This is a genomic window from Naumannella huperziae, from assembly GCF_054073625.1.
In genome coordinates, this window is sequence record NZ_JBSXPH010000001.1 from 2,779,959 (window position 1) to 2,835,866 (window position 55,908).

A 55,908-nucleotide genomic window follows, 5' to 3' on the forward strand; every position below is an offset into this window, starting at 1 on the left:
GGCTCTCTGACCGGGGATCGTCGGCACGTGCGGGTTGCCGAACGAGCCCGAGGCGGCGATCAGCGCGGACCCCTCGAACCTGCTCCCGTCGGCCAGCTCGACCATGAACGAGAGGCCGTCCGCGGCCACGCCGACGACCCGAGCCCCGGTTCGGATCTCGACATCAAGACTGCGGGCATAGCCGCGGAGGTAGTCGACGACCTCGTCGCGGCCCGGGTAGCCGTCCGGGTCGCCGGGAAATGGGTGGCCGGGGAAGGCGCTGTAGCCGCGCGGGGAGAACAGGCGCAGACTGTCGTAGTAGCGCGGCCAGGACCCGACCGGCTCCGGCCCGGCCTCCATGAGGACCGGCTCCCAGCCGTTCACGAGCCCGGCACGGGCGGCGGCCAGCCCGGACTGGCCGCCGCCGACGACGATCAGGCGGCCGCGGCTCATCCCGCCGTCCTCGTGCCGAGCTGGATCAGCTGCGGCGCGGGCGCGCAGCAGCCGCCGGACGACGCCTCTTCGGGCGCGTCGAACAGGCCCGACCCGCCGCACACCCCGGTGTCGGGCAGCTCCAGCTCCACCCGCGACGCGGCGTCGTGGTCACCGGCGAGCTCGGCGGCCACGCTGCGGACCTGCTCGTACCCGGTCATCGCCAGGAACGTCGGAGCGCGGCCGTAGGACTTCGCTCCGACGATGTAGAAGCCGGGCTCCGGGTGGGCGAGGTCGGCCGCGCCCGTGGCGCGCACCGAGCCGCAGGAGTGGACGTTCGGGTCGACCTCGGCGGCGAGCTTCGCCGGGGCCTGCAGCCGCACGTCCAGGTCCAGGCGCACCTCGGACAGGAACGACAGGTCCGGGCGGAACCCGGTCGCGACGACCACCCGGTCCGCGGGAGCGAGCCGGCGGCCGTCCTCGGCGACCAGGACCGCCCGGCCGTCCTCGATCCGCACTTCCTCGGTGCGGAACCCGGTGACCAGGTCGACGAGGCCGTCCTCGACGGCCTTCCTCGCCCGCTGGCCCAGGGCACCGCGCTCGGGCAGCTCGTCGGCGGGCCCGCCGCCGAACGCGTTGCCGACGGAGCCGCGGCGCAGCGCCCACGTCACCCGGGTGCCCGGCTCGCGGCGCACCACCGCCGCGAGGTCACCGATGGCGGTCGCTGCCGAGTGCCCGCTGCCGACGACCACGACGTGCTTCCCGGCGAGGGCTGCAGCCTCATCCCGGCTCGGCGTGCGATGGCCGAGCAGACCGGCCTCGACCGCGTCGACCTCGCCCAGGGCAGGCAGCCCGTCCGCGCCCGCCGGGCTCGGGGCCCGCCAGGTGCCCGAGGCATCGATCACCGCACGCGCCTCGAACCGCTCCTGGCTCCCGTCGGCGCGGCGGACGTGGACGACGAACGGCTGCTCGGCCCGACCGGCGTCGACCGAGAGGTCGCGGCCCTTCCGGCCCACCCCGACCACGCGCGAGCCGTACCGGACGCGGTCGCCCAGCGCCTCGGCGAGCGGGGCGAGGTAGCCCTCGACCCACTGCGCGCCCGTCGGGTAGTCCTTGTCAGGCGTGCTCCAGCCGGAGGGCTCGAGCAGGCGGCGGGCCGCGGGATCGGTGAGCTCCGACCACGGCGAGAACAGGCGCACATGGCCCCACTCCGTGACAGCCGACGCCGGGGTGTCGCCCGATTCCAGGACCAGCGGCTCCAGCCCGCGCTCGAGCAGGTGGGCGGCGGCGGCCAGACCCTGCGGGCCGGCTCCGATGACGATGACGGGATTCACTGCAACCTCCACGTATTGACGTTCTTCGATGTGTCGAGCCTGCCTCACGTATCGACAGATGTCAATACGTGAGGCAGAATGGAGGCATGAGCACTCCTCCCGCCACCGAGGCCACGGCCGACGTCGCGCCCTGCTGCGTCCTCGGCGAGACGATCGACGACGGCCTCGCCCACGACCTCGCGAAGGTGTTCAAGGCCCTCGGCGACCCCACCCGGGTCAAGCTCATGTCCCTCATCGCCGGCAGCAGCGACGGCGAGATGTGCGTCTGCGACCTCACCGAGCCCGTCGGGCTCTCCCAGCCCACCGTCTCCCACCACATGAAGCTGCTCGTCGAGGCCGGGCTCGTCGCCCGCGAGCAGCGCGGCCGCTGGGCCTACTACCGCCCCACCATCGACACCCTCGCCGCCGCAGCCAAGGCGCTCAACGCCTGATGGAGCCGCTGGCGACCAGGCCCATGACGCCGGCCGACTGGCCCGCCGTCGAGGCCATCTACCGCGCAGGCATCGCCACCGGCCACGCCACCTTCGAAGCCGAGCCCCCGCCGGACTGGCACGCGTTCGCGTCCGGCAAGCGTCCCGACCTCATGCTCGTCGCCGTCGACGGTGATGACCGCGTGCTCGGCTGGGCCGCCGCCGGACCCGTCTCGGCCCGCCCCGTCTACCGGGGCGTCGTCGAGCACTCGGTCTACGTCGCCCCTCACGCGGCCGGGCGCGGCGTCGGATCGCAGCTGCTCGGAGACCTCCTCGCCGTCGCCGACCGATCAGGCGTCTGGACGGTCCAGTCTTCGATCTTCCCCGAGAACGCCGCCAGCCTGAAACTCCACCAGAGCGCCGGATTCAGGGTCGTCGGACGCCGCGAGCGGATCGGGCTGATGCCGTGCGGGCCGCTCGCCGGCCAGTGGCGGGACACCGTGCTCATCGAGCGGCGCGCACCCGCGACGACTTCTTGAACCTCACGACTCCGGCTACGCACCGGGCCGCAAGGTGGTGGTGCTCGTCGGCCGACAGACGCGCACGGTCGACGCCTCGACCCGTCCGTGGTAGCCTGAGGGCACTACATCCCCCACGCCTCTCCACGATGCGCACTTGGGGGATTTTCTCTGCCCGCATAGAGGAGGGAGCGTCGATGCCGCAGCCGCGCCGCGCGCCCCGCCCGCGCGGAACGCTGAGCTACGACAAGCCGCCAATGGAGCTGGAAGATCTCGTCGACCGCCTCGCCGACCGCGGACTGGTCATCGTCAACCGGGACCGGGCGCTGCGGCACCTGCGCCACATCGGATACTACCGCCTCTCCCCCTACACGATCCCGTTTCAGACGGCCGGACCGGAGCATCGCCTGCGAGATGGGACGTCGTTCGACGACGTGCTCGACCTCTACGTTTTCGACCGGGCGCTGCGCTCGGTGGTCATCGACGCCCTCGAGCGCGTCGAGGTCGCCGTGCGCGCGGCGCTGACCGATCACATGTCGACGGTCTACGACGACCCGCACTGGTACATGGACGCCTCACACTTCCGCGACCGCGGCAAGCATGCGGGACTTCTGAAGATCGTCAGGGACACCTGCGACGAGCGGCTCCGCGGCACCCCGGACGCCGGGGAGGACTCGCTGGTCCACCGCTCGGCGCTCGAGCACTACCTCACCACCTACGGCTCACCCGAGCTGCCGCCGTCCTGGCTCATGGTCGAGACCCTCACCGTCGGACAGCTCACTAGCGGGTACCGGAATCTGAAGCGCCGCTCTGATCGGACCGCCGTCGCCCGGAGCATCGGCCTGACAGCGCCCGTGCTCGAGTCTTGGATGCAGACCTACGTCCGCGTTCGCAACGTCTGCGCCCACCACGGCCGACTGTGGAACGTCGGCCTCGGCGTCTACCCGGCGATCCCGAACTCGCCCATCGTGTCCTGGCTCGAAGGAACCGAAGCGCTGCCCGAGAGATCGAGGAAGCGGCTCTACCCCGTCCTCGTCTCCCTGCAGACGGTCCTGGAAACGATCTCCCCGCGCAGCGGCTGGGCGCGGCGACTTCACGAACTGGTCGACTCCCGCCCCGCGATGAACCTGCGTGGCATGGGCATCCCCGACGACTGGGCAGACGACCCGTTCTGGCGTCGACAGCTCGACTGAGCCGCCTGACGATCCGTCATGACAGAGGTCGGATTATCACTCGTGGTTGGGTTGAACGCGAGCGTTCGGCTAGCGTTTCCGCTGGCAGACTGGGCAAAAGTGGCTGGAGCGGTTCATGAATCGCTCGCGCACGATCGGGGTGCCGCAGCGCTTGCACGGGCGACCTTCCCGCCCGTATACATCCAATGTCATTCGTCCGGACGAGCCGTTGACGTCGACGTACAGCTCGTCGAAGCTCGTCCCGCCCTGGGCGAGCGCGCCGGCCATCACGTCATGGGCGTGGCCCAGCAACTCCCGCACCCGAGCCGCGGACAGCCGTTCCGCCGGCCGGTCGTAGTGCAGCCTCGCGCGCCACAGCGCCTCGTCGGCATAGATGTTGCCGATGCCGGAGACGAGCGTCTGGTCCAGCAGGGCGCGTTTGATACCGGTACGCCGCCGCCGGATCCGGCGTACCGACTCGTCGAGATCGAACTCCGGGTCGAACGGGTCACGCCCGATGTGCGCGATCTCGGCGGGCAGCTCCGCGCCGCCCGGCGCGAGCGACAGACCGCCGAACATCCGCTGGTCGACGAAGCGCACCTCGCGGCCGGCGTCGGCGAAGGCGAACCGGATCCGGGTATTGCGCACATCGGGCGCGCCCGGCGGGTCGAGGCGGAACTGCCCGCTCATCCCCAGGTGAGCGAGCACGGCATCGCCGTCGGTCAGCGGCAGCCACAGATACTTGCCGCGGCGGCGCGGCTCGGCGAAGGTACGCCCGGTCAGCGCCGCCGCGAAGCCCTCCGGGCCGTCGGGATGACGGCGCACCGGCCGGGGGTGCAGCACGTCGACCCGGCTGATCCGCCGACCCGTCAGAGCGGCCGCGAGCCCCCGACGGACCACCTCGACCTCGGGTAGCTCCGGCATCAGTCGTCGAGGAAGCCGACCGGCTCGTCGTCGAGCGCGGCACGGCGCGGCGCGGCCTCCGACATGTGCTTCATCGCGGCGAACGCGATGCTGGCGGCCTCCTGTTCGGCCTGCTTCTTGCTGCGGCCCACCCCCGGACCGAAGGTGAGTTCGCCGACATGGGCGTGCGCCTCGAACCGCTTGTCGTGGTCGGGCCCGGACTCGGTCACCCCGTACCACGGCGCACCGTGGCCGGTGCCTGCGGCGAGCTCCTGCAGGCTCGTCTTCCAGTCCAGGCCGGCGCCCAGCTTCGCAGCACGGCTCATCAGCGGGTCGAACAGGTGATGCACGAAGCGCGACGCACCGTCTGCGCCGTGCACCAGGTAGATGGCGCCGATGATCGCCTCCAGCGTGTCGGCGAGGATCGACGGCTTGTCCTGGCCGCCGGTCCCCAGCTCACCGCGACCGAGCCGGACCTCCGCGCCGAGGCTGAGCTCGCGGGCCACCTCGGCGAGGGCGCGCGCATTCACCACGGCGGCACGCAGCTTCGCGAGGCTGCCCTCGGACACCTCGGGATGCGTGGCGTACAGATGTTCGGTGACGATCAGACCGAGAACGGCGTCCCCCAGGAACTCCAGCCGCTCGTTCGTCGGCAGGCCGCCGTTCTCGTAGGCGAACGACCGGTGAGTGAGGGCCAACGTGCGCAACTCGGCGTCCATCACGACGCCGAGGTCGGCACAGACCTGGTCAAGCTTCGGCACTCCGGGAACCCCGATTTCCCGAGTGCTCAGGCTTCGAAGACCTGGCGACGGTTCCCGCGCGGACCGTACTGACCGCACTCCGGGCAAGCGGTGTGCGGCAGGTGCTTGCCACCGCAGGCCGGGTTGGCGCAGGTCACCAGGGTCGGTGCCGACGTCTTCCACTGGGCGCGACGGTGCCGGGTGTTGCTCCGGGACATCTTCCGCTTGGGAACAGCCACGTTGTCTCTCCTCGATCACGACCGCGGGTGCGGCCGGGTGTTGCTTCGGCGCCGGTTCCGTCCGGCGACGGTGGTTCAGTTGTCCGCCGGTCCGCGCTCGCCCCACCCGGACAGGCCCGCCCATCGCGGGTCCGTGCTCGGGCCGTGGTCGTGCCCCGGGTCGGCGTTCAGGTTCGCCCCGCAATCGGGGCACAACCCGGCGCAGTCGGCCCGGCAGACTGGCATGAACGGCAGTTCCAACAGCGCCTCGTCCCGCACCAACGGCTCGAGATCGGCCAGCTCGCCGTCCAATCGGCTGGCATCCTCACCGTCGGCCTCGTTGCCCGGGTAGACGTAGAGCTCCTGGATGTCGATCACCACCTGCTCGGTCACCGGCTCCAGACAGCGCCCGCACTGGCCCGTCGCCTCGAAGCGTGCCTCCCCCGTCACGAGGACTCCCTCGACGACGGCCTCCAGCCGCAGCTCCAGGTCGATCGGGGCCCCGGTCGGGACGCCGATCACGTCGTTGCCCAGCCCCTCCGGCGCCTCCACCCGCTCGCGCACCTCGCGCATGACACCCGCCTGCCGATGCAGGTCGTGGGTGTCGAGAACGAGCCCGGAACGTGGATCGGGATGCCGACGCGACGAAGACATGACAAAACCCCTTCGAATGCACCGCAACCGGAACAGCGACATGACCGGCTGCCCACCTTACCCGGCGGCCCCGCGGACAGGCAAAACGAGGGGCCTGCGGCCCTGCCGTCCCGCCGGGTCAGGCCCCGCCCGCCGCGGCCACCCGGGCGGCGATCAGCGGCGGCACGAACTCATCGATCTCGCCGCCGAATCGGGCGACATCGCGCACCAGCGTGGACGAGATGTAGCCGTACTCCGCCGATGTCGGCAACAGTATCGTCTCCAGCCCCGACATCCGGCGGTTCATCTGCGCCATCTGCAGCTCGTAGTCGAAGTCGGCGGCCAGGCGTACCCCCTTCACGGCGACATCGATGCCGTGCTCGGCGCAGTAGTCGACCAGCAGGCCGTCGATCAGGCGTACCTCCACGGACGCGTCCGGCAGCTCCGCGGCGAGCGCCTCGATGATCATCTCGCGTCGCTCGGCGGGCTCGAAGAGCGCGTTCTTGGCGCGGTTGCGGCCGACGCCCACGATCACCCGGTCGAACAGCAGGGCGGCGCGGCCGATGATGTCGAGATGACCATAGGTGAGCGGGTCGAACGACCCGGGGCAGATGGCGATCACGCGTCCCTCTCCGCGGGCGCCGGATCGGGGCCACGCTGGGCGTAGTGGATGGTGGTCTCACCGTAGCGGCGCGACCAGTGCTCGAAGCCCGGCGGCCAGCGTGGGTCGGGGGTACGCGAGGAGCGCTCGATCGCCAGCAGACCGTCCGGGACCAGCCAGCCGTTCGCGACCGCGGCGCCGATCACCCGGTCGAGGTCCGCGCTGTCCAGCGCATAGGGCGGGTCGGCCCAGACGATGTCGTAACCACACCCGGCCGGGCGCTGCAGCGCGGTCTCGGCCCGCTGGGCCGACACGGTGACGGCCAGCCCGACCTCGCGGGCATTGCGCCGGATGATCTCGGCCGCCGGGCGCGCCGCCTCGATCGCCAGCACGGGCGCCGCGCCGCGGCTGGCCGCCTCCAGCGCCATCGCGCCCGAACCGGCGTACAGATCGCAGAAGCCGAGGCCCGCGAGTGCGGCGTCCGGTGCCTCGCCGGCGGTGCCGGCCCACGCGGCGAGCGCCGAGAAGACGGCCTCGCGGACCCGGTCGGTGGTGGGCCGGGTGTCGGCGCCACCCGGTGCCGCGATCCGGCGGCCCCCGGCCCGCCCGGCGATCAGCCGCGTCATCCGCGGTCCAGCCATTCCGCGTCGGCCAGCCGCTCGACCTGGGCGACCAGGTCGGCGATACCGTCGTCGGTCTGGTCGGGGTCGTCGGCAACCACGCGGCCGGCGATGTCGCGGGCCAGCGCGATCTCCTCGGCGTGGTCGATCACCCGGACCAGCCGCAGGCTGGACCGCGCGCCGGCCTGGCTGGCGCCGAGCACGTCGCCCTCGCGGCGCTGCGCCAGATCGGCATCGGCTAGCGCGAACCCGTCCCGGGTGGCGGCGATGGCCTGCAGCCGCTCCCAGGACGCCGCCTCGGTGCCGGCGGCGGTGAGCAGCAGACAGACGCCGGGGTGCGCGCCGCGGCCGATGCGGCCACGGAGCTGGTGCAACTGGGAGATCCCGAACCGGTCGGCATCGCAGATCACCATCACCGACGCATTCGGCACATCGACGCCGACCTCGACCACCGTGGTGGCGACCAGCACGTCGAGCTCGCCCGCGGCGAATGCGCGCATCGTCTCGTCCTTCTCCTCGCTCGGCATCTGTCCGTGCAGCATCGCGACCCGTAGGTCGGCGAGCGGGCCCTCGGTCAGCTCGGCGTAGGTGTCCAGCACCGTCCGGGAGTCGCCGCCGGGCGCGGACTCGGCCGACCGGTCGGATTCGGAGATCCGCGGGCAGACCACGAAAGCCTGCCGCCCCTCGGCGACCTCCTCCCGGATCCGCTGCCAGGCGCGGTCCACCCACGCCGGATGGGCCTGCTCGTCGACGACCACGGTCTGCACGTCGGCGCGGCCCGCCGGCAGCTCGGTCAGCGTGGAGATCTCCAGGTCGCCGAACACAGTCATCGCGACCGTCCGCGGGATCGGGGTCGCGGTCATCACCAGGACGTGCGGTTGCCGCTCCGCCTTCGCCCCGAGGGCCGCGCGCTGCTCGACCCCGAAGCGGTGCTGCTCGTCGACGACGACCAGGCCCAGATCGGCGAACCGGACGGTGTCGGTGAGCAGGGCGTGGGTGCCGATCACGATGCCGGCCTCGCCGGAGGCCACCCGCAGACTCGCGTTGCGCTTGCGTACCGCGGTCATCGACCCGGTCAGCAGCTCGACGCGGGTGGCCTGTTCGGCGGCGGTCAGTTGGCCGGCCTCGGCAAGATCGCCGAGCATCGCCACGATCGTCGCGTGATGCTGCCGGGCGAGCACCTCGGTCGGCGCCAGCAGCACCGCCTGGCCGCCCGCATCGACCACGGCCAGCATCGCGCGCAGCGCGACCAAGGTCTTGCCCGAGCCGACCTCGCCCTGCAGCAGCCGTTGCATCGGCACGGTCCGGGCCAGGTCGGCGAAGATCTGTTCGCTGACCTCGGCCTGCCCGTCGGTGAGCGTGAACGGCAGCCGCGCGTCGAAGGCGTCGAGCAGGCCGCCCGGGCGCCGCTCGCGGGCGGTGCCGGGTTCGGCGGCGGCGCGCCGTCGGCGGTACGCCATCGCGAGTTGGAAGGCCAGCGCCTCGTCGAAGCGCAGCCGCCGCAGGCCTGCCCGGGCGGCGTCGAGATCGCGGGGGGCGTGCACCTGCTCGATGGCGTCGTAGAGCTCCGGCACGTCGGCGGTACGGCGGATCCACTCCGGCAGCGGGTCGGGCATGTCGCCGAGCTCGTGCAGGGTCAGGGTGAGGAAGTCGGCCAGCTCGAACGGCCCCAGCGATGCGGTGCCGGGATAGATGCCGATCAGCCCGCCCTGGCGCGCGACGCCGGCCAGCCCGCGGCCGCCCTTGTTGGCCAGTGCCTGGCCGCGCGCGCCCTTGCGCTCGAAGCCGTGCTCGTCGACGACGGCGTAGTCGGGGTGGGTGAGCTGCGGCTCGCCGCGGAACTCCCCCACCTTGCCGGAGAACACGGCGCGGGTGCCGGGTTGGAGCTGGCGTGCCCAGTGCTCGAGCAGCGGTCTGCGGCCGAAGAAGGTCAGCCGGAGGAAACCGCTGCCGTCGGTGATCTTCACCTCCAGACGGGTCTTCGGCGGCTGGCCGGTGATCTTGGCGCTGGTCACATCGGCGGCGACGATGGTGTCCTCGCCGACCCGCAGCGCGGAGAAGTCGCTGAGCCGGTTGCTGTTCAGGTAGCGGCGGGGAACGTGGCGGACCAGGTCGCCGAGCGTGACGATGCCGAGCTTGTCCAACGGTTTGCGCGACTTGTCGCCGAGCACCGAGACGGCTCGCTTGTTCAACCGACGGTACGCGTCGGTGCGCGAGGTCGCCGGACCGGCGGAACCGGCCTCGGAGACGGGCGGGTCGGACATGCCGGTCAGCGTAGTCGGCCGGCCCGACCGCGGCGGGTGCCCGCGCCGCCGCGCGGGCACCCGGCCGGTCGGCTCAGGCGGCCTGGGCGGCGGGCGCCTCGGCGGCCTCGGGGTCGTCGTCCAGCAGCCGGCGTCCGTCGTAGACGTCGCGGTCGAGGATGCCGTTCCGCTTGGCCACGATCACCGGGACCAGCGCCTGGCCGGTGACATTGGTGGCGGTCCTGATCATGTCGAGGATCGGGTCGATCGCGATCAGCAGGCCGACGCCCTCCAGGGGCAGGCCGAGCGTGGAGAGCGTGAGGCTGAGCATCACGATCGCTCCGGTCAGGCCCGCGGTGGCCGCCGATCCGACGACCGAGACGAACGCGATCAGCAGATAGTCGGTGACATCGAGCGGTACGCCGAAGAGCTGCGCCACGGTGATCGCCGCGAGGGCCGGGTAGATCGCGGCGCAGCCGTCCATCTTGGTGGTGGCGCCGAAGGGCACGGCGAAGGAGCCGTACTCGTCGGGGACGCCGAGCCGGCGTACCGACTGCCGGGTGATCGGCAAGGTGCCCACCGAGGAACGCGACACGAAACCGAACTGGGTGGTCGGCCACACGCCGGCGGCGAAGCGCCGCACGCTCAGGCCGTGGACCTTGATCAACACCGGGTAGACGAGCAGCAGGACGATCAGGCAGCCGATGTAGACGTCGGCGGTGAACACCGCAAGCGGGGCGACCAGGTCCCAGCCGTAGGCGGCGATCGCGCGCCCGATCAGGGCGCCGGAGCCGATCGGGGCGAGCTTGATCACCCACCAGGTGATCTTCTGCGTGATCTCCAGCACCGAGCGGTTGAAGTCGATGAAGGCCTTGGCCCGGTCGCCGACCGCGAGCGCCGCGGCGCCGAGGACGATGCCGAGCACGACGAGCTGCAGCACGTTGAAGGAAAGTGAGGTGGCGACCGATCCGTCGTCGAGCTCGGAGGAGGCCTCGAGGCCGAGGATGTTCGCCGGGATGATCGATTCGAGGAAGTCGAGCCAGCTTCCCGTCGACGACGGCTCGGCGGCATTGTCGAGCGGGATCGTCGCGGTCGCGCCGGGATTGGTGAGCAGGCCGATGCCGATGCCGATGGCGACGGCGATGAGCGAGGTGATCGCGAACCAGATCAGCGTCTGGATCGCGAGCCGGGCGGCGTTTTGGACCTGTCGGAGATTGGCGATCGAGACGATGATCGCGGTCAGGATGAGCGGCACCACGATCACGCGGAGCAACTGGACGAAGGTGCTGCCGATGGTGCTCAGGGTCTGGGTCAGCCAGTCAACGGACCAGACCCGGGCGATCAGACCCAACGCGGCGCCGAGCAGCAGGCCGAGCAGGACCTGGGCCCAGAAGGGGATACGGAACCGGCGCCGTGGCTGGCTCGGAGCAGAGGACAAGGACATTGCGGAATCCGTTCGATCGGTTCCGGGCTGCGCCCGGATCGGGGATGGGGGACGTCGTTGGGGTACGCCGAGGCGCGCCGTCGCCGGACTCAGCGACAGCCGGTCGTGCCCACGCGCCGCAGGTCGATGTGCAGGCGGCGCCAGAAAACGCAACGGGTCATCAGTGCGGGAACCTCCGATTCCGGGGCATTATTCCGCGGAATCGGCGTGTCGTCATCTCGCCCGCTGGCGCCGCCGCTGGCGACTCGCCGCCGACGCCTGCGTGAAGCGGCCCAGTGAGCCCTAGCGCGCCCGCCCCTTCGATTAGGCGGGCGTGCCGGGCCTCGGCTATCATTGACCGGTTCCCGGCTCCGGGACCACAGACCATCACGCCGCGGGAGGGATCTCCCGCATGCGGGCGCGGCCGGCCGGTACGCGCGAAAACGACTGACGAGGAGAGCTCCATGGCTGCCGTGTGCGATGTTTGCGCCAAGGGCCCGGGCTTCGGCCACAACAAGCCTTGGTCCAAGAAGAAGACCAACCGTCGCTGGAACCCGAACATCCAGCGCGTCCGCGCCGTCGTCGGCGGTGCGCCGAAGCGGCTGAACGTGTGCACCTCCTGCCTGAAGGCGGGCAAGGTCGCTCGCTGACCCAGACACCGCCAAGAGGCCCGGTCCCGTGGGGATCGGGCCTCTTCGCTGTCCGCGCCGGCCCGGGCCGATGCCCGCGGCGCGCCTACACTGCCTGACCCATGAGCGCCAGCATCCGTGAGGCAACCCGGAACGACCTTCCCGACATCCTCCGCCTCGTTCACGCCCTGGCCGTCTACGAGAAGGAACCGGACGCCGTCGAGGCGACGGAGCAGGATTTTGCCGCGGTGATGTTCCCGTCGGATGGCGCGCCGCATGTCTACGGTCTCGTCGCCGAGGTCGAGGGTGCGGTGATCGGCATCGCGATCTGGTTCTACTCGTTCTCCACATGGACGGGGAAGAACGGGATCTGGCTGGAGGACCTGTTCGTCGATCCCGCGCATCGGGGCACCGGGGCCGGCACCGCACTCCTCGGCCGCCTCGCCCAGCTCTGTCAGGACCGGGGGCTGACCCGGCTGGAGTGGTGTGTCCTGAAGTGGAACCAACCCTCGATCGGGTTCTACCGCTCCCTCGGCGCCCGGTCCCAGGACGAGTGGGAGACCTACCGTCTCGACGGCCCGGCCCTGGCCGCCTTCGCCGACAGGACTCGGGACTGAGACCCCCACCCCCGGGCCGGGTGAGGCGCGCGGGAGCCGGAGGGCGACCCAGAACTACGTCGCGACGACCACCGGCACGATCATCGGCCGCCGGCGCATCTTGCCCGAGACCCAGCGTCCGATCCGGCGGCGGATGACCTGCTGCAGCCGGTAGGTGTCCGACACCCCCTCGTCCAGCGCGGAGCGCAGGGCGTCGGCGATCTCGGCGCGGATGCCGTCGAACATCTTGTCCTGATCACCCTCGAGGAACCCACGAGCCTGGATCTCGGGCCCGCTGATCAGCTTCTTGGCGTGCAGGTTGACGACGGCGACGATGGAGATGAAGCCTTCCTCGCCGAGCACCAGCCGGTCCGAGAGCTGCGATTCGGTGACCCCGCGCATCGTGCCGTCGACGAAGATGTAGGGGGCGTCGACCCGCCCGACGACCTCGGCCTTGCCATCGGCGAGGTCCACGACGCCGCCGTCCTCGACGAGCATGATCCGGTCCGACGGTACGCCGGTGGCCTGCGCGAGCTCGCCGTTGGCGATGAGGTGGCGTACCTCCCCGTGCACCGGCATCACATTGCGGGGCCGGACGATGTTGTAGCAGTAGAGCAACTCCCCCGCCGACGCGTGTCCGGAGACGTGGACGAGCGCATTGCCCTTGTGCACCACGCGTACCCCGAGCCGGGTCAGCCCGTTGATCACGCGATAGACGGAATTCTCGTTGCCGGGGATGAGCGACGACGCCAGCAGCACGGTGTCACCCTCGGTGAGTTCGATCGAGGGGTGTTCGCGACTCGCCATCCGCGACAGCGCGGACAGCGGCTCGCCCTGGGAGCCGGTGGAGATCAGCACGACCTCGTCGGGCCGGTACTTCTCGACGTCCTTCACGGAGATCAACAAGCCCTCGGGCACATCGAGATAGCCGAGCTTCTCCGCAACGCCCATGTTCTTGATCATGGACCGCCCGACGTAGGCAACCTTGCGGCCGTAGCGGGCGGCGGCGTTCATCACCTGCTGGACCCGGTGCACATGGGAGGCGAAGCAGGCCACGACGAGCCGCTGGGTCGAGGTCGCGAAGACCCGGTCCAGGGCGGGTTGGATGTCCTTCTCGGGGGTGGTGAAGCCCGGCACCTCCGCGTTGGTGGAGTCGGTCAGGAACAGGTCGACGCCCTCCTCGCCCAGCCGGGCGAAGGCGCGCAGGTCGGTGATTCGACCGTCCAGCGGCAACTGGTCCATCTTGAAGTCGCCGGTGTGCAACACGGTCCCGGCCTCGGTCCGGATCGCCACGGCGAGCGCGTCGGGGATGGAGTGGTTCACGGCGACAAACTCGAGCCCGTAGCCGTCGACGTCGACCCGCTCGCCCTCGCGTACCGTCCGCAGGTCGGCATTGCGGATCCGGTGCTCCCGGAACTTCTCGGCCAGCAGCCCGAGGGTGAGCTGGCTGCCGTAGACCGGGATGTCCTCGCGCTGCTTCAGCAGGAACGGCACCGCGCCGATGTGGTCCTCGTGACCGTGGGTGAGCACCAGCCCGACGATGTCGTCCAGCCGATCGGACAACACGTCGAGACCGGGCAGGATCAGATCGACCCCGGGGTGGGTCTCCTCGGGAAAGAACACGCCGCAGTCGACCAGCAGGATCTTGCCGTTGATCTCGAACATCGTCATGTTCCGGCCGACATCGCCGAGGCCGCCCAACGGGATCACGCGCAGCGTGTCCCTCGCCAGCTTGGGCGGGTTCATCACCTCGGGAAAGTTCATGGGTGCGAGCGTATCGGGAGGGACTCCAGCGGCGCCCGCGGCGCGCGAGAGCCGGGTGCCGCCGCGGCGGACGCGCCGCCGACGGCCGGAGAAAACTAGAGTCCGCGGCTGCTCGCTCGGGGGGGACGAACAGCCACGGACTTGGACCTAGTGTGCCACAGCACGACCCTGATTCGGCAACCGTGCGGAGGCAATTTATCGGTCCGAATCGTCGGCGCCTAGGCTGCGGCTTGTGTCAGCATCCACCCCGGGCCAGCCGGTGGCCGATTCGGTACGCCTGGCGCTGCCCGACGAGGCCGAACAACTGGCCGCGATCCAGCGCCGCGCCTGGCAGGAGGATCTTCCGCCGGAGGTTTCGGCGCCGATGCTTTCCGAGGCGTCGCTGGACGCCGCCGCGGAAATCTGGCGTCGCGCGATCGTCCGTCCGCCGCTCGCGGAGTGCCGCGTGCTGGTCGCCGTCGACGGCACGAACGGCCGGGTCACCGGGTTCGCGGCAACCATGCCGGCCCAGGATCCGGATGCCGACGAGGCCACCGACGGCGAGGTCGCGGAGTTCGTGGTGGATCCGGTGAGCCGGCGCCGGGGCCACGGGTCGCGGCTGGTGAATGCCGCCGTCGACACGCTGCGCGCCGACGGTTACCGGTTGGCCCGGATCTGGGTCAGGTCGACCGACGATGTACTGCGCGGGTTCTTGTCCGCCTCGGGCTGGGCGGCCGACGGCGCGCACCGCGAACTGGGCGACACCGAAGCCGGGAACCGCCTGAAGCAGGTACGCCTGCACACCGCGATCGGCTGAGCCGCCCCGCTGGGTCGCGGCCTCAGGCGGGCGGGGTGAGCGGCACGTCGGTGCCGGAGACCACCAAGGCCAGCCCGTCCGGGCCGGCCCGCAGCCGTTCGGCCCGCAGTCCCATCGGCAGTTGCAACGGGATCGGGCCGGCGAGCCGCTCGATGAGCTGGCGGGCGACACCGGAGGGAAGCTCGTAGTCGGCGACGGCGACGGCCGGGTCGGCGAGCGTCAGCCGCTGGGTGGCGACATCGAGCTGCGGCGTACCGGTCACGCGTGCGGTGACGCTGGCGCCGAACACCTCGGCGCGGTAGTCGACCCGGATCCGGCCCGGTTCGGCATAGCTGACGGGTTGCCCGACGAGCGCGCCGACGCCGGCCCAGTCGAGCGTCCCGGAGCCGTCCAGCCGGGACACCACCGGCGCCTCGATGCCGCGCACATCGGTCAGCGCGAGCTCGACGCGGCGCAGGGTGAGGGTGCGTTCCCCGTCCGGCACGGTGAACTCCGCCGCCGACACGTCGACGCGCTCGAACCGCCCGGCGGCGAGCTGGGTCAGGAACGGTACGCCGGCAAAGCTGACCCGCGGCGGCGGGGTGACCCGGAAGTCGGCCGCGATCTGCTCGGCCTGCTGGCGTTCGACCAGCCAGACCGCGCCGCGGTCGGCGCCGACCAACAGACCGGCGATCACCAACAGCGAGACGACGACGGCGAGGGCTCGCCTCATCGACCGAGCCCGAGGATGTCGTCGATGCCCACCGTGAGACCCGGCCGATCGGGCACGGCGCGGACGGCGGCGATCACCCCGGGCATGAAGGAGGAGCGGTCGAAGGAGTCGTGGCGCAGCGTCAGCGTCTCCCCCGGGTCGCCGAACAGCACCTCCTCGTGCGCGACGAGCCCGCGCAGGCGTACCCCGTGCACCCGGACGCCGTCGACATCGGCGCCGCGGGCGCCGGGCAGCTCGTGCACGGTGGCATCCGGCGGGGCGGGTACGCCGGCCTCGGCGCGGGCAGCGGCGATCCGGCGGGCGGTGCTGATCGCGGTGCCCGAGGGCGCATCGGCCTTGTCCGGGTGGTGCAGCTCGATCACCTCGACGGATTCGTAGAACCGGGCCGCCTGCTCGGCGAACCGCATCAGCAGCACGGCGCCGACCGAGAAGTTCGCGGCGATCACCACACCCACCTCCGGACGGTCGGCGAGCAGGCCGCGCAACCGGTCCAGCCGCTCGGGGGTGAAGCCGGTGGTGCCGACGACGGCACTGATCCCGCGGTCGATGCACCAGGCGAGGTTGTCCATCACGGCATCGGGGTGGGTGAAGTCGATCACCACCTGCGCGGCGGCCGCGGCCTCCCGGTCGTCGCCCGCGTCGATCCGCGCGACCAGCTCGAGCCCGTCGGCCGCCTCGACGGCGTCACAGCTCGCCCGTCCCATCCGACCGCCGGCGCCGAATACCGCCACCTTCATGCCTGCCCCTTCCGTTCGGTGCGCTCGCGCCGACCAGCGTACGGGCTCGCCGGTGGTCGCGGCCGGGTCAGGACACCCAGCGCTGGACGATCCGGTCGAGGCGGCGGCGGTTGGTCCGCGGACCGACGATGCCGAGCACCGGCGGCTGGGCGAGCAGCTCGCGCGCGACGGTGGTGACATCGTCGAGGCCGACCTCGTCGTGGCTGCGCAGGTAGTCCTCGACCGTGCGGGCATCGCCGGTCAGCTCCGCGGCGCCGTTGCGGCTCATCCGGGAGGTCGAGCCCTCGTAGGCGAGCACGGTCTGGCCGCGCACCTGACCCTGCGCCCGGGCCAGCTCCGCGGCGCTGACCCCGGAGTCGACAATGGCGGCGATGGTGTCGCGGACGACGGCGAGGATGTCGCCGGCGCGCTCGGCATGGCTCGCCCACTCGACGGTGAACATCCCGGCATCGGAATAGGCGCCCTGGACCGCGTCGATGGCGTACGCCAACCCCCGGCGCTCGCGGACCTCGACGAACAGCCGCGAACTCATCCCCCCGCCGAGGATCACCGACAACAGGTTCAGCGCGGGGCGCCGCGGGTCGAACCGGCCCACCCCGCCGAAACCGAGCACCGCGCTGGACTGCTCGAACGAGCGGGAGCGGCTGATCACCGCCGGTCGGGCCGCCCGAGGTCGGGTCGGCCGGCGGTCCGGTGTGGCGCTCGGCCGGACCTGGCTGCTGGTCGCGAACGAGGTCAGCTGGGCCACGAGTCGATCATGGTCGACCCGGCCCGCGGCACTCACCACGATCGACGAGGGTCGGTAGAACTTGCGCCAGTAGTTGATCACCTGTCGCCGCGACATGGCGATGATCGATTCCTCGCTGCCGATCACCGGGCGGCCGAGCGGGTCACGGTCGAACAGCGCCGCGGACACCAGTTCATGAGCGGACTCGCCGGGATCGTCGGCGTGCATGGAGATCTCGTCGAGGATCACCTCGCGCTCGGCCTCCAGGTCCTCGCTCCTGATCAACGAGTTGGCCAGCATGTCGATCATGACCTCGACCGCCAGCTCGCGGTCCGCGCCGAGCACCTTGGCGTGGAAGCAGGTGTGCTCCTTGGCGGTGTAGGCGTTGATCTCGCCGCCCACCCCTTCGATCTCGGCGGAGATCTGCTCCGCGCCGCGGGTCGGCGTACCCTTGAACAAGACGTGTTCCAGGAAGTGCGACGCGCCGTGTTGACGGGCGGTCTCGTGCCGGGACCCGGCGTCGACGAAGAAACCGAGGGCGACCGATCCCGTCCGGGGCATGGCCTCGGTGATCACACGCAAACCGCTCGGCAGCACCGTCCGGCGGATCTCGCCGTCGCGGTGCCGCCGAGCGGCAGCGGTGGGGTTTCGGGTCACTCCTGGTCGGCCGGGGCCGACTCCGCCGCGGGCTCGTCGGACTTCGGGGCGGCCTCGCCCTCGCCCGAGCCACCCTCGACGACCGGGATCAGCGACAGCTTGCCGCGATCGTCGATGTCGGCGATCTCGACCTGCAGCTTCTGCCCGACGCTGAGCACGTCCTCGACGTTCTCGACGCGCTTGCCGCCGGTCAGGTCGCGCAGCTTGGAGATGTGCACCAGGCCGTCCTTGCCCGGCAGCAGCGACACGAACGCGCCGAAGTTGGTGGTCTTCACCACCGTGCCGAGGTAGCGCTCGCCCTTCTCCGGCATCGTCGGGTTGGCGATGGCGTTGATCGCGGCGCGGGCCGCTTCCGCGGCGTCGCCGCCGGCGGCACCGATGTAGATCGTGCCGTCGTCCTCGATCGAGATGTTGGCGCCGGTGTCGTCCTGGATCTGGTTGATGATCTTGCCCTTCGGGCCGATCACCTCGCCGATCTTGTCCACCGGGATGGTGATCGAGATGATCCGCGGCGCGGTGGGGCTCATCTCGTCCGGAGCGTCGATCGCCTCGTTCATCACCTCGAGCAGCGTGTACCGGGCCTCCTTGGCCTGGTTCAGCGCCTCGGCCAGCACGCTGGCGGGAATACCGTCGAGCTTGGTGTCGAGCTGCAGCGCGGTGATGAAGTCCTTGGTGCCGGCGACCTTGAAGTCCATGTCGCCGAGCGCGTCCTCCGCGCCGAGGATGTCGGTCAGCGCGATGTAGCGCTGCTCGCCGTCGACCTCACCGCTCATCAGGCCCATCGCGATACCGGCCACCGGGGCGCGCAGCGGCACGCCGGCGTTCAGCAGGGACATCGTGGACGCGCAGACCGAACCCATCGAGGTCGATCCGTTCGAGCCGAGCGCCTCGGAGACCTGGCGGATGGCGTAGGGGAACTCCTCCCGCGTCGGCAGCACCGGCACGAGGGCGCGCTCGGCGAGCGCACCGTGGCCGATCTCGCGGCGCTTGGGCGACCCGACGCGGCCGGTCTCGCCGGTCGAGTAGGGCGGGAAGTTGTAGTTGTGCATGTAGCGCTTGGTCGTCTCCGGGCCGAGCACGTCGAGCTTCTGCTCCATGTCCAGCATGTTCAGCGTGGAGACGCCGAGGATCTGGGTCTCGCCGCGCTGGAACAGCGCCGATCCGTGCACCCGCGGGATCACGCCGACCTCGGCCGACAGGGTGCGGATGTCGCGCAGCCCGCGCCCGTCGATGCGTACCTGCTCGGCCAGCACCTTCTGCCGGACCAGCTTCTTGGTCAGCGCGCGGTAGGCGCCGGTGACCTCGTTCTCCCGGCCCTCGAAGCGCGGGTCCAGGCGCTCGTGCACCTGGCCGAGCAGCTCCTCGGTGGCGGTCTCCCGCTCGGCCTTGTCGGCGATGGTCATCACCTGGGCGAGCTGGTCGGAGGCGTCCTGGCTGACGGCGGCGTACGCATCGTCGGCGTAGTCGCTGAAGACCGGGTAGTCCTTGGTCGGCTTGCCGGCCTTGCTGGCCAGCTCGGCCTGGGCCTCGCAGAGCGCCTTGATGAACGGCTTGGCCGCCTCCAGGCCCGCGGCGACGACCTCCTCGGTCGGTGCGGTACGCCCGCTCTTGACCAGGTCCCAGGTCTGCTCGGTGGACTCGGCCTCGACCATCATGATCGCGACATCGCCGTCGGGCAGCACGCGGCCGGCGACGACCATGTCGAAGGCCGCCTCCTCCAATTGCTCGACGGTCGGGAAGCCGACCCACTGGTCACCGATCAGGGCAACCCGGACACCGCCGACCGGGCCGTTGAACGGCAGGCCGGAGAGCTGGGTGGACAACGACGCGGCGTTGATCGCGACGACGTCGTAGAGCGTGTTCGGCTCGAGCGCGAGAACGGTCACGACCACCTGGACCTCGTTGCGCAGGCCCTTGACGAAGGTCGGGCGCAGCGGCCGGTCGATCAGCCGGCAGGTGAGGATGGCGCCCTCGGACGGGCGGCCCTCGCGGCGGAAGAACGAGCCGGGGATCCGGCCCGCGGCATACATCCGCTCCTCGACATCGACGGTGAGCGGGAAGAAGTCGATCGACTCGCGCGGCTTGTTGCTGGCGGTGGTGGCCGAGAGCAACATCGTCTCGTCGTCGAGGTAGACGGTGGCCGAGCCGGCGGCCTGCTTGGCGAGCAGGCCGGTCTCGAAGCGTACGACGTGCTTGCCGAGCTCGCCGTTGTCGATCACGGCTTCGGTGCTGATGACGTCAGGTCCCTCCACGGGGATTCCTTTCTGTGGTGGACCGCGACGAAGACCAGGGCGCGCGGGCCGACCCGGGGTCGGCCGCTGCGTGCTGGGAGGCCGGTCTTCGATCGAGGTCCGCGGGCGCTCCGCCGGGCCGGTGACGGCTCTGCAGGCGGCTCCCGAAGACCACTACCGAGGACAGGACTCCCGGTCGGCGCGGTCTCGTGGATTGTCAGTTCTTCGGTTGTTCTTCGGTTGTCGGGTGAGCGGCGCTGCCGCTGTCCCTTTCTAGCAAAGAAGGGAGTGTCCCCCGGTCGGCCCGGCGCGACACTCCCTCCTTCCCACCCGAACTGCGACTCAGCGGCGCAGGCCCAGGCGGGCGATCAGCGAGCGGTAGTGCTCGATGTCCTTCTTCGCCACGTAGTTGAGCAACCCGCGGCGCTGGCCGACCATCAGCATCAGCCCGCGGCGGCTGTGATGATCGCCCTTGTGCTGCTTGAGGTGCTCGGTCAGGTGCAAGATCCGCTTGGTGAGCAACGCGATCTGGACATCGGGAGAACCCGTGTCGCCCGGCTTGCTCGCGTACTCGTCGATGATCTTCTGCTTCTCGGCGGCGTCCATTCGACACTCGTCCTTTCCGATGTCCGTTGCGCGGCGCCCTCCCGCCTGGCGGCGGTCCACATCGGGTGGGCGAGGGCTCTTGGTCGTCCGCGGCCGTCATGACGGCAACCTGCACAGGATAGCCCGCGCGCGCAGGATGGGGCGAATCGGCGGGTACGCCGGCCGCTGGTCCCGGCGCTCGCCCGCCGGCTGTGGATAACCCGACCACGGGGATCGGCGGTCGCGTAGCTTGGACACATGAGCACCTCACCGGGGGTCGAGCCGCGGGTACGCCGGCTCGAGAACGATGTCGACGGCATCTATGAGCTGCTCGGCGACCTGTCGACCACGCAGAAGCGCCAATCGACGCGGCTCGCCGAGATCGCCGACACCCAGGGCGAGCACACCCGCATCCTGGGTGAGCATGCCCGCGTTCAGGACGAGCACACCCGCATCCTGGGCGAACACAGCCGCGTCCTGGATCAGCACACCCGCATCCTGGGCGAACACAGCCGCGTCCTGGACGAGCACACCCGCATCTTGGGCGAGCACGGGCAGAAGCTGGACGAGATCCTGGGTCTGCTGCGGCCCTGATCGCGCCGGCCGGTCAGGTCAGCCGGTCAGGTCAGCCGGTCAGGTCAGCCGGTCAGGTCAGGTCGTCGTGGTCGCCGCGCACCCAGGCGGCGTACCGTTGCGCCGATTCCTGTACGGCGCGATCCGCACCGCCGCTCACCGCCCCGCCGAAGTTGTGCCAGATCGTGTCGTAGCGCAGGTCGGCCACGCGCGCGGCGATCCGCTCCACCACCGCGGCGGACAACGGCAGCCGGTTGGGGAAGCTGCGCATGAACGTGACCGTGCGCCGATCGGGATTGGGTGCGATGGTGTCGCCGGCGAACAGCACGCCCGCCCCGCCCTGACCCGCGGCCCAGTGCGCCACCGCGCTGCCCGGGAAGTGGCCGCCGAGCTGGCGCAGCACCAGCTCGTCGGCGAGCCGCAGCTCACCCGACCACTCCTCGATCGCGGGCCCGCGCCGGCCGAGCCAGCCGGCGTCGGCGGCGTTGACCAGCACGGTCGCATCGCCGAGGGCGGCCGACCAGTCGAGCTGGGCCCCGAACATGTGCGGGTGGCTGGCGGCGATCCAGCGCACTCCGTGCTCGCGGGCGAACGCGATCGAGGCATCGTCCAGGTAGCCCGGCGGGTCCCACAGCAGCGCACCGTCGGGCGTCGGCACCAGCATCGCGGTCTGCCCGATGCCCACCTGCGGCTCCGCCGTCAGCCCCCAGTAGCCGCCGTGATCGGCGACGGCGATCCGGGTTCCCGCGGCACGCAGCTCCTCGCCGGTGGTCCACGCCTGCCCGGTCGCGGGGACGTATTGGCGTTCGTCGGCGCAGATCGGGCAGACATCGGGCAGCGGTTCGGCGTACTCCACCGCGCAGGTGCGGCAACTGATCGTCATGGCGTCACTCTCGCGCCTCGACCGCCGTTGAGGTCAACCCTCAGCGCTGCTGGGAGACCAGGACGGCCGAGGTTCCGGGTTCGAGCGCGTCGAACACGTGCGGGACGTCGCCGGGGTAGCTGTGGTAGTCCCCCGGCCCGAGCTCGACCGGCTCGTCGGCCGCCCCGGTCAGCGCGCGGCCGGCGATCAGCACCACGTGCTCGACGGTGCCGGGCGCATGGGCTGCGGAGCGGCGTGGCGGTCCTGGCTCGGCGTCGATCCGGAACAGGTCGCGGCGTACCTGCGGCGGGCAGTGGGACAACACGACGGCCGCGTACTCGGCGTGCTGGGCGCGGGTCGCCTCCCCCTCGCCCGCGCGGATCAGCCGCGACTGCGCCTCGGGCGGATCGATCAGGGCCGAGAACGGTACGCCGAGCGCGGTGGCCAGCGCCCAGATCGTCTCCACCCCGGGATTGCCCTGGCCGGCCTCCACCTGGGAAAGCGTGGACTTGGCGACCCCGGCGCGGCGCGCCAGCTCGGACAGGCTCATCCCGGTGCGGGCACGCTCGGCGCGGACGGCGGCGGCGATCCGGGACACCGCGGCGCTTGGTTCGCTATTTCGATCATTTCGTTCGTCTTGACGAACAGGCGTCATGCGGTCATCGTAGACCACATGTCCCTCCTCGCACTGGCGCGACGCAGCCCCGCGATCCGTGCAGGGGTCTCGATCGCGGTCGCGACCGGCGTCTACGGGGTGTCGTTCGGTGCGCTCGGGGTGGCCGCCGGACTGGACATCGCGCAGACCTGCGCGCTGAGCCTGCTGATGTTCACCGGCGGCTCGCAGTTCGCGCTGATCGGCGTGCTCGCCGGCGGCGGCTCGCCCGCCTCGGCCCTTGCGGCCGGCACCCTGCTCGGCGTCCGCAACGGTGTCTACGCCATGCAGGTGAACGCCGCGCTCCGGCCCACGGGCTGGCGCCGATTCGCCGCGGCGCACCTGACCATCGACGAGTCGACCGCGACGATGCTCGCCCAGACCGACCCGGCCGAACAACGCCGCGGGTTCTGGACCGCCGGGCTCGGCATCTACCTGCTCTGGAACACGAGCACCCTGATCGGTGCGGTGGCCGGCGATGCGCTCGGCGACCCGAGGATGTGGGGTCTGGACGGGGCCGCCGTGGCGGCCTTCCTCGGGTTGTTGTGGCCGCGGTTGTCCGGCGGCGAGCCGTGCGCGATCGCGGTGCTCTGCGGCCTGGTCACCGCGCTGGCCATCCCGCTCCTGCCGAGCGGCGTACCGATCCTGGTGGCGGCCGCCGTCGCGGCACTCTTCGCCGTCGTGGTACGCCCGCGCCGCCCGAGGGAGGCCGCGGCGCGATGAGCTGGTGGTGGCTGATCGCCGGCTGCGCGGCGGCGTACCTGATCAAGCTCAGCGGCTTCTGCATCCCCGCCCGCTTCCTCGAGCGGCCGCTGATCGTCCGGATCGCGGGGTGTATGACGATCGGCCTGCTCGCCTCGTTGGTCGTGGTGAACACGATCGCCTCGGGCCAGCAGGTGTCCCTCGATGCCCGGCTGCTGGCACTCGGCGCGGCCGCGGTCGCGCTGGTGCTCCGCGCGCCATTCATCGTGGTGGTCGTGGTAGGGGCGGTGGCCGCGGCGCTCGGCCGGCTCGCGGGGCTGGCCTGACCGACGACCGGCCGGGGTCAGTTCAGCAGCTCCCGGCAGCGGCGGACGTCGGCGTGCATCTGCTCGATCAGATCGTCCATTCCGGTGAAGGCGACCTGCCCGCGCAGCCGTTCGACGAACTCGACCTGCAGCGGTACGCCGTAGAGCTCGAGGTCGTCGCGATCCAGCACATAGGCCTCGACGACGGTCTCGGGGACATCGTCGAACGTGGGATTGGTGCCGACGGAGATCGCCGCGGGCCAGCGCGGCGCGTCGGGCACGTCGAGCCGACGGGCCCAGCCGCCGTAGACCCCGTCGGCGGGGGCGGCGCGCCAGTCCGGCACCGGCAGGTTGGCGGTCGGGAAGCCGAGCTCGCGGCCGCGCTGGTGGCCACGAACGACGATGCCGTCGTAGCAGTAGGGGCGGCCGAGCAGTTCCGAGGCCGCCTCGACATCGCCGTCGGCCAGCGCTGCCCGGACCCGGGTCGAGGAGACGGGCTCACCGTCGATATCGGCCAGCGGGAGGCCGGTCACCTCGAACTCGCCGCGGGACAGGTCGGTCAGCCGGCCGACATCGCCGGCGGCGCGATGGCCGAACCGGAAGTTCTCGCCGACCATGATCAGGTCCGGGTGCAGCGGGCGGAGGACCCGGTCGACGAACTCCTCGGGCGTCCACTCCGAGGTGTCATCGTCGAAGCCCACCACCTCGACCTCGTCCGCGCCGGCCGCACGCAGCAACCGCTCCCGGGTCGGCAGGTCGGTGAGCAGCCGGGGCGCCTTGTCCGGGCGTACCACCGACATCGGGTGCGGCCAGAAGGTGACGACGATCAACCGGTCGGCCTGGTCGCGGGCCGCACGCAGCAGGGCCTGGTGGCCGCGATGGACGCCGTCGAAATTGCCGATCAGTACCGCCGTGCGCCCGCGCTGCCGCGCGTCCGGGTCCTGGCGCCCGCGCTGCTGCGCGTCCGTGTTCTGCTGGGCCACGCCGCCACCATAGCGACGGGTCAGGACCCGGCGGCGAAGACCGCGACCGGGCGCGCGCTCGCGCCGTCGGGGCGGTAGATCGCGAGCAGTTCGCCGCCGTGCAGCAGCGCAGCCGGGCCGTTCAGTTCCAGCGCGAGGCGCCGGCCGTGACTGATGTCGGCGGCGGCGTCGGCGTCGACCGGCACCGTGGGGAAACAGCCGGCGGCGGCCTCGGCCATGTTGATCAACTCCGGCGCTGCGTCGGTGTCGATGTCGACGGCGCGGTCGAGACCGAACGGGCCGACGCGGGTACGCCGCAGCGCGGTCAGATGCCCCGCGCTGCCGAGCGCCGCGCCGAGGTCGCGGGCCAGCGCGCGGACGTAGGTGCCCGACGAACAGCGGACCCGCACGTCGCAGTCGACGACCGCGAGACCGTCGACCTCGGCCGGGCGGGCGTCGAGCAATGCGAACTCGGCCACCTGCACGCGGCGCGGGGCGAGCTCGACACTCTCCCCCGCCCGGACGCGGGCATAGGAGCGCTTGCCGTCGACCTTGATCGCCGACACCGCGGTCGGCACCTGGTCGATGTCGCCGGTGAATGCGGGCAGTGCGGCGCGGACGCGATCGGCGTCGATCCCCGCGGCGCCGGGGGTGGCGGTGGGCTCGCCGTCGGCGTCGTCGGTGAGCGTGCCGATGCCGAGCCGGATCGTGGCGGTGTACTCCTTCTGGGTCAGCATCAGGTGGCCGAGCAGGCGGGTCGCCCGGTTCACCCCGACCAGCAGCACGCCGGTCGCCATCGGGTCGAGCGTGCCGGCGTGACCGACCTTGCGAGTGCCGAGCAGTCGGCGTACCCGTCCGACGACCTGGTGGGAGGTCCAGCCGGCGGGTTTGTCGACGACGAGCACCCCCGAGCCCGCCGGCTCATTCATCGTCGGCGTCGCGCGGCTTCTTGTAGGGGTCGGACTCGCCGGCATATGCGGCGCCGGAGGCCCGCTCGGCGAGCGAGGCATCGTCGGTGCGGGCGCGGTCCAGCAACTCGTCGATGTGCCGGCCGGCCTCGGGCACCGCGTCGGGCTGGAAGGCGATGGACGGCGCGTGTCGCAGCCCGAGCTGCTTGCCGACCTGGCTGCGGATCAGGCCGGTCGCCGACGCCAGAGCTGCCGCGGTCCCGGCATGGTCGGCGTCGTCGCCGAGCACCGTGTAGAAGATCGTGGCCTCGCGGGTGTCGCCGGTCAGCGAGACATCGGTGATCGTCACGAAGCCCAGCCGGGGATCCTTGATCCGCCGCTCCAGCAACTGCGCGACGATCGTCTTGATCTGGTCTGCCAACTTGAGGACGCGCGGCGACGCCATGATCACTCCTTGAGGACGCGGTGCGGGTGAACGCGGACAGGCCGACCAGTCTATCCCCAGCCGCGGGCCCGATCGGCATCCGCGAACCCAGCCGGCACCCGCGAACGGTGCAACACCCGCGCCTGCCGATCCAGCTCGCACCTGCCGACCCAGCCCGAGCCTGCCGAGCCAGCCGGCACCTGCCGGTTCAGCCCGCGCCTGCGACGGCGTACCCCAATCCGCGAACCCAACCGGCACCCGCGAACGGTGCAACACCCGCGCCTGCCGATCCAGCCCGCGGCTGCCGGTTCAGCCCGCGGCTGCCGGGACGCGAAGCGGGCCCGCCCCCGAGAGGGACGGGCCCGCTTTCATCAGCTCGCGCGCCGAGGACGCTGGAGCGGCCGGTGGATCACTCCCGCGGCTTCTCCCGCATCTCGTAGGTCTCGATCACATCGTCGACCTTGACGTCGGAGTAGTTGGTCAACGTCAGACCGCATTCGTAGCCCTCGCGGACCTCGGTGACGTCGTCCTTCTCCCGGCGCAGCGACGCGATGTCGGTGTCGACCACCACCACGCCGTCGCGGAGCAGCCGCGCCTTCGCGTTGCGGCGCATGATGCCGCCGGTGACCAGACAGCCGGCGATCGTGCCGACCTTGGAGGAGCGGAACACCTGGCGTACCTCGGCGGTCCCGAGTTGCACCTCCTCATAGATCGGCTTCAGCATGCCCTTCAGGGCCGCCTCGATCTCGTTGATCGCGTCGTAGATCACCGAGTAGTAACGGATGTCCACGTTCTCGCGATCCGCCAGCTCGGTGGCCTTGCCCTGCGCCCGGACGTTGAAGCCGATGATCACCGCACCGGAGGCGGCGGCCAGCGAGACGTTGGTCTCGGTGATGGCACCGACACCGCGATCGATCACGCGCAGCGACACCTCCTCGCCCACGTCGATCTTGGCCAGCGCCTCCTCCAGGGCCTCGACCGAACCGGCGCCGTCGCCCTTGAGGATGAGCAGCAGCTCCGACGTCTCGCCCTTCTCCATCTGCTCGAAGAGCTGATCGAGGGTACGCCGACGCGCGCCCGCCGCCTGCTGTGCGGCCCGCTTGCGCGCCTCGCGCTGATCGGCGATCTGTCGCGCGGTCCGATCGTCCGGCACCACCAAGATCGTGTCACCGGCGCCCGGGACGCTGGTCAGGCCCAACACCTGGACCGGCATCGACGGCGGCGCCTCCGCGACGGAGTCGCCATGATCATCGAGCAACGCGCGGACGCGCCCGTAGGCCGGGCCACAGACGATCGAGTCACCCACCCGCAGCGTGCCGCGCTGCACCAGCACCGTGGCGATGGGGCCGCGACCCTTGTCCAGGTGCGCCTCGATGGCGACACCCTGGGCCTCCATGTCCGGATTGGCCCGCAGCTCCAGCGCCGCATCGGCGGTCAGCACGATCGCCTCGAGAAGGTTGTCGAGCCCCACGCCGGTCACGGCGGACACGTCGACGAACATCGTCTCGCCGCCGTACTCCTCCGGGATCAGCCCGTACTCGGTGAGCTGCCCGCGCACCTTCGACGGGTCGGCGCCCTCCTTGTCGATCTTGTTCACCGCGACCACGATCGGCAGATCCGCCGCCGTGGCGTGGTTCAGCGCCTCGATGGTCTGCGGCATCACCCCGTCGTCGGCCGCCACCACCAGCACGGCGATGTCGGTCGACTTCGCACCGCGGGCACGCATGGCGGTGAACGCCTCGTGACCCGGGGTGTCGATGAAGGTGATCTTGCGCTCCTGATCATCGACCTCGGTCGCGACCTGGTACGCGCCGATGGCCTGCGTGATGCCGCCGGCCTCGCCCGCCACCACATTGGACTTGCGCAGCGCGTCCAGCAGCTTGGTCTTGCCGTGGTCGACGTGACCCATCACGGTGACGACCGGCGGCCGGACCGCCAGGTCCTCCTCGCCACCGGCATCCTCGCCGAACTCGATGTCGAACCGCTCCAGCAGCTCGCGATCCTCGTCCTCGGGCGAGACCACCTGGATGTCGTAGTTCAGCTCCGTGCCGAGCACCTGCAGCGTCTCGTCGTTCACCGACTGGGTCGCGGTGACCATCTCGCCCATGTTGAACAACACCTGGACCAGGGCCGCCGCGTCCACGCCGATCTTCTCGGCGAGGTCGGTCAGCGAGGCGCCGCGGCGCAGCCGAACGGTCTGCCCCTCGCCCTTGCGGACGCGGACGCCACCGATCGTCGGCGCCTCCATCTCGTGCACCTCTTGGCGACGCTGCTTGCGCGACTTCCGACCGCGGCCCTTCTGGCCACCGCGGCCGAACGCGCCCTGGGTGCCGCCACGGCCACCACGACCGCGCCCGGGACCCATCGGCGGGCCGCCGGGACCTCCCGGGCCGCCGGGACCACGAGAACCGCCCGGACCGCCGCGGCCGCGGCCGGGGCCGCCGCCGGGACGCCCGCGCCCCGGCGCGCCGGGCGCGCCGAGCGAGGACTGCTTGGGCATCATCGCCGGGTTCGGCCGGGGCATCCCGGACACGCCGCCCGGGCGCGGCCCGCCAGGACGGGGGCCGCCGGGACGGCTCGCGTCACCGGTGCCGGTACGCCCCTCGGGCCGGCGCGGGGTACGCCCCATGCCCTGGGAGCTGGCGAACGGGTTGTTGCCCGGTCGCGGGCCCGACGGCCGGGGTCGCGGACCACCGGCACCGGGCAGGCCGCCCGTCGAGCCGGGGCGAGGCGACCGCGGTCCGGGTCGCTCGCCCGCGCCGGGGCGCGGCGGACGATCGCCGGACGGCCGCTCGGGTGACGGCCGCTCGGCCGGCGGTCGCGGACCGGGACGCGGCGCGCCGCCGGGGCGCGCGGGTGCCGGGGGCGCCGACTCGGCCGAGGGCGCCTGGGGCGCCGACTCGGTCGCTGCCGGGCGGTCCGGCTCGGCCGCCGGCTCCTGGGGGGCCTGTGGTGCGGGCGGCCGGGGTGCCGCCTTCTTGGCGGCCGGGCCCGGGGTCGGGCGCGGCGCTGCCTTCTTTGCCGGGGCGCTCTTCTGCGCGGGCGCGGACGGCGCCCCGTTGCCCGGCGTTGCTGAACCGCCGTCCAGCTTCTCGCTCAGGCGCCGGACCACCGGCGCCTCGATCGTCGACGAAGCGGAACGGACGAATTCCCCCATGTCCTTGAGGACCTGGAGGACCTCCTTGCTTTCGAGCCCGTGCTCTTTGGCGAACTCGTAGACGCGGACCTTGGCCACTACTCTCCTTCAGGTCCGGGCCTTCGAGTGCCTGGACCAGTTAGTTGTTGTGCGTGTTCATCGCTTGTGCGTGTTCATCGCGTGTCCATGAGCGATTGCCCACCTTCTGGTCGGACGAGGCCCGGACGACCGGGCCCCTGTCGGCTCGTACAAAGACCTCCCGACGGGAGGCGTACCCGCCAATCCTAGTCGGCCGGACCCAGAACTGTCGCATCGGGCCGCGCCAGCCGCGCGGCGAGGGCGCCCCAGTCGACGCGCAGGCCGTCCGCGGGCACCCGCAGCGCCCGGGGCAGCGCCCGGCGTCGGCGGGCGAGATCGAGGCAGCCGGGATCGGGATGCAGCCACGCACCCCGCCCGGGCAGGGTACGCCCGATCGCGATCGCACCACCCGCGCCGACGGCCAGCCGGCACAGCTCCGCCTGCGGTGCCCGCCGCCGGCAGCCCACGCAGGTACGCGTCGGCGCGGGCCCCTCGCTCACTCCGCGGGCTCGGTGTCCGGCCGGATGTCGATCCGCCAGCCGGTCAGCCGGTTGGCGAGCCGGGCGTTCTGCCCCTCGCGGCCGATCGCCAGCGAGAGCTGGTAGTCGGGCACGATCACCCGGGCCGCCCGGGCGACCGGGTCGACGATCTGGACCGAGCTGACCTTGGCCGGCGACAGCGCATTCGCGACGAACGTCGCCGGATCGTCGGACCAGTCGATGATGTCGATCTTCTCCTCGTTCAGCTCGTGCATCACCGCCCGGACCCGTTGTCCCATGGGTCCGATGCACGCGCCCTTCGCACTGACGTCGGGGCTGTTGCTGGTCACCGCGATCTTGGTCCGGTGGCCGGCCTCGCGGGCGACGGCCTTGACCTCGACCACGCCCTGCTCGATCTCGGGAACCTCCATCCTGAACAGGCGCTTGACCAGGTCCGGATGGGTGCGCGACACGACGACCTGCGGGCCGCGCAGCTCCTTGCGTACCGCCACGATGAAGACCCGGATCCGGTCGCCGTGCCGGTAGGTCTCGCCGGGCACCTGCTCGGCCAGCGGCATGATCGCCTCGATCTTGCCGAGGTCGACCAGCACGGTCCGGGAATCCCTGCCCTGCTGGACGATACCGGAGACGGTGTCGCCCTCGGAGGCGGCGAAGTGACCATACTTCTGCTCATCCTCGGCATCGCGCAGACGCTGGAAGATCACCTGCCGCGCGGTGGCCGCGGCGACCCGTCCGAAGTCGTGCGGGGTGTCGTCGTACTCGCCGACGGCATTGCCCTCCTCGTCCAGCTCAGGGGCCAGGACGCGGACGCTGCCGGTCTTGCGGTCCAGCTCCACCCGGGCACCGGGCACGGGGCTCTCGGTCTTCTCGTACGCGTTGAGCATCGCGTCCTCGAGAGCGGTCACCAACACCTCGAGCGGAATCTCCTTGTCCCGTTCGATTGCGCGCAGCGCGGACATGTCGATGTCCATGATCATTCCTCCTCGGCGGCCGCGTCGGCGGTCGGTCGCTTCTTGCTCAGCTCGACCTGCACGGTCGCCTTCTCGACGTCTTCGAAGGGGATCCGGGTCTCCGTGCCGTCGACGCTGATCAGGACGGCGTCGTCGGTGACGCCGCTGATCCGGCCCTCGATCGGCTCGTCCGAGCGGTCCGCTCCGGCGCGCGGCCGGACCCGGACCAGCCGGTCGAGATTGCGTCGCCAGTGCTCGGGCCGGACCAGCGGCGCGCTCACGCCGCGCGAGGACACCTCCAGGGTGAACGCGTTGTTGCCGACGGCACTGGACTCGTCCAGCCGGCGCGAGATGGCTCGGGTCGCCTCGGCGATGTCGTCCAGACTCGGCCCGCGACCGTCCGGACCGTCACCGTCCACGGTGATCCGGAGCAGGGTACGCCGACCCGCCGGACGGACGTCGAGGGCATCGAGTTCAAGATCGAACTGCGCCAGGAGCGGAGTGATCTCGGCAACGAGTTGGGGTTCGTTCACGTTGTCCTCCGGTCCGGTTGTGCTCAGCAGTTTTGTCGCAGCATACCCCGGCTGCGACCGGGATTCCGGGTGTGCCTCGGGTAGCCTGCGGCAGGTGTCCGCCACCACCCGTCGAACCTTTCTCGCGCTCGGGTCCCTCGTCGCGGCCGGCGCTGCGGGCGGCATCGCCATCGGCACCGCGGCGCTGGGCAGCCCGGCGCTGAGCGGACCGCGACCGGTGCGCCCACCGAGCCCGACGCCGACCCCGCCACCGCGTCTCGCCGAGGGCATCGAGTTGTCCGCCGGGCTGCTCGCGGCCGCCCGGGCCGCCGAAGATGATCATCCGCTGGTCGCCCAGTTGGTCCGCGACCATGCAGCACAGCTCGCGGCGCTGCGTTCGCCGGAGCCCGCCGCCCGTCCCGCCGAGCCGACGCCCGGCACCGAGCCGCCGGCACCTCGGCCCGGCCGGGATCCGTTGCGCACCCTGATCGAGGCCGAACGCGCCGCGGTCGATGCCTATGCCGGTTGGGCGGGCGAGACGACCGGCGGGATCGCCCTGGTCTGGGGCTCGCTGGCCGCCCACGCCGCCGGCGCTGCCGGCGCCCTTCGTTCCTCCACCCGCCGCGCCGAATCACCGGCACCGGGCACCGGCCCGGCGGTCACGGTCGACGACACCACCGCCCTGCAGCAGGTGGTCGCCCAGTCCCATGCCGCGATCTTCGGCTATCAGCGGCTGCTCGCGCTGGTGCCGCGCGGCGAGTCCGACCCGGTCGACGCGGGGCTCAAGGCCTACCGCGGATTGCGCGACGACCTGACGGCGGCGCTGGCCGACCGGGGCGCCGCGGCGCCGGCGGCCGCCCCGGCGTACCGCACCGAGGGCAGCGCCGAGGAGATCGGCCGGCAGATCGAATCCGGCGCGTTGCCGTACCTGGGTCAGTGGCTGCAGGCAGCCGCGGAACCCGCGTCGGCGACGGCCGCGCTGCGCGAGGCGACCGGGCGAGCGCTCGGGTGGGGCGCCGCCCTGCCGGCATGGCCCGGCTGGCCCGGCTGAGCCGGCCGCCGGGGCCACGCCGGTCAGGAGTTCAGCGGGCCTCCTTGAGCGTGCGATGGGTGTGGTCCAGGGTCTCGCGGGTGCGCTGCAGCGTGCGCTGGTCGGCCTTCTCGGCGGTCTTACCCTGGGCATTGGTCTGCTTCGCCGCCTTGGCCGTGCCGAAGTCGAGGCCGTTCTCCGCGGTGGCCGCCGGCTTGCGCTGGTCGTAGAGCCAGGCGCGGAAGAAGCCGTCCAGGTCCTCGCCGCTGAGCTTCTCGGCCAGGGCCATGAACTCCTCGACCGAGCCGTTTCCGTACCTCTTCTCCGCCTGCCAGGTACGCAGGAGCTGCCAGAAGGCCGGCGATCCGATCCGATTGCGGAGCGCCTGGACGCTCATCGCGCCCCGGTCGTAGACCGCGGCGTCGAAGACATTGTCCCGGCCCGGATCGGCAATCGAGACCTGCCACATCGGGCTGTCTGCGGCGTACCCGTCGTAGTACTCGCGCAGCAACTGGTTCGCGGTCCCCTCGCCCTGGTCCTCGCTCCACAGCCACTCGGCGTGGCTGGCGAAGGCCTCGTTGACCCAGATGTCCTTCCATTCCTGGACCGACACGCTGTCACCCCACCACTGGTGGGCCCACTCGTGTGCCACCACGCCCATGTTCGAGCCCCGCCGCCAGAAGCCGCGGGTGTAGACCGGCCGGGTCTGGGTCTCCAGCGCGTAACCGAAGTCCGCGGCCGGCGCGACGTCGCCGACGGCGTCGAACGGGTACGGCCCGTACTGGCTGGACAAGAAGTCCACCACCTCCGGGGTACGCGCGAAGTCGGTCTCGGCCCGCTGGGTGGTGGTCGAGTTGTCGGTCGGCACGGCATAGATCCAGGGCAGCCCCTTGCTGGTCGTGCCCTCGGTGACCTTGTACTGCCCGATCGCCATGAACGCCAGATAGGTCGCCATCGGCTTGGTCTCGCGCCAGCGCCACACGTCGCCCTTCGGCGACAGCGTGCGCGAGACGAGCTGACCGTTGCTCAGCGCCTCGACACCGCTCGGCACCCGGATCGTGACGTCGAACCTCGCCTTGTCCTGCGGGTGGTCATTGGCCGGGTACCACCAGGCCGAGATCTCGGGCTCCCCGAGCGCCACCGCACCATCGGGGGTCTTGATCCACGGGTTGATGCCGTCGACCTCAACCGAGGAAGGTACGCCGGCGTACTCCACCGTGATCGTCATCTGCTGGCCCGAGCGGATCCGGTTCTTCGGGGTCACGACCAGCTCGTGCGGGTCGTCCTGGTTGTACCGGGCGACCTTGCCGTTGACCATCACGCGGCTCACCGGCAGCGCGAAGTCGAGATTGAAGCGCCGCAGGTTCTGGGTGGCCTTCGCGGTGATGGTCGTGGTGCCGGTGAGCAGGTCGCCGGCCGGGCGGTAGTTGACGTCGATGGCGTACCTGCTGACGTCGTAGCCGGAATTGCCGTAGTTGGGGAAGTAGTCGTCCCCGAGACCGGCGCCGCCGATGTCGCGCGGCGCGGCACTCGCGGTGATCGGGGCGACGGCCAGCGCGACGCCGGTGACGCCGGCGGCCAGCGCCGCCCGGAGGGTGCGTGAGCGGATTGCAGATCGGTTGTGGGACACGGAATCTCCTCGGATCCGCGCGGCCGGGGCCGGCCGATGGGCAGGCCCGGGTCCGCGCGTGGACGGGTTCGATCCCTATTTCCTACCGCAGCGGGCGCGTCACGTCAGGAGAATGCGGTGGCTACTTCCGGCCAGTCCACGCCGGGCAGGCGTCGAGGCGATCGACCGTTGACCCGGCCGGTCCGCTGTGGAAACGTGAGGTGCCACCCCGGCGGCCGCGGCCCGCCTCTGGTCGCTGGCGAGCACACTCCAGGAGACCGCCATGGGCACATCGCAGCAGCAGTCCCTCGACCAGCTCCCGTTCCCGGAGGCCATGCGCGCCGCCCGTCGACCCACCGGGCCGATCCTCGGCATCGTCGTCGTCAGCGTCATCTTCCTGCTCGCGCAGGCCTCGGCCCTGCCGTTCGTCTCTCTCGACGACCAGGGCACGCAGATGACCTTCGCCAAGCAGGCGATCCTGACCGGCAGCTTCGCCGTCGGCGCGATCCTGATCTTCGCGTGGGTGCGGTGGAAGGAGGGTCGGCGCATCAGCACGCTCGGATTCGCCCGTCCCGGGGCGATGATGAAGATCGGCCGCGGCGCTCTGATCGGGATCGCCATGATCTCCGTCGTGGCGCTCGTCAACGCGGCCCTCGGCAGCGCGAGCATCGGCTCCCCGGACTGGTCGGCCGTGGGACCGGCCGCCGTCCTGCTGCTCGGCTTCGGAGTCCAGGGCAGCACCGAAGAGCTCTACGCGCGCGGCTACCTTGTCCAGGCGGTCGCATGGAAGTGGGGGGTCATCGCCGCCTTCGCGATTCAGACGATCTGGTTCACCCTGCTCCACGGCGCGAACGGGGGCATGACGCTCGTGCCGGTGATCAATCTCGCCCTTGTCGCACTGTTCCTCGGGTGCTGGTCGTTGGCCGAAGGCGGTCTGTGGGGCGTGTGCGCGTTCCATGCGCTGTGGAACTGGGGTCAGGGCAACCTGTGGGGAGCGAACGTGTCGAACATGGAGATCTCGACATCCGTCCTCTCCTTCGACCCCGCCCCCGGGGCGAGCGAGCTGCTCACCGGCGGCGGATTCGGGTTCGAAGGCAGCATCGTCGCGACCATCGTGCTCGCGATCGGCACCGTCGTCGCGTTCACCATCTGGCAGCGCAACCGCCGCCGAGATGCCGGGGCGGATGCCGAGTTCGGCCGCTGACCCAGCACACCTCTGCGGAAACGGCGTCACCGCCCGAGGTGTCCGATCAGCTCGATGACCAGATCGGCCCCGAGCTTGGCGATCAGGGCGCCGATGACCACCAGGAAGACCACCCGGACGAACCCGTTCCCGTGTCGGACGGCCATCCGGGCGCCGATCAGCCCGCCGGTGAGATTCGCCGCCGCCATGCACAGGCCGAGGCCGACGAGCAGGTAGCCGTTCAGTCCGAAGACCAGGATGGAGGCGATGTTCGTCGTCAGATTGGCGATCTTGGCCTTCGCGGTGGCCTCCAGGAAGCCGTAGCCGAGCACCGCGACCAGCCCGATCACGAAGAACGACCCGGTTCCGGGGCCGAGGATTCCGTCGTAGCCGCCGACGACCAGCCCGATCGCCGCCGCCTTCGCGTGGTGGCGCGCGTCGCGGGTGCCGACCCGCGACTCGCGGCCGAGCGCCGGGCGGCGCCACGTGTACCAGCCGACCCCGATCAGCGCGGCGAGCACGATCGGGGTGAACAGCGCGCGGGGCAGGAACTGGGCAAGCCAGGACCCGGCGGTCGACCCCGCATAGGCCCCGACCACCAGCGGCAGCACGGTCGACCAGTGCACGGTGACCCTGGTCACGTAGGTCAGCGTGGCGACCAGCGTGCCGGCCGCCGAGCTGATCTTGTTCGTGCCGAGGATGCTCGGCGGGGGCGTGTCCGCCGGAAGGGCGAGCAGCAACGACGGGAGCTGGATCAGTCCCCCACCGCCGACCACGGAGTCGACCCATCCCGCGACGAACGCGACGCCGATCAGGGCGAGCAGGGTGACCAGCGGTATCTCGTCGAGCACGGGCCGATCATGCTGTAATGACTAAGTGTTGATCAACCCTTACGGTGCGGAGCCGGTACGCCTGGCCGCCCGACTGGCCGACGAGCGGCCTCGCACACCCGCCGAGTTGCAGGAGATCTGCGACGACGAGGACGTGGTCGGCGGTCTGCCACCCCGCCCCGCCGACGTGCGTCAGCTCGACGAACTGCTGGACGCCTGGCTGACGGTCGTCGACGCGCCCGACGACCGCGCCCGCGCGCGGCGGCTGAACCGGCTGCTCGCCCGCTACGCCGAACACCCGCGGCTGACCGACCACACCGGCACCTGGCATCTGCACTACCGCCCCGAGCGGGTCGGCCTGGCCAGGCTGCTGGCGACCATGATCACCGTGGGGACCGCCCTGCACCTGACCGAGCGCGGGATGGACCGGCTGGGCCGCTGCGCCGCCCCCGACTGCCGGCGGGCCTATGCCGACACCTCCCGCAACGGCACCCAGCGATTCTGCTGCCAACGCTGCGGCACCCGGGAGGCGGTACGCCGACACCGCGCGCGGGCCTGAGCGCGCATCCGCGCCGTCACAGCCCGGCCGCGGCGAGCACCTGCGGCAACAGCAGAGCGAGGCCGCCGACCAGGCAGGCAAGACAGATGCCGAGGAAGATCAGCACCCAGAAGGTGGCCGGCAGCCGCGTCAACCGGGCGAGCTGGCCGGCATCGGAGGTGCGGCTCGGGTGGACCAGCAGCTCCAGGGCGGCCCGCGGCGCGGACAGCAGCAGCAGCCAGGTCGCGGTGAACGCGATCATGGACTGTCGGGCCGGGGCGAGGTACCACGACGCGGCCGCGATCGCGCCGCCGAGCGCGAGCAGCACCAGCAGACCGTAGAAGTTCCTGATCTTGAGCAGCAGGAGCGCGAGCAGCACCAGGCTGGCCCAGAGCAGACCCACGGCGTACCCCTGACCCAACAGCCAGGCCGCTCCCAGCCCGAAGATCGCCGGCGCCGGATAGCCCGCCGCGAAGGTGAGTACCATCCCCGGGCCGGTCGGCCGGCCCCGGGAGACGGTGAGCCCCGAGGTGTCGGTGTGCAGCCGGATTCCCTCCAGCGAGCGGCCGGCCAGCGTCGCGACCACGGCATGGCCCGCCTCGTGCACGACGGTGGTCAACATCCGCACGAGCGGCCAGGCGATCACGACCAGGCCGAGCGCGACCAGGGCGCTGATCAACACCTCGGCCGGCTCGGGCACCGGCTGCCGTTGCGTCGCCCGCCGCCAGATCTCGCTCACGATCTCCATCGGCAACCAGTGTGCGCGAACGCACCAAGATCGGCGCGGGACCGATCATTTCGCCGGCATCGCCGCCTGCCGCAGGAAGGCGAACAGGCAGACCACGGCGGTGACCAGCAGCGCGCCGACACCCGCACCGATGGTCAACTGCGCCGCGTGGCTGAAGGCCAACTGGGCCACCTGCGCGAGCGCCGGGCTGCCGCTGCTCACGGCCTCGGCGAGCGAGGCGGTGACGCCGGGCGGCAGCCCCAGCCGGTAGAGCTGGCTGAGCACTGCGCCGAGCACGCCGATCCCGAGCGCGCTGCCGACCTCCTGGAAGGTGTCGTTGAGCGCCGACCCCATCCCGGCCCGCTCGGGCGGCAGCGCGTCGATCACCCGCAGCGCCGCGCTGGTCATCGCCATCCGGTTGCCCACGCCGGACAGCGCGATGCCGCCGATCAACAGGGCGACCTGGGAGACGCCCAGCGCCGCGGTGCCGAAGCCGACCGCACCGAGCGCGAGCCCGAGCGCGGTCGCCCGCCGGTCGCCGAGCGCGGTCGTCAGCCGGGTGATCAGGCCGTTGGTGGCGAGCATCAGCACCACCGACGGGAGGGTCATCAGTCCGGCGATCACGGCCGAGTAGCCGAACACCAGTTGCAGCAACTGGGTGGTGATGAACATCGTGGCCATCATCATGAAGAAGACCATCGCCTCGACCAGCGCCGGCAGGGCGAACGCCCGCCGGGTGAGCAGTGAGACGTCGAGCATCGGGTGCGCCGCGCGGAGCTGCCGCGCGATGAAGGCGATGCCGGCGAGCAGCGCGATGGCCGCGGCGGCGAGTGTCGGTACGCTCAGCCAGCCGTTCTCGGGGCCGCTGCCCAGGGCATAGATCAGTCCCCCCATGGTGAACACCGAGGTCACGGCACCGATCAGATCGGCGGGCTCGGCGGTGCCGTCGGTGGACTCCGGCACGGCCCTGAGCAGGACCGGGATCGCGATCAGGGCGACCGGGATGTTGAGCAGGAACAGCCAGTTCCAGTGCAACTGGCTGAGCAGCAGGCCGCCGAGCACCGGGCCGATCGTGAATCCCGCCATAGCGGCGATGCTGAAGACCCCCATCACACTGCCGCGCGCCGGACCGGTGAAGGTGGCGAAGAGCAACGAGAGCGTACTCGGCATCACGAGCGCCGCGCCCACCCCGACGAGCGCGCGAACCGCGATCACGCCCGGGACGGTGCCACCGGCGACGAGGATCGCCAACGAGGCGACGGCCATCAGCGCCAGACCGGCCAACATCACCTTGCGGCGCCCGATCCGGTCGCTGAGGTTGCCAGTGGTCAGTAGCAGGCCGCCGAAGGTGACCGAGTACGCCGAGACGATCCACTGCAGGTCGCCCGCCGAGGCGCCCAGGTCCCGGGCGATGGTCGGCAGAGCGACGTTCAGGATGCTGTTGTCCATCATCACGGTGACGAGCGCGAGCATCATCGCGGTCAGCACCAGCCAGTTCTTCCGCAGCACGCCGCTGCCGTCCGGCGCGATCTCGGGTGCGGGTACGGGTTCGGTGAGTGAGGTGGCCATCGGGGCTTCTCTCGATCGTGTTGGTCGAACTCCGTTCGGTTCGCACGAACACAGTACGACTATCGAACGTCGTTCGGCAACCCGCCCGCGGTTCGAGTCCTTTGTGGTTCCATGACGCCATGGCTGATGGACGGCGCGGACCGCGGCAACCCGACCGGCGGCGACCACGGCGAGCGCCCAGCGAACGCCGCGCCGCGGGCCGGGCCCGGGTAGCACTGAGCACCGAGCGGATCGTCGACGCCGCGGTCGCGATCCTCGACGAGGGCGGGCCCGACGCGTTGACCTTCCGCCGGCTCGCGGGCGAGCTCGGGGTTGGCGTCGCATCGCTGTACTGGCATGTCGACGACAAGGAAGACCTGCTGATGCTGTGCTTCGAGCACGTGCTCGACGCGGACCGCGCACCGATCGAGCCCGGCCCCGGGGCCGGGGACTGGAAGCGGGACATCCGCGAACAACTGCTGGGCTACTTCGACCTCAGCGAGCGCCATCCGTGGATCGCCGCCATTGCTCCCGGCGTGACCGCCGACGGGTTCAGCGTGGCGGTACGGGTCCTGGGCCTGACCGGGGAGCGGATCCGCTCGCTCGGTTTCGACGACGTGCGCACGTTCTATCTGGCCTCGGCCCTCTTCGGCTCGCTCACCTCGATCATGATGCAGACGATGCGGCTGGCCTACGGACCGCCGGGGCGCCGGGAGGACGTGCTGGCCGAGTTCGCCGATGCACTGGGCCGGCAGGAGGACCAGTACCCCGGCGTCGCCCGGCTGGCCCGGGTGATGGCCACCCACTCCGATCGCGACCAGTTCGTGGCGGCGGTCGACGTGATCCTGGCCGGCATCGAGGCCGAGGCCGCCAAGCTCTGAGCGGGACTCCGCCGCGTCAGGACGCCTCGGCGTCCGTGAGCCCGTGCACCACCGCGAGAAGGTGCCCGAGGGCGTCGTCGACGGCCACGTTCTCGCTCATCCCGGTACGCCGGTCGCGCACCTCGAGCACGCCGTCGGCCAGCCCGCGGCCCACCACCACCGTGGTCGGCATGCCCAACAGCTCGGCGTCGGCGAACTTCACCCCCGGGCTCGCCTTACGGTCGTCCAGCAGCACGCGCACGCCTGCCTCGTCCAGCTCGCGGGCCAGCTCGGTCGCCTTGTCCAGCACGGCCGCGTCCTTGCCGGTGGCGACGATCTGCAGATCGAACGGCGCGAGCTCGCGCGGCCAGCACAGGCCCTTGTCGTCGCTGGTGCCCTCGGCCACCACCGCCACGGCTCGGGAGACCCCGATGCCGTAGGAGCCCATCTGCACCGTCGCGAGCTTGCCGTTCTCGTCCAGCACCTGCAGGCCGAGCGCGTCGGCGTACTTGGTGCCGAGCGCGAAGACGTGGCCCATCTCGATCCCACGGGCCAGCTCCAGCGGCCCCGACCCGTCGGGGGCCGGGTCGCCCGTGCGTACCTCGGCGACCTCGATCACGCCGTCGGGGGTGAAGTCGCGACCGGCGACCAGATCGAAGACGTGCCGGCCGGCGGCGTCGGCGCCGGTCACCCAGCGCGTACCCGTCGCGACCCGCGGGTCGACCAGGTAGGTGATCTTGGAGGCGTTCTCGGCCCCCAGCACGCCCGGGCCGATGTAGCCCTTGACCAGGTCGGGGTGCCGGGCGAAGTCCTCGTCGGCGAACGGCGCGTACGCCACCCCCTCGCCGAGCTGCGCCTCCAGCCGCTTGGTGTCGACCTCCCGGTCGCCGGGCAGCCCGATGGCCAGCGGCTCCGGCTCCTGCCCCGGCCGGGTGATCATGAACACGACATTCTTCAGGGTGTCGGCGGCGGTCCACGGCCGGTCGGTACGCGGCACCCGCTCGTTCGCCACGGCGACCAGCGTCTCGATGGTCGGGCTGTCCGGGGTGTCCTCGACATGCGCGGCCGGCGCGTCGTCGAACGGCACCGGATCCGGCGGCGCCAGCTCGACCGCCTCGACGTTCGCGGCGTACCCGCCCGGGGACCGCGCGAACAGGTCCTCCCCGACCGGCGAGACCGCGAGGAACTCCTCCGACTGCGAGCCACCCATCGCGCCCGACATCGCCCGCACGATCACGTACTCGAAGCCGAGCCGGTCGAAGATCTTGCGGTACGCGTCGCGATGGCGCGCGTACGAGGCGGCCAGGCCGGCCTCGTCGATGTCGAAGGAATAGGAGTCCTTCATCACGAACTCGCGGCCGCGCATGATGCCGGCGCGCGGGCGCGGCTCGTCGCGGTACTTGGTCTGGATCTGGTACAGCGTCAGGGGCAACTCCTTGTAGGAGTTGTACATGTCCTTCACGGCGAGGGTGAACATCTCCTCGTGCGTGGGGCCGAGCAGGTAGTCGCCGCCCTTGCGGTCGTGCAGCCGGAAGATCCCGTCGCCGTACTCGGTCCACCGGTTCGTCGCCTCGTAGGGCTCGCGCGGCAGCAGCGCCGGGAACCGGAGCTCCTGGCCGCCGATCGCCGCCATCTCCTCGCGGACGATCCGCTCGACGTTCTCCAGCACCCGCAGCCCGAGCGGCAGCCAGGTGTAGATGCCCGGGGCGACCCGGCGCACGTAGCCGCCACGGACGAGCCAGCGGTGGCTCGCCACCTCGGCGTCCGCCGGGTCCTCGCGCAGGGTCCGGACGAACAGTTCCGACATGCGGGTGATCAAGGCGCCTCTTCTCGGATGGTGGTTCTCGTGCATCGGGACGCGGCAACGATACCGGCGGGTGCGGCGGCGCGCGCGCCGATTGCTGTGCGCCGCGCACTCCGCCCACGGGCGGCTCAGCGCGCGGACATCATCAGCGAGATCAACATCGCCAGGATGACGGTGTTGAAGAAGAACGACACGGCGCTGTTGCCCGCCACCAGGGACCGCATCTGGCGCGTCGTCACATTGATGTCGGACGTGGCGACGGACGTCGACACCGTGAGAGCCTGGTACAGGTAGTCGCGGAAGGTGGGCTCGTCATCGCCGGGGAAGACCATGCCCGGCCGATCCACGTCCTCGCGCAGATAGTTCACCGCGTAGGCGATGACGCCCATGAACCAGGCGGACGCCACGCCCGCCATGGTGAGCACGATCACCGGTACGGACCGCTCGCCGAGGAACCACAACAGCAAGATCGCGATGATCGAGACCAGCGAGCCCTGCACCCCCCACGACAGACCCGAGTCGTCGAAATAGGTCAACCGGCTCAGCAGCCCGCGTCGCCGGCGCGACTGGGTCGCTCGTACCAGCCCGGTCAGCCGCGCCCGCGGCAGCGGCGCGAACACCACCCAGGTGAGGACCAGCGTGAGCAAGGTGGCGATCGGGGTGACCATCAGGTACGCCGCGACGTAGCGCACCCAGGGCGAACTGACCGGCAGCCGCCACAAGACGGTGGGCACCATGATCGCGCCGCAGGCGATGCCGATCCCCCAGGCGAGGCCGTTGCGGACGCCGTCGCGGGCGAGCCAGCGCCGCCACCAGGGTTCGGTCGCCGCGCTCGGTCGCACTGCCGAACTCATCGGTCCCCCTTTCGACCCGGCCCAGCATGCCCGCCATCGGGGCGTCCGTGTCGGATCCGCGCCGCCATGGTGCAAAGTGTCCGGGTAGCAGCACAGTCGACGAGGGAAGGGAACCGAGAATGTTCGGACGGCGCGCACAGCCACAGGCCAACCCCGACGCCACGCGGGCCGTGGAGCGGGTCGGGGCACAGACCACCGGTGAGCTCCGCTCGATCGGCAAGCGGCTGGACTCGCTCGCCCCGCGGGTCGGCATCCCGCGCGTGCTGCTGATCCTGGTGGGCCTGGCCAGCGCCGCGTTGATCATCAGCGGGACCCGGGAGATCCGCGAGATCGTGGCGCCGGTCTTCTTCGGGATCAACCTCGTGCTCGCCGCCTCCCCGGTGTCCAGTTGGCTGCGCCGCCGCGGACTGCCGGCGTGGCTGTGCGCGATCGTCTCCGGGGTATTGGTGCTGGCCTTCCTGTTCGCCTTCTTCTACGCGATCTACTGGGCGATCGCCTCGCTGGTGCGCGAGCTGCCGCGCTACACCCCGCAGTTCGAGTCGCTCTATGACCAGGTGCTCGCGCTGCTGGCCCAGTTCGGGGTGACCAGCACGCAGATCACCAGCCAACTGGAGACGATCAACCCGCAGAGCATCGTCGGCGCGGCCGGCGGGCTGCTGTCCAACCTGGGCAGCGCAGGCTCGCTGATGATCGTCCTGCTCACCGTGATCTTCTTCCTGGTGCTGGACTCGATGAACTTCGGCCAGCGACTGCAGCTCGCCGACTCCACCCACCCCCGGATCACCGAGGCCCTGATCTCCTTCGCCGAGGGGGTACGCCGCTACTGGGTCGTCACCACGATCTTCGGTTTGATCGTCGCCATCCTCGACGTCGGCCTGCTGATGATCCTCGGCGTACCGCTGGCCTTCGTCTGGGGTGTGTTGTCGTTCATCACCAACTACATCCCGAACGTCGGGTTCGTCCTGGGGCTGATCCCGCCCGCGTTGATGGCGCTGCTGGACAAAGGTCCGATCGCCGCGCTGATCGTGCTGATCGGATACTCGGTGCTCAACTTCGTGATCCAGTCGCTGATCCAGCCGAAGTTCACCGGCGATGCCGTGGGCGTCACCCCGACCGTGTCGTTCCTGTCGCTGCTGTTCTGGGCCTATGTGCTGGGACCGCTCGGCGCGCTGCTGGCGCTGCCGTCGACCCTGCTGGTGAAGGCGGTGCTGATCGATGCCGACCCCAGGGCGCGCTGGGTGAACGCGTTCATCGCCTCCAATCCGACCACCGCCGAGGCCGACAGCACCCGCGAGGCGTTCCACGGCGAGGACGGCGACGAGGAGTCCCTGCCCGGCGGCGGCAGCGGCATCTCCCGGCCGCAGCGCGCGGCGACCTGAGCACGAGGTCCGCGTACCCGGCTCGTCCGCGCCGTTTGCGACCACTCGCCCGGGTTCTGGCAGCAGTCCGCGCGGCAGACGCGCCGTTTGCGACCACTCGCCCGGGTTCTGGCAGCGGTCCGCGCGCCAGACGCGCCCTTTGCGACCACTCGCCCGGGTCCTGGCAGCAGTCCGCGCGCCAGACGCGCCCTTTGCGACCACTCGCCCGGGTCCTGGCAGCAGTCCGCGCGCCAGACGCGCCCTTTGCGACCACTCGCCCGGGTCCTGGCAGCGGTCCGCGCGGCAGACGCGCCGTTTGCGACCACTCGCCCGGGTTCTGGCCGCAGCGCGCGGCGAGCTGAGCGCGAGGTCCGCGTACCCGGCTCGTCCGCGCCGTTTGCGACCGCTCGCCCGAGTTCTGGCAACAGTCCGCGCGCCACACGCGCCCTTTGCGACCACTCGCCCGAGTTCTGCGCCGGAGGCGGCCCGTCAGTAGAGCACGGTGGCGAACTCGCCGACCTGCCGGAACCCGACATGCCGGTAGGTCGCCAGCGCGGCGTCGTTGAAGTCGTTGACATACAGCGAAACCATCGGGGCGAGCTCGCGGGCCAGCGCGACGACGGCGGCCATCGCGGGCACCGCGAGGCCGCGGCCCCGGTGCGCCGGATCCACCCAGACGCCCTGGATCTGGGCGACCCCGTTGGCCAGCGAACCGATGTCGGCCTTGAAGATCACCCGGCCGCCCTCGACGATGCCGAAGGAGTGACCGCGCCGGATCAGCTCGCGCACATAGCCGCGGTAGTGCCGCGAACTGCCGCGAGGGAACGGCGAGACGCCGACCTCCTCGGTGTACATCCGCACGGAGGCGTCGAAATACGCCTCGACATCGGTACGCCGCACCGGCGCGACCCGCGGCTCGGGGTCGGCGGCCGGGGCCGCGTCGATCAGCATCAGCGGCTGGCGCGGGCGTACCTCCCGCGTGCCGTGCCAGTCCCGGCCGGTGCGGCACAACTCGCGCCACAGCGGCAACACCATGCGGGAGGCACCGCCGATCGACGAACAGCGGCGGTGCTCGCCCGCCTGCCGGGCGAAGGCCGCCAGCGCGTCGGCGCCGGCGCGGAACGGGATCAGGTTCGACCCCGCATGACACAGGGCCTGCAACTCGTCGTCGTGGAACCACCCCCACACCGGGCAGCCCAGCCGGAACGGGTCGAGCCCGTGGGCCTCGACCCGGGCGGCGACGAAGACCGACTCCACCGGGTCGGTGGCGAGCAGGGCCGTGACGGCCGCCAGGTCGGCGTCGGTGACGACCCGGACCTGTCCCGCGGCGGGCCGGACGGCCTGCGTGGTCACGACACGGTGACCTCGGGGGCGCCGGACTCGCCGCCCTCCATGGATTCGGCGATCCGCATCGCCTCGGTGATCAGGGTCTCGACGATCTCGGACTCCTTGACCGTCCGGATCACCTCGCCCTTGACGAAGATCTGGCCCTTGCCGTTGCCGGAGGCGACCCCGAGATCGGCCTCCCGCGCCTCCCCCGGCCCGTTCACCACACAACCCATCACCGCGACCCGCAGCGGCACCTCCAGCCCGTCCAGCCCGGCGGTCACCTGGTCGGCGAGCTTGTAGACATCGACCTGGGCCCGCCCGCACGACGGGCAGGAGACGATCTCCAGCTTGCGCGGGCGCAGGTTCAGCGACTGCAGGATCTGCGTACCGACCTTGACCTCCTCCACCGGCGGCGCGGACAGCGAGACGCGAATCGTGTCGCCGATCCCCTTGCTGAGCAGGGCGCCGAAGGCGGTCGCGGACTTGATCGTGCCCTGGAACGCCGGCCCCGCCTCGGTCACCCCGAGGTGCAGCGGCCAGTCGCCGCGCTCCGCGAGCTGCTCGTAGGCCTGGACCATGATCACCGGGTCGTTGTGCTTGACCGAGATCTTGAAGTCGTGGAAGTCGTGCTCCTCGAACAGCGAGGCCTCCCAGACCGCCGACTCGACGAGCGCCTCGGGCGTCGCCTTGCCGTACTTCTCCAACAGCCGCTTGTCCAGGGAGCCGGCGTTGACCCCGATCCGCAGCGAGACCCCGGCATCCTTGGCGGCCTTGGCGATCGCGCCGACCTGGTCGTCGAACTTGCGGATGTTGCCGGGATTGACCCGGACCGCGGCGCAGCCGGCGTCGATGGCCGCGAAGACGTACTTGGGCTGGAAGTGGATGTCGGCGATCACCGGGATCTGCGACTTGGTGGCGATGGCCGGCAGCGCATCGGCATCGTCCTGGCTCGGGCAGGCGACGCGGACGATGTCGCAACCCGCCGCGGTCAGCTCGGCGATCTGCTGCAGGGTCGAGTTCACATCGGAGGTGACCGTCGTGGTCATCGACTGCACCGAGACGGGCGCGTCGCCACCGACCTCGACCGAGCCGACGCGGATCTTGCGCGAGCGGCGGCGCGGGGCCAGCACCGGCGGGGGCGGCGCGGGAATCCCGAGGTCCACGGTCATGCCTGTCTCCTCCTCGCTCCGGCTCGATTGCTCCGGGCTCCACTGCTCGGGGCTCGATTGCTCCGGTCGTCAGAACAACGTGATCGGCGCGATGACGTCGGCGACGATCAGGACCGCCCCGCACACCACCAGGAACCCACCTACAACATAGGCGACGGGCAGGGTCTTGGCGACATCGACATAGCCGGGATCGGGCCGGCGGAACGCCTTCGCCAGGCCGCGGCGTACCCATTCCCACAGGGCGCCGGCGATGTGGCCCCCGTCGAACGGCATCAGCGGCACCAGGTTCAGGATCGCCACGAACAGGTTCACCGAACCCAGCAGCATCAACACCATGGCGAACCGGTCGTTGTCGGTCAGCCGGTCGGTGGTGGCCACCTCGCCGGCGAAGCGGCTGGCACCGACCACGCTGACCGGGCCGTTCGGGTCGCGCTCGCGCCCGGTGACCAGGTCGGCGGCGGTGTTGAAGACGCGGACCGGCAAGGTGACGACCCCGACCGCCGAGCGCACCGTCATGTCACCCATGGTCTCCAGCACCACGGCGGGCGTCCCGGCCGCGCGTACCATCTGCGGTTGCACGCCGAGGAAGCCCGCGGGCACCCGACGGGCCGGGTCGTACTGGGCGGGTACGCCGGTCACCACCGTGTTCACCTGCGGCAACTGCACCAGCCCGCCGCCCCGCTCGACGGTGATCGTGGCGGGTCCGGCAAGATTGCCGCGGATCATCGCCGAGAGCTGGTCCCAGTCCTTCAGCTCGACGCCGTTGAAGGCGACGATCCGGTCGCCGTCGGCCATCCCGGCCGCGGCGGCCGGGGTCGGCGGGTCGCCCGGACGACACGACTGGTCTTGCCGATCGGCGGGGATCACACACTCCTGCACGTTCTGCACGACAAGCGTCGGCTGGTTGATCCCGTACAGCCCGAACAGCGTCTGCAGCAGTGCGAACGCGAGGATCAGGTTCATCGCCGGGCCGGCGAACATGATGATCAGCTTCTGCCACGGCTTCTTCTGGTAGAACAACCGGCCGTCGTCGGCGGGCTTGATCTCCTCGTGCTCGATCTCGCGGGCGGAATCGGCGAGGTTCTGGAACAGCCCGGAGCTGGAGGCCCGCAGCGACCCGTCGGCGTGGCGGGGATACATGCCGATCATCCGGACATAGCCGCCGAGCGGGATCGCCTTGATGCCGTACTCGGTCTCGCCGACCTTCTTCGACCACAGGGTCTTGCCGAAGCCGACGAAATACTGGGTGGTCTTGACGCCGAACAGCTTGGCGGGAACCAGGTGGCCGATCTCGTGCAGCGCGATCGAGGCCATGATGAGCGCGAAGAACAGCACCGCCGCGCCCAGATAGATGACGGTCTCCATCAACTGCTTCCTGCTCCCTGCTGTTCGGCCTCCCGGGCCCCGATCAGTTCACTCGCCCGTCGCCGCGCCCAGTTGTCCGCCGCGAGCACCGCCGCGAGGTCGAGGTCGGCGTCGTGGACCAATCGCGATCCTACGTCGCCGGGCGAAATCCCTGGCTCCGGCGCCAGGTGTTCGACCACGACCCGCTCGATCAGATCGACGATGTCGAGGAAGCCGATCCGGCCCCCGGTGAAGGCGTCCACCGCGACCTCGTTGGCGGCGTTGTAGACCGCGGGCGCCGTGCCACCGGCGGCGCCGCAGCGGCGGATCAGGCGTACCGCCGGGAACGCCTCGTCGTCGAGCGGCTCGAACGTCCATTGCGTCGCGCGCGTCCAGTCCAGCGGCGCACTGGCGCCCGGCATCCGATCGGGCCAGCTCAGCGCCAGCGCGATCGGCAGCCGCATGTCCGGCGGCGAGCACTGGGCGATGGTCGAACCGTCGACGAACTGCACCATCGAGTGCACGATCGACTGCGGGTGCACGACGACGTCGATCCGGTCCAGCGGCACGCCGTAGAGCAGGTACGCCTCGAGCACCTCCAGCGCTTTGTTCACCAGGGTGGCCGAGTTGATGGTGATCACCCGGCCCATCCGCCAGGTCGGGTGGGCCATCGCCTGTTCGGGGGTGGCCGCGGCCATCTCGGCGCGGCTGCGGCCGCGGAAGGGGCCGCCGGAGGCGGTGACCAGCAGCCGGTCCACCTCGGCGCCGCGCCCGGCGCGCAGGGCCTGGGCGAGCGCGGAGTGTTCGGAGTCGACGGGCACCAGTTGGTCCGGCGCGGCGGCGTCGGTGACCAGGCGGCCGCCGATCACCAGCGATTCCTTGTTGGCCAGGGCGAGGGTGGAGCCGCCGGCCAGCGCGGCCAGCGTGGCCGTCAGGCCGGCCGCCCCGGTAACGGCGTTCAGCACGAGGTCGGCGCCGTCGCCGGCGAGCTGCGCCGCGGCATCCGGGCCGGCGACGATCCGCGGCAGCGTGGTCTCGCCGGCCGACCAGCCGCGCCGCTGCGCCTCGGCATAGAGGGCGAGCTGCAGGTCCTGCACGGCGCTCGCGCGGGCCACCGCGACCACCTCGGGGCGGGCATCCAGCACCTGGCGGGCCAGCAGCCCCGGCTGGCCACCGCCGGCGGCCAGCCCGCGTACCCGGTAGGCGTCGCGCCGCTCGCCCAGGACGTCCAGGGCCTGGGTACCGATGGAGCCGGTCGAGCCCAGGATCACCACATCGCGCACCGGCCCATTGTGGCAATCCGGGGCGCGCGCCGCAGGTTCGGCGGCCCGCGCCGATCTTTTACCCCGCCGTAACACGGGGCGACGCCGGTGAAACATCCGCCGCGCAGACTGCCACCGAAGCCCACCGCGGGCACGAGATCTCTGATGGAGGAGGATCCCGATGGAGGACACAGCGTTGACTCCGGATCTGGTCTGGATGCTGGTAGCCGCCTGTCTGGTACTGCTGATGACGCCGGGCGTGGCGTTCTTCTACGGCGGGATGACCCGCGCCAAGTCGGCCCTGAACATGATCATGATGAGCTTCATCTCGATGGGCATCGTGGGCGTGGTCTGGGTGCTGTGGGGGTACGCCCTGGGCGGTGGCGGCGCCAGCGTGGCGGGCCTGTTCGGCAACCCGTTCGAGCCGCCCTACTCGTTCGGGATGCAGAACCTGATCGGCAGTGTCGATCTGGTCGGAGCGGCCTACGGCGGCACCTTCGCGATCATCACGGTGGCGCTGATCTCGGGCGCGATCGCCGACCGGACCCGGTTCGGCGCGTGGGTGGTCTTCGTCCCGGTCTGGGTCACCCTGGTCTATGCCCCGCTGGCGTTCATGGTCTGGGGATCCGGCGGCCTGATGCTCGACGGGGCGATCGCCAATGCGCTCGGCGGCTCGGCGATCGACTTCGCCGGCGGCACCGTGGTGCACATCAACGCCGGCGTCGCGGCCCTGGTGCTCGCGCTGATCATCGGTCGTCGCTACGGCTTCCGGGCCGAGCCGCTGCACCGGCCGCACAACATCCCGCTGGTGATGCTCGGCGCAGCCCTGCTGTGGTTCGGCTGGTTCGGCTTCAACGGCGGCCTGGCCGCGGATGCGGCCCAGGCCGGCCTGATCTGGATCAACACGCTGGCCGCCCCGGCGGCGGCGATGCTGGCCTGGCTCGTGGTGGAGAAGCTGCGGGACGGCAAGGTCACCTCGATCGGCGCCGCCTCCGGCCTGGTGGCGGGCCTGGTCGCGATCACCCCCGCCTGCGCCAATCTGGAGCCCTGGGCCGCGATGCTGCTCGGCGTGATCGCCGGTGCCGCGGCCTGTCTCGCGATCGGGCTGAAGTACCGGCTCGGCTACGACGACTCGCTGGACGTCGTGGGCGTGCACCTGGTGGCGGGCCTGATCGGCACCGTCTACCTGGGCTTCATGGCGGCGCCGACGTTCGCCGACGCCCCGCTGGGGCTGTTCTACGGCGGCGGCGCGGCGCAGTTGGTGATCCAGGTGGTGGCCGCGCTGGTGTCGATGGTGTTCACCGGCGTGCTGACCTTCATCATCGGCTCGGCGATCGCGAAGACGATCGGCTTCCGCGTCTCGGCCGAGGACGAGGACCGCGGCGTCGATCTCTCGCTGCACGACGAACTCGCCTACGAGTTCATCGAGGAGAAGATCGACGAGCGCATCTCGGAGGCGAAGGCCGCCGAACGGATCTGAACGGTCCTCCCTCCGAGACCTCGGCCCGGCCGCCCGCGCGGCCGGGCCGAGTCATGTCCGGAGGCAGGCGCCGGAGGAATCTGCGCGACCGCCTGCAGACAGTCGCACTCGCGGGCTAGATTTCTGGCCAACGTCCCCCACAAGGAGGCTCCCTGATGAGCAGTCCAGCAATCGGCCGCCGGATCGCGGCCGCCATCGCCGCCGGCGCCGCGGCCCTCGCGCTGTCCGCGGGCACGGCGACCGCCGCCCCGAGCGCCGACGAACCGCCGTCGACCCCGGTCGACCGCTCGCCGGCCGACGGCGTGCTGATGAGCTACGCGGTGAACCTGAAGCGGGCCAATTTCGGCCAGATCAAGCGGGCCGAGCGGCTGGTCGAGTCGGCCGGCGGCACGGTGGTCCAGTCCTGGCCGCAGATCGGCGTGATCATCGCTCATTCCACAAAGGCCGCGTTCCTGGCCGATCTGGACCGGATCGGCGGGCGCGGCACCCCGGTCGAGTCGGCGGGCCAGACCCGCACCGCCGAGGTCGCGGAGGGTACGCCGAAGGGCAACAAGGCCCAGCCGCCCGGCCGCTCCAAGCGCTCCGACACCGCGCAGGACCAGCTTCGGCTCGGCGGCTACGAGGCCGGCCGCGGCGTCTCCGAGGCCGCGCTGGCGCCGGACCCGCTCGAGGGCGACCAGTGGGGCAACAAGGCGATCAAGGCCGACCAGGCCCAGGAGATCACTGGCGGTGACCCCGACGTGCTGGTCGGCATCGTCGACACCGGCGTCGAGGGCACGCACCCCGACCTGGCGCCGAACTTCCGCGCCGACAAGTCGGTCTCCTGCAACAACGCGGGCCAGCCGCGGCGTACCGGCTGGGAGCCGACCACCAACGGGCACGGCACGCACGTGGCCGGCACCATCGCCGCCGCGCGCAACGGGGTCGGCGTGGTCGGCATCGCGCCCGACGTGTCGATCGCATCGATCAAGGTGTCCAATGACGACAGCCTGTTCTACCCCGAGTACGTCGTCTGCGGCATGATCTGGGCCGCCGACAACGGCTTCGATGTGACCAACAACAGCTACTACACCGATCCGTGGAACTTCTGGTGCGGTGATCAGGCCAACCAGGTGCCCGGGCGCGAGGCGGTGCGCCGCGCGTTCGAGTACGCCAACAGCAAGGGCGTGGTGAGCGCGGCGGCCGCCGGCAACGAGGACTACGACCTGGCCAACAAGACCACCGATCCGGTCAGCCCGAACGATGTCGAGGGACAGGAGGTCGATCGGGTGATCAACAACAACTGCCTGGACATCCCGGCCGAGCTGGAGAATGTGGTCACCGTGTCGGCGCTGAACTCCGACATCACCAAGGCCTACTTCTCCAACTACGGCGAGAACAAGATCGAGGTCACCGCGCCGGGCCAGGGCATCGTGTCCACCTACCCGGGCGGCCGGTACGCCCGGCTCAGCGGCACCTCGATGGCCACCCCGCACGTCTCGGGCGTGCTGGCGCTGCTGAAGTCCACCCATCCGGACGCCAAGCCCGCCGAGTTGGTGAAGCTGCTTCGCGAGCAGGCCACTGACCTGCCGTGCGACGACGAGCGTTGCGTGGGCACCGCGGCGTTCAACTCCTTCTACGGCGACGGCAATGTCGACGCCCTGAAGGCAGTCGGCGGCTGACCGGGAAGCCGGACTGATCGACGACCGGGGCCGGTCGGGCAGGCGCGGGAGCGTCCGTCCGGCCGGCCCCGTCGCGTGTCCCGGCCCGAATCCGCCCGGCCGATCCACGTTCCCGCCCGACTCTCGTCGTGAGCTGTCGCCGCCCAGGACCGCGCCCGGGCGGCGATACCTGACGACGAGATGGGCGCTGGCACAATCGCGCCATGACCCGGCGTACCCTCGAGATCGAATCCCTCGCCCAGCTCGATGATCATCTGGCGCGCATCGCCAGTCTGGCCGGGTGTTATCTGCAAGGCCTGGACCTGACCGGGCGCGCCACGCTGGCGGGTGTGGAGGTGGCCGGCGCGGTCTTCCTGGGCTGCCGGTTCGATCCCGGCGCCGATGACGACCTGCGGGCCCGCGGCGGGCTGATCTTCCCGGCGCTGCCGGGCGTACCCTTCGATCCTTACCGCAATGCGCTGTACGCCGCCCGCGAGCTCTACGACACCGCCGCCTATGCCGACTCGCTCGACGCGCGCAGCTATGCCTGGCGGCAGGGACACGTGCCGGAGCCGGGCATCGACGACACGCTGGCGATGGCCCTGCATGATCACTCGATCGGCGACGCGCTGGCCGATGCGCTGCGCCCCTACCCCGCGCGGGACCTGATGGGGATCATGGGCGGGCACGCGATCCGGCGCGACGAGCCGGCGTATCGGGAGGCGGCCGAGCTCGGCCGGGAGCTGACCCGCGCCGGGCGGCTGGTGCTGACCGGCGGCGGCCCCGGCGCGATGGAGGCGGCCAACCTCGGCGCGCTGCTGGCGCCGCGCGAGGACGACGCGCTGACGCAGGCGTGCGCGATGCTGGCGCAGGTGCCGGACTTCCGGCCCAGCATCGAGGACTGGGCGGGTGCGGCCTTCGCGGTGCTGGACCGGTTCGGCGGGCCCGATGCGGGTGCCAGCGTCGGCATCCCGACCTGGTTCTACGGCCACGAGCCGCCGAACGTCTTCGCGACCATGATCGCGAAGTATTTCTCCAATGCCCTGCGCGAGGACACGCTGCTCACCCGCAGCCGCGGCGGCATCGCGTGTCTGCCGGGCGCCGCCGGAACCGTGCAGGAGATCTTCGCCGCGACCACGGAGAACTACTACGCCCCGGATCCGGAGCTGATCGCGCCGATGGTGCTGATCGGCGTCGAGCACTGGACCGAGCGGCTGCCGGCCTGGCAGTTGCTCACCGCGCTCGGCCGCGACCGGCCGATGGGCTCGCAGCTGCACCTAGCGCCAAGTTCGTCCGCGGCGGGTCATCAGCTTCTCGGTACGCACTGCGCCCACCCCACAAACCAGCAGGACGCCGGCGATCGCCAGTAGCGTGACCTCTTCCTGCGGGACCGTCGCACGTGATTATTCGCTGATATTGAACAATCAAACTGGCAGAGTTGTCACCGTATTTCCCGGTCGCGGCAGTGACTGCAAGTAGCATTTTCGGGTGACAGAGTGAAAAGCATTATTGATCTTTTTGAGAGTTCAAATCTGCAAGTCGTACCAGGACATTCTATTGGCATCTACCAGATTCTGAACGGCCCCGGCCGCCCAGTTGCAGTTGCGAAGTTCCGAGACCACGACCTTCGTGACTACCTGCAGCAACTCGCGGCTGCTGGCTCTGGCAGCGGTCTCACCCCCGAGCAGTTGCTACGGATCCATGTGATGGAAGAGGTCAGCACTCCGGGGTGGACCAGCAAGACGTTCGGCCTGCGGCGAAAGCCCGACGGCACTGTCGAGTGGTTCTCCGACGCTGTCCACGACGAGAGCTTCCCCGGCATCAGCGGGTCCGGCGTCTGGTTGGCGCACCCGCCGGGGCAGGCCCGTCCCGGATCAGGCGAGCAGCGCGGTGATCAGCAAGATGACAGGCACTGACAGGACGGTGGTCAGGAAGACCGAGTCCCGCGCCAGCACCACCCCGGCGTCGTAGCGGACCGCGAACACGAAGACGTTCTGCGCGGTGGGCAGAGCGGCGATGATCACCACGGCCAGCAGCGCCGGGCCGGTCAGGCCCAGGGCCAATGCGGCGACCAGCCCCGCCACGAGCGGCTGCACCACGAGTTTCAGTGCCGTGATCACCGCGAGCTGGGCCGGCCGTTCGCCGCGGCCGGGCACCGGGCCGGTGCGCAGGGACACGCCGTAGCCGATCAGCATGCATGGGATGGCCAGGCCTCCGATCAGCCCGATCGGATCCATGATCACCGCCGGCGGCTGCCAGCCGGTGACGGCGAGCAGCACGCCGATCGCGGCACCGATGGTGATCGGGTTGCGGATCGGCCGCAGCAGCGCCGAGCGGATCATCATGCCGGCGCCGAACCGGCCCGACTGCTGCCCGTCCAGCGCGTCCAGGATGGCCAGCCCGCCCGGTTGCAGGACCAGGATCTGGACCAGCAGCATCGGCGCCAGCACCGCCGCATCGCCGATCGCATAGGCGGCGATCGGGATGCCGAGGTTGCCGGCATTCACATACGAGGAACAGAACGCACCGATCACCGTGTCGCGGGCGTCGCGGCGGAAGGCCAGCCGGGAAGCGAGCACGGAGAGCACGGCGGTGACCACCACTCCGGTGACCGAGGCGATCAGATTCGCCGAGAACAGGCGGTGCACATCGGAGGAACCGATCATGGTGATCATCAGCGCCGGCGTACCGGCATGGAAGGTCAGCCGAGCCAGCACCACCTGCGCCCGGGCGTCCAACACCTTGGTGTGCGCCAGCACCCAACCGACCGCGATGATGATCGCGATGGTGGCGAAGCCGGACAGCACCCCCGCCACGTCAGGCTGCCCGCGACTTCACGACCCGGTCGCGGCGAGCTGCCCGCACGCGCCGTCGATCTCGCGGCCGCGGGTGTCGCGAACCGTGACCGGTACGCCCCGAGCCGCCAGTCGCCGGACGAACTCGGCCTCGTCCTCGGGCCGCGATGCGGTCCACTTCGAGCCGGGTGTCGGGTTCAGCGGAATCAGGTTCACGTGCACCCAACCCCAGCTCCCGTCGGCCTTGGTGCCGCGCCGCTTCAGCACATCGGCGAGCAGGTCGGCGCGGTGCGCCTGGTCGTTGATGTCCTTGATCAGCGCGTACTCCACCGATACCCGGCGCTTCGTCGCCCGGGCGTACTCCCAGGCCGCGTCGACGGCCTCGCCGACGTTCCAGCGGTTGTTCACCGGGACCAGCTCGTCGCGCAACTCGTCGTCCGGGGCGTGCAGCGACAGGGCCAGGGTCAGCGGCAGGCCCTCCGCGGTCAGCCGGTGGATCGCCGGCACCAGGCCGACGGTGGAGACGGTGATGCCGCGCGCGCCGATGCCGAGCCCGTCCGGCGCGGGCGTGGTCATCGCCCGCACCGCGCCGATCACCGACTTGTAGTTGGCCAGCGGCTCCCCCATCCCCATGAAGACGATGTTGCTGACCCGGCCGGGCCCGCCGGGAATCTCACCGGCGCGCAGCGCCCGGGCGCCGTCGGTGACCTGCTCGACGATCTCCGCGGTGGACATGTTGCGCTGAAGGCCGCCCTGCCCGGTCGCACAGAACGGGCAGGCCATCCCGCAGCCGGCCTGCGACGAGACGCACATGGTGGTGCGGTTCGGGTAGCGCATCAGCACGCTCTCCACCAGCGCGCCGTCGTGCAGCTTCCACAGCGTCTTCACGGTGGTGCCGTTGTCGGTCTGCATCCGGCGTACCGGGTCGAGCAGCCGCGGGAAGAGCTGCTCGGCGAGCTCGGTACGCAGTACCGCCGGCAGGTCGGTCCAGGACCGCGGGTCGTCGTTCAGGTGCTCGAAGTAGTGGCGCGAGAGCTGCTGCGCGCGAAACCGGGGCAGGCCGGCGGCCTGCACCGCCTCGATCCTCGCCTCGGGATCGAGATCGGCCCAGTGCCGTGGCGGCTTGCCACGGCGGGGTGCCTCGAACACCAGCGGCAGCGCGGTGCGTCCTTCGGTCATCGTCATCCTCCAGGAACGAAGATCAGCATGATCAGCCACGCCACCGGGGCTGCCAACAACAGCGAGTCGAGCCGGTCCATCACGCCACCGTGGCCGGGCAGGAAAGAGCTCATGTCCTTGATCCCGATGTCGCGCTTGATCAGCG

56 protein-coding genes (2 of these 56 running past the window's edge) are annotated in these 55,908 nt (G+C 71.1%); 18 read left to right on the forward strand and 38 right to left on the reverse strand.

Going from position 1 to position 55,908, the window contains the following annotated elements:
* Both ACXDC7_RS13235 and ACXDC7_RS13240 read right to left on the reverse strand, forming a co-directional pair.
* On the reverse strand, positions 1-432 hold the 5' end (the start) of the coding sequence (locus tag ACXDC7_RS13235; protein ID WP_029144376.1) for a flavin-containing monooxygenase. The gene continues 633 nt to the left of window position 1, outside the view; the window shows 432 of its 1,065 coding nt (coding positions 1-432); the start codon lies at positions 430-432; its stop codon lies off the left edge, out of view.
* The gene (locus ACXDC7_RS13240) at positions 429-1,757 is read right to left on the reverse strand and encodes an NAD(P)-binding domain-containing protein (protein WP_029144377.1); all 1,329 of its coding nucleotides are present in this window, start codon (positions 1,755-1,757) and stop codon (positions 429-431) included. Before ACXDC7_RS13240 ends, ACXDC7_RS13235 begins: the two co-directional genes overlap by 4 nt.
* 74 nt (positions 1,758-1,831) lie before the next feature.
* Here ACXDC7_RS13240 and ACXDC7_RS13245 point away from each other — a divergent pair, with 74 nt between their 5' ends.
* The 3 genes from ACXDC7_RS13245 to ACXDC7_RS13255 all read left to right on the forward strand — a co-directional run bounded on the left by ACXDC7_RS13245 (position 1,832) and on the right by ACXDC7_RS13255 (position 3,866).
* A complete protein-coding gene (locus ACXDC7_RS13245; protein WP_029144378.1) occupies positions 1,832-2,176 on the forward strand; it encodes an ArsR/SmtB family transcription factor in 345 nt (114 codons plus the stop codon).
* Positions 2,176-2,694: a GNAT family N-acetyltransferase gene (locus tag ACXDC7_RS13250; RefSeq protein ID WP_029144379.1), complete on the forward strand. Its 519-nt coding sequence runs from the start codon at positions 2,176-2,178 to the stop codon at positions 2,692-2,694. Before ACXDC7_RS13245 ends, ACXDC7_RS13250 begins: the two co-directional genes overlap by 1 nt.
* Positions 2,695-2,822: 128 nt before the next feature.
* Entirely contained in the window at positions 2,823-3,866 is a 1,044-nt protein-coding gene (locus ACXDC7_RS13255; protein WP_235945285.1) for an Abi family protein, read from the forward strand.
* 69 nt (positions 3,867-3,935) lie between these two features.
* On the opposite strand, the gene mutM is transcribed toward ACXDC7_RS13255, so the two are convergent.
* The 8 genes from mutM to ACXDC7_RS13295 form a co-directional block, all read right to left on the reverse strand.
* Positions 3,936-4,769, reverse strand: a complete 834-nt coding sequence (gene mutM, locus ACXDC7_RS13260; protein WP_179445988.1) for a bifunctional DNA-formamidopyrimidine glycosylase/DNA-(apurinic or apyrimidinic site) lyase — start codon at positions 4,767-4,769, stop codon at positions 3,936-3,938.
* Positions 4,769-5,467: a ribonuclease III gene (rnc, locus tag ACXDC7_RS13265; protein ID WP_218844199.1), complete on the reverse strand. Its 699-nt coding sequence runs from the start codon at positions 5,465-5,467 to the stop codon at positions 4,769-4,771. Before rnc ends, mutM begins: the two co-directional genes overlap by 1 nt.
* Positions 5,468-5,535: 68 nt before the next feature.
* Positions 5,536-5,727: a 50S ribosomal protein L32 gene (gene rpmF, locus ACXDC7_RS13270; RefSeq protein WP_179445987.1), complete on the reverse strand. Its 192-nt coding sequence runs from the start codon at positions 5,725-5,727 to the stop codon at positions 5,536-5,538.
* A 75-nt stretch (positions 5,728-5,802) separates the two neighbouring features.
* A complete protein-coding gene (locus ACXDC7_RS13275; RefSeq protein ID WP_459222398.1) occupies positions 5,803-6,360 on the reverse strand; it encodes a YceD family protein in 558 nt (185 codons plus the stop codon).
* A 118-nt stretch (positions 6,361-6,478) separates the two neighbouring features.
* On the reverse strand, positions 6,479-6,961 hold the full coding sequence (gene coaD, locus ACXDC7_RS13280; protein WP_459222399.1) for a pantetheine-phosphate adenylyltransferase: 483 nt from the start codon (positions 6,959-6,961) through the stop codon (positions 6,479-6,481).
* Positions 6,958-7,566, reverse strand: coding sequence for an RsmD family RNA methyltransferase (locus ACXDC7_RS13285; protein WP_459222400.1), 609 nt, complete (start codon positions 7,564-7,566; stop codon positions 6,958-6,960). The genes coaD and ACXDC7_RS13285 overlap by 4 nt, the downstream gene beginning before the upstream one ends.
* Positions 7,563-9,824 (reverse strand): ATP-dependent DNA helicase RecG, encoded by a 2,262-nt coding sequence (locus ACXDC7_RS13290; protein ID WP_459222401.1) that lies wholly within the window; start codon positions 9,822-9,824, stop codon positions 7,563-7,565. The genes ACXDC7_RS13285 and ACXDC7_RS13290 overlap by 4 nt, the downstream gene beginning before the upstream one ends.
* Positions 9,825-9,897: 73 nt before the next feature.
* On the reverse strand, positions 9,898-11,247 hold the full coding sequence (locus tag ACXDC7_RS13295) for a dicarboxylate/amino acid:cation symporter (protein ID WP_459222402.1): 1,350 nt from the start codon (positions 11,245-11,247) through the stop codon (positions 9,898-9,900).
* Positions 11,248-11,690: 443 nt separating this feature from the next.
* On the opposite strand from ACXDC7_RS13295, the gene rpmB reads away from it, so the two are divergent.
* Both rpmB and ACXDC7_RS13305 read left to right on the forward strand, forming a co-directional pair.
* Positions 11,691-11,876 carry a 50S ribosomal protein L28 gene (gene rpmB / locus ACXDC7_RS13300; protein WP_179445981.1) on the forward strand — a complete coding sequence of 62 codons (186 nt, stop codon included), beginning with the start codon at positions 11,691-11,693 and terminating at the stop codon, positions 11,874-11,876.
* Positions 11,877-11,977: 101 nt separating this feature from the next.
* Complete coding sequence (locus ACXDC7_RS13305) at positions 11,978-12,472, forward strand: N-acetyltransferase family protein (RefSeq protein WP_459222403.1); 495 nt, start codon at positions 11,978-11,980, stop codon at positions 12,470-12,472.
* A 54-nt stretch (positions 12,473-12,526) separates the two neighbouring features.
* Here the strand turns inward: ACXDC7_RS13305 and ACXDC7_RS13310 are convergent, their stop codons facing one another.
* Complete coding sequence (locus tag ACXDC7_RS13310; RefSeq protein ID WP_179446629.1) at positions 12,527-14,197, reverse strand: ribonuclease J; 1,671 nt, start codon at positions 14,195-14,197, stop codon at positions 12,527-12,529.
* A 250-nt stretch (positions 14,198-14,447) separates the two neighbouring features.
* Between ACXDC7_RS13310 and ACXDC7_RS13315 the strand changes: the two genes are divergently transcribed.
* Complete coding sequence (locus tag ACXDC7_RS13315; protein WP_179445979.1) at positions 14,448-15,011, forward strand: GNAT family N-acetyltransferase; 564 nt, start codon at positions 14,448-14,450, stop codon at positions 15,009-15,011.
* 22 nt (positions 15,012-15,033) lie between these two features.
* Here ACXDC7_RS13315 and ACXDC7_RS13320 read toward each other — a convergent pair whose 3' ends face one another.
* The 5 genes from ACXDC7_RS13320 to rpsO form a co-directional block, all read right to left on the reverse strand.
* Complete coding sequence (locus ACXDC7_RS13320) at positions 15,034-15,723, reverse strand: LmeA family phospholipid-binding protein (protein ID WP_459222404.1); 690 nt, start codon at positions 15,721-15,723, stop codon at positions 15,034-15,036.
* Positions 15,720-16,460, reverse strand: a complete 741-nt coding sequence (gene dapB, locus ACXDC7_RS13325; protein ID WP_179445977.1) for a 4-hydroxy-tetrahydrodipicolinate reductase — start codon at positions 16,458-16,460, stop codon at positions 15,720-15,722. The genes ACXDC7_RS13320 and dapB overlap by 4 nt, the downstream gene beginning before the upstream one ends.
* Positions 16,461-16,527: 67 nt before the next feature.
* On the reverse strand, positions 16,528-17,844 hold the full coding sequence (locus ACXDC7_RS13330; RefSeq protein WP_459222405.1) for a M16 family metallopeptidase: 1,317 nt from the start codon (positions 17,842-17,844) through the stop codon (positions 16,528-16,530).
* Positions 17,841-20,096 carry a polyribonucleotide nucleotidyltransferase gene (locus ACXDC7_RS13335; protein WP_459222406.1) on the reverse strand — a complete coding sequence of 752 codons (2,256 nt, stop codon included), beginning with the start codon at positions 20,094-20,096 and terminating at the stop codon, positions 17,841-17,843. The genes ACXDC7_RS13330 and ACXDC7_RS13335 overlap by 4 nt, the downstream gene beginning before the upstream one ends.
* A 321-nt stretch (positions 20,097-20,417) precedes the next feature.
* Entirely contained in the window at positions 20,418-20,681 is a 264-nt protein-coding gene (gene rpsO / locus ACXDC7_RS13340; RefSeq protein ID WP_459222407.1) for a 30S ribosomal protein S15, read from the reverse strand.
* Between the two features lie 237 nt (positions 20,682-20,918).
* Here rpsO and ACXDC7_RS13345 point away from each other — a divergent pair, with 237 nt between their 5' ends.
* Positions 20,919-21,254 (forward strand): hypothetical protein, encoded by a 336-nt coding sequence (locus ACXDC7_RS13345; RefSeq protein WP_459222408.1) that lies wholly within the window; start codon positions 20,919-20,921, stop codon positions 21,252-21,254.
* Positions 21,255-21,306: 52 nt separating this feature from the next.
* Here ACXDC7_RS13345 and ACXDC7_RS13350 read toward each other — a convergent pair whose 3' ends face one another.
* On the reverse strand, positions 21,307-22,116 hold the full coding sequence (locus tag ACXDC7_RS13350; protein WP_459222409.1) for a hydrolase: 810 nt from the start codon (positions 22,114-22,116) through the stop codon (positions 21,307-21,309).
* 40 nt (positions 22,117-22,156) lie between these two features.
* Entirely contained in the window at positions 22,157-22,693 is a 537-nt protein-coding gene (locus ACXDC7_RS13355; RefSeq protein WP_459222410.1) for a helix-turn-helix domain-containing protein, read from the reverse strand.
* Positions 22,694-22,768: 75 nt separating this feature from the next.
* Between ACXDC7_RS13355 and ACXDC7_RS13360 the strand changes: the two genes are divergently transcribed.
* Positions 22,769-23,470, forward strand: coding sequence for an AzlC family ABC transporter permease (locus tag ACXDC7_RS13360; RefSeq protein WP_459222411.1), 702 nt, complete (start codon positions 22,769-22,771; stop codon positions 23,468-23,470).
* Entirely contained in the window at positions 23,467-23,775 is a 309-nt protein-coding gene (locus ACXDC7_RS13365; RefSeq protein ID WP_179445969.1) for an AzlD domain-containing protein, read from the forward strand. The genes ACXDC7_RS13360 and ACXDC7_RS13365 overlap by 4 nt, the downstream gene beginning before the upstream one ends.
* 17 nt (positions 23,776-23,792) lie before the next feature.
* Here ACXDC7_RS13365 and ACXDC7_RS13370 read toward each other — a convergent pair whose 3' ends face one another.
* The 7 genes from ACXDC7_RS13370 to rimP all read right to left on the reverse strand — a co-directional run bounded on the left by ACXDC7_RS13370 (position 23,793) and on the right by rimP (position 31,245).
* Positions 23,793-24,737, reverse strand: coding sequence for a bifunctional riboflavin kinase/FAD synthetase (locus ACXDC7_RS13370; protein WP_179445968.1), 945 nt, complete (start codon positions 24,735-24,737; stop codon positions 23,793-23,795).
* 20 nt (positions 24,738-24,757) lie between these two features.
* On the reverse strand, positions 24,758-25,645 hold the full coding sequence (truB, locus tag ACXDC7_RS13375) for a tRNA pseudouridine(55) synthase TruB (RefSeq protein ID WP_459222412.1): 888 nt from the start codon (positions 25,643-25,645) through the stop codon (positions 24,758-24,760).
* A complete protein-coding gene (gene rbfA, locus ACXDC7_RS13380; RefSeq protein ID WP_179445966.1) occupies positions 25,638-26,069 on the reverse strand; it encodes a 30S ribosome-binding factor RbfA in 432 nt (143 codons plus the stop codon). Before rbfA ends, truB begins: the two co-directional genes overlap by 8 nt.
* A gap of 388 nt (positions 26,070-26,457) precedes the next feature.
* The gene (infB, locus tag ACXDC7_RS13385; protein ID WP_459222413.1) at positions 26,458-29,283 is read right to left on the reverse strand and encodes a translation initiation factor IF-2; all 2,826 of its coding nucleotides are present in this window, start codon (positions 29,281-29,283) and stop codon (positions 26,458-26,460) included.
* A gap of 185 nt (positions 29,284-29,468) precedes the next feature.
* Positions 29,469-29,762 (reverse strand): YlxR family protein, encoded by a 294-nt coding sequence (locus ACXDC7_RS13390; RefSeq protein ID WP_459222414.1) that lies wholly within the window; start codon positions 29,760-29,762, stop codon positions 29,469-29,471.
* Complete coding sequence (nusA, locus tag ACXDC7_RS13395; protein ID WP_459222415.1) at positions 29,759-30,733, reverse strand: transcription termination factor NusA; 975 nt, start codon at positions 30,731-30,733, stop codon at positions 29,759-29,761. Before nusA ends, ACXDC7_RS13390 begins: the two co-directional genes overlap by 4 nt.
* Positions 30,734-30,735: 2 nt before the next feature.
* Positions 30,736-31,245, reverse strand: a complete 510-nt coding sequence (rimP, locus tag ACXDC7_RS13400; RefSeq protein WP_459222416.1) for a ribosome maturation factor RimP — start codon at positions 31,243-31,245, stop codon at positions 30,736-30,738.
* Between the two features lie 94 nt (positions 31,246-31,339).
* Here rimP and ACXDC7_RS13405 point away from each other — a divergent pair, with 94 nt between their 5' ends.
* Positions 31,340-32,275, forward strand: coding sequence for a DUF4439 domain-containing protein (locus tag ACXDC7_RS13405; protein WP_459222417.1), 936 nt, complete (start codon positions 31,340-31,342; stop codon positions 32,273-32,275).
* A gap of 31 nt (positions 32,276-32,306) precedes the next feature.
* On the opposite strand, the gene ACXDC7_RS13410 is transcribed toward ACXDC7_RS13405, so the two are convergent.
* Entirely contained in the window at positions 32,307-33,884 is a 1,578-nt protein-coding gene (locus tag ACXDC7_RS13410; protein ID WP_459222418.1) for a M1 family metallopeptidase, read from the reverse strand.
* 262 nt (positions 33,885-34,146) lie between these two features.
* Between ACXDC7_RS13410 and ACXDC7_RS13415 the strand changes: the two genes are divergently transcribed.
* Positions 34,147-35,067: a CPBP family intramembrane glutamic endopeptidase gene (locus ACXDC7_RS13415; RefSeq protein ID WP_459222419.1), complete on the forward strand. Its 921-nt coding sequence runs from the start codon at positions 34,147-34,149 to the stop codon at positions 35,065-35,067.
* 26 nt (positions 35,068-35,093) lie between these two features.
* Here ACXDC7_RS13415 and ACXDC7_RS13420 read toward each other — a convergent pair whose 3' ends face one another.
* Positions 35,094-35,897, reverse strand: coding sequence for a sulfite exporter TauE/SafE family protein (locus tag ACXDC7_RS13420; RefSeq protein WP_459222420.1), 804 nt, complete (start codon positions 35,895-35,897; stop codon positions 35,094-35,096).
* A gap of 25 nt (positions 35,898-35,922) precedes the next feature.
* On the opposite strand from ACXDC7_RS13420, the gene ACXDC7_RS13425 reads away from it, so the two are divergent.
* On the forward strand, positions 35,923-36,435 hold the full coding sequence (locus tag ACXDC7_RS13425) for a CGNR zinc finger domain-containing protein (protein ID WP_459222421.1): 513 nt from the start codon (positions 35,923-35,925) through the stop codon (positions 36,433-36,435).
* 16 nt (positions 36,436-36,451) lie between these two features.
* On the opposite strand, the gene ACXDC7_RS13430 is transcribed toward ACXDC7_RS13425, so the two are convergent.
* A complete protein-coding gene (locus ACXDC7_RS13430) occupies positions 36,452-37,162 on the reverse strand; it encodes a M50 family metallopeptidase (RefSeq protein ID WP_179445957.1) in 711 nt (236 codons plus the stop codon).
* Positions 37,163-37,207: 45 nt separating this feature from the next.
* Entirely contained in the window at positions 37,208-38,710 is a 1,503-nt protein-coding gene (locus ACXDC7_RS13435) for an MFS transporter (protein ID WP_459222422.1), read from the reverse strand.
* 119 nt (positions 38,711-38,829) lie between these two features.
* Here ACXDC7_RS13435 and ACXDC7_RS13440 point away from each other — a divergent pair, with 119 nt between their 5' ends.
* Complete coding sequence (locus ACXDC7_RS13440; protein ID WP_179445955.1) at positions 38,830-39,570, forward strand: TetR/AcrR family transcriptional regulator; 741 nt, start codon at positions 38,830-38,832, stop codon at positions 39,568-39,570.
* A 16-nt stretch (positions 39,571-39,586) separates the two neighbouring features.
* On the opposite strand, the gene ACXDC7_RS13445 is transcribed toward ACXDC7_RS13440, so the two are convergent.
* Positions 39,587-41,356 (reverse strand): proline--tRNA ligase, encoded by a 1,770-nt coding sequence (locus tag ACXDC7_RS13445; RefSeq protein ID WP_459222423.1) that lies wholly within the window; start codon positions 41,354-41,356, stop codon positions 39,587-39,589.
* 125 nt (positions 41,357-41,481) lie between these two features.
* Positions 41,482-42,207, reverse strand: coding sequence for a DUF1345 domain-containing protein (locus ACXDC7_RS13450; protein ID WP_459222424.1), 726 nt, complete (start codon positions 42,205-42,207; stop codon positions 41,482-41,484).
* Positions 42,208-42,326: 119 nt separating this feature from the next.
* Between ACXDC7_RS13450 and ACXDC7_RS13455 the strand changes: the two genes are divergently transcribed.
* Positions 42,327-43,586 carry an AI-2E family transporter gene (locus tag ACXDC7_RS13455; protein WP_459222425.1) on the forward strand — a complete coding sequence of 420 codons (1,260 nt, stop codon included), beginning with the start codon at positions 42,327-42,329 and terminating at the stop codon, positions 43,584-43,586.
* A gap of 468 nt (positions 43,587-44,054) precedes the next feature.
* Here ACXDC7_RS13455 and ACXDC7_RS13460 read toward each other — a convergent pair whose 3' ends face one another.
* From ACXDC7_RS13460 to dxr, 4 genes are all read right to left on the reverse strand, one after another.
* Positions 44,055-44,918, reverse strand: a complete 864-nt coding sequence (locus tag ACXDC7_RS13460; protein ID WP_179445951.1) for a GNAT family N-acetyltransferase — start codon at positions 44,916-44,918, stop codon at positions 44,055-44,057.
* Positions 44,915-46,063 (reverse strand): flavodoxin-dependent (E)-4-hydroxy-3-methylbut-2-enyl-diphosphate synthase, encoded by a 1,149-nt coding sequence (gene ispG / locus ACXDC7_RS13465; protein WP_179445950.1) that lies wholly within the window; start codon positions 46,061-46,063, stop codon positions 44,915-44,917. The genes ACXDC7_RS13460 and ispG overlap by 4 nt, the downstream gene beginning before the upstream one ends.
* A gap of 69 nt (positions 46,064-46,132) precedes the next feature.
* Positions 46,133-47,428 (reverse strand): M50 family metallopeptidase, encoded by a 1,296-nt coding sequence (locus ACXDC7_RS13470; RefSeq protein WP_459222426.1) that lies wholly within the window; start codon positions 47,426-47,428, stop codon positions 46,133-46,135.
* A complete protein-coding gene (gene dxr / locus ACXDC7_RS13475; RefSeq protein WP_459222427.1) occupies positions 47,428-48,690 on the reverse strand; it encodes a 1-deoxy-D-xylulose-5-phosphate reductoisomerase in 1,263 nt (420 codons plus the stop codon). The genes ACXDC7_RS13470 and dxr overlap by 1 nt, the downstream gene beginning before the upstream one ends.
* A 160-nt stretch (positions 48,691-48,850) precedes the next feature.
* On the opposite strand from dxr, the gene ACXDC7_RS13480 reads away from it, so the two are divergent.
* The 4 genes from ACXDC7_RS13480 (at position 48,851) to ACXDC7_RS13495 (ending at position 53,705) form a co-directional block, all read left to right on the forward strand.
* Positions 48,851-50,149 carry an ammonium transporter gene (locus ACXDC7_RS13480; RefSeq protein ID WP_179445947.1) on the forward strand — a complete coding sequence of 433 codons (1,299 nt, stop codon included), beginning with the start codon at positions 48,851-48,853 and terminating at the stop codon, positions 50,147-50,149.
* Positions 50,150-50,304: 155 nt separating this feature from the next.
* Positions 50,305-51,810: a S8 family peptidase gene (locus tag ACXDC7_RS13485; protein ID WP_179445946.1), complete on the forward strand. Its 1,506-nt coding sequence runs from the start codon at positions 50,305-50,307 to the stop codon at positions 51,808-51,810.
* A 203-nt stretch (positions 51,811-52,013) separates the two neighbouring features.
* Positions 52,014-53,159 (forward strand): LOG family protein, encoded by a 1,146-nt coding sequence (locus ACXDC7_RS13490; RefSeq protein WP_459222428.1) that lies wholly within the window; start codon positions 52,014-52,016, stop codon positions 53,157-53,159.
* Between the two features lie 126 nt (positions 53,160-53,285).
* A complete protein-coding gene (locus ACXDC7_RS13495) occupies positions 53,286-53,705 on the forward strand; it encodes a hypothetical protein (RefSeq protein ID WP_459222429.1) in 420 nt (139 codons plus the stop codon).
* On the opposite strand, the gene ACXDC7_RS13500 is transcribed toward ACXDC7_RS13495, so the two are convergent.
* The 3 genes in view from ACXDC7_RS13500 to ACXDC7_RS13510 are tightly spaced (at most 18 nt apart) and all read right to left on the reverse strand, a layout consistent with a single transcriptional unit that may run on beyond the window.
* Complete coding sequence (locus ACXDC7_RS13500) at positions 53,664-54,605, reverse strand: AEC family transporter (RefSeq protein WP_179445944.1); 942 nt, start codon at positions 54,603-54,605, stop codon at positions 53,664-53,666. The two genes, ACXDC7_RS13495 and ACXDC7_RS13500, sit on opposite strands and share 42 nt — an antisense overlap.
* Before the next feature lie 18 nt (positions 54,606-54,623).
* The gene (gene rlmN, locus ACXDC7_RS13505) at positions 54,624-55,769 is read right to left on the reverse strand and encodes a 23S rRNA (adenine(2503)-C(2))-methyltransferase RlmN (RefSeq protein WP_459222430.1); all 1,146 of its coding nucleotides are present in this window, start codon (positions 55,767-55,769) and stop codon (positions 54,624-54,626) included.
* On the reverse strand, positions 55,766-55,908 hold the final stretch of the coding sequence (locus tag ACXDC7_RS13510) for a phosphatidate cytidylyltransferase (protein WP_179445942.1). 754 nt of this gene lie beyond the right edge of the window; the window shows 143 of its 897 coding nt (coding positions 755-897); its start codon lies beyond the right edge, outside the window; its stop codon occupies positions 55,766-55,768. Before ACXDC7_RS13510 ends, rlmN begins: the two co-directional genes overlap by 4 nt.

Excerpts from the sequence above, each read along its gene's own strand:
- ACXDC7_RS13245 (WP_029144378.1), top strand. The coding sequence starts at position 1,832 with ATGAGCACTCCTCCCGCCACCGAGGCCACGGCCGACGTCGCGCCCTGC.
- ACXDC7_RS13250 (WP_029144379.1), top strand. The coding sequence starts at position 2,176 with ATGGAGCCGCTGGCGACCAGGCCCATGACGCCGGCCGACTGGCCCGCC.
- ACXDC7_RS13255 (WP_235945285.1), top strand. The coding sequence starts at position 2,823 with ATGCGCACTTGGGGGATTTTCTCTGCCCGCATAGAGGAGGGAGCGTCG.
- mutM (WP_179445988.1), bottom strand. The coding sequence starts at position 4,769 with ATGCCGGAGCTACCCGAGGTCGAGGTGGTCCGTCGGGGGCTCGCGGCC.
- rnc (WP_218844199.1), bottom strand. The coding sequence starts at position 5,467 with ATGGACGCCGAGTTGCGCACGTTGGCCCTCACTCACCGGTCGTTCGCC.
- ACXDC7_RS13275 (WP_459222398.1), bottom strand. The coding sequence starts at position 6,360 with ATGTCTTCGTCGCGTCGGCATCCCGATCCACGTTCCGGGCTCGTTCTC.
- ACXDC7_RS13285 (WP_459222400.1), bottom strand. The coding sequence starts at position 7,566 with ATGACGCGGCTGATCGCCGGGCGGGCCGGGGGCCGCCGGATCGCGGCA.
- ACXDC7_RS13290 (WP_459222401.1), bottom strand. The coding sequence starts at position 9,824 with ATGTCCGACCCGCCCGTCTCCGAGGCCGGTTCCGCCGGTCCGGCGACC.
- ACXDC7_RS13295 (WP_459222402.1), bottom strand. The coding sequence starts at position 11,247 with ATGTCCTTGTCCTCTGCTCCGAGCCAGCCACGGCGCCGGTTCCGTATC.
- rpmB (WP_179445981.1), top strand. The coding sequence starts at position 11,691 with ATGGCTGCCGTGTGCGATGTTTGCGCCAAGGGCCCGGGCTTCGGCCAC.
- ACXDC7_RS13305 (WP_459222403.1), top strand. The coding sequence starts at position 11,978 with ATGAGCGCCAGCATCCGTGAGGCAACCCGGAACGACCTTCCCGACATC.
- ACXDC7_RS13310 (WP_179446629.1), bottom strand. The coding sequence starts at position 14,197 with ATGAACCCGCCCAAGCTGGCGAGGGACACGCTGCGCGTGATCCCGTTG.
- ACXDC7_RS13320 (WP_459222404.1), bottom strand. The coding sequence starts at position 15,723 with ATGAGGCGAGCCCTCGCCGTCGTCGTCTCGCTGTTGGTGATCGCCGGT.
- dapB (WP_179445977.1), bottom strand. The coding sequence starts at position 16,460 with ATGAAGGTGGCGGTATTCGGCGCCGGCGGTCGGATGGGACGGGCGAGC.
- rpsO (WP_459222407.1), bottom strand. The coding sequence starts at position 20,681 with ATGGACGCCGCCGAGAAGCAGAAGATCATCGACGAGTACGCGAGCAAG.
- ACXDC7_RS13345 (WP_459222408.1), top strand. The coding sequence starts at position 20,919 with ATGAGCACCTCACCGGGGGTCGAGCCGCGGGTACGCCGGCTCGAGAAC.
- ACXDC7_RS13350 (WP_459222409.1), bottom strand. The coding sequence starts at position 22,116 with ATGACGATCAGTTGCCGCACCTGCGCGGTGGAGTACGCCGAACCGCTG.
- ACXDC7_RS13360 (WP_459222411.1), top strand. The coding sequence starts at position 22,769 with ATGTCCCTCCTCGCACTGGCGCGACGCAGCCCCGCGATCCGTGCAGGG.
- ACXDC7_RS13365 (WP_179445969.1), top strand. The coding sequence starts at position 23,467 with ATGAGCTGGTGGTGGCTGATCGCCGGCTGCGCGGCGGCGTACCTGATC.
- truB (WP_459222412.1), bottom strand. The coding sequence starts at position 25,645 with ATGAATGAGCCGGCGGGCTCGGGGGTGCTCGTCGTCGACAAACCCGCC.
- rbfA (WP_179445966.1), bottom strand. The coding sequence starts at position 26,069 with ATGGCGTCGCCGCGCGTCCTCAAGTTGGCAGACCAGATCAAGACGATC.
- nusA (WP_459222415.1), bottom strand. The coding sequence starts at position 30,733 with ATGGACATCGACATGTCCGCGCTGCGCGCAATCGAACGGGACAAGGAG.
- ACXDC7_RS13415 (WP_459222419.1), top strand. The coding sequence starts at position 34,147 with ATGGGCACATCGCAGCAGCAGTCCCTCGACCAGCTCCCGTTCCCGGAG.
- ACXDC7_RS13430 (WP_179445957.1), bottom strand. The coding sequence starts at position 37,162 with ATGGAGATCGTGAGCGAGATCTGGCGGCGGGCGACGCAACGGCAGCCG.
- ACXDC7_RS13435 (WP_459222422.1), bottom strand. The coding sequence starts at position 38,710 with ATGGCCACCTCACTCACCGAACCCGTACCCGCACCCGAGATCGCGCCG.
- ACXDC7_RS13440 (WP_179445955.1), top strand. The coding sequence starts at position 38,830 with ATGGCTGATGGACGGCGCGGACCGCGGCAACCCGACCGGCGGCGACCA.
- ACXDC7_RS13445 (WP_459222423.1), bottom strand. The coding sequence starts at position 41,356 with ATGTCGGAACTGTTCGTCCGGACCCTGCGCGAGGACCCGGCGGACGCC.
- ACXDC7_RS13450 (WP_459222424.1), bottom strand. The coding sequence starts at position 42,207 with ATGAGTTCGGCAGTGCGACCGAGCGCGGCGACCGAACCCTGGTGGCGG.
- ACXDC7_RS13455 (WP_459222425.1), top strand. The coding sequence starts at position 42,327 with ATGTTCGGACGGCGCGCACAGCCACAGGCCAACCCCGACGCCACGCGG.
- ispG (WP_179445950.1), bottom strand. The coding sequence starts at position 46,063 with ATGACCGTGGACCTCGGGATTCCCGCGCCGCCCCCGCCGGTGCTGGCC.
- ACXDC7_RS13470 (WP_459222426.1), bottom strand. The coding sequence starts at position 47,428 with ATGGAGACCGTCATCTATCTGGGCGCGGCGGTGCTGTTCTTCGCGCTC.
- ACXDC7_RS13480 (WP_179445947.1), top strand. The coding sequence starts at position 48,851 with ATGGAGGACACAGCGTTGACTCCGGATCTGGTCTGGATGCTGGTAGCC.
- ACXDC7_RS13485 (WP_179445946.1), top strand. The coding sequence starts at position 50,305 with ATGAGCAGTCCAGCAATCGGCCGCCGGATCGCGGCCGCCATCGCCGCC.
- ACXDC7_RS13490 (WP_459222428.1), top strand. The coding sequence starts at position 52,014 with ATGACCCGGCGTACCCTCGAGATCGAATCCCTCGCCCAGCTCGATGAT.
- rlmN (WP_459222430.1), bottom strand. The coding sequence starts at position 55,769 with ATGACGATGACCGAAGGACGCACCGCGCTGCCGCTGGTGTTCGAGGCA.